We start from the raw sequence: 57,671 nt of genomic DNA, 5'->3' as shown, positions 1-57,671 counted from the left end.
GGGCAAGCCCAAGCTCGCCGTGCTGTTCACCGGGCAGGGCGCGCAGCGCGCGGGCATGGGCCGCGAGCTGTACGACCGGTTCCCGGTGTTCGCGAACGCCCTGGACGAGGTGTGCGCCGTGCTGCGACCGCACCTGGAGCGCGAGCTGCGCGAGGTGATGTGGGCCAAGACCGCGCACACCCTCAACCGCACCGAGTACGCCCAGCCCGCGCTGTTCGCCGTCGAGGTGGCGCTGTACCGGCTGGTCGAGTCCTGGGGCGTGCGGCCCGACTACCTCGCGGGCCACTCCATCGGCGAGCTGTCCGCCGCGCACGTCGCCGGGGTGCTGGACCTGGCAGAGGCGGCCGCGCTGGTCGCTGCGCGCGGGCGGCTGATGCAGGCCCTGCCCGCGGGCGGGGTCATGACCTCCGTGCGGGCGCCGGAGTCCGTGGTGGCACCCCTGGTCGAACCGCACGCCGACCGCGTGTCCATCGCGGCGGTCAACGGGCCGGACGCTGTGGTCGTGGCGGGCGAGGCCGACGCGGTCGCCGGGATCGAAGCGCTGCTGGCCGAGCTGGGGCACAGGACCAAGCGGCTGCGCGTCTCGCACGCCTTCCACTCCCCGCTCGTGGACCCGGTGCTCGACGGTTTCCGGGCGGTCGCCGCCGGGCTGTCCTTCCACGAGCCGCTGCTGCCCGTGGTGACCTCGGTGACCGGCCTGCGGGGCGGGGTCGAGCAGTTGACCAGCGCCGACCACTGGACCGAGCACGTGCGCGCGACGGTGCGCTTCCACGACAGCCTCACCTGGCTGCACGAGCACGGCGTCACGGCGTTCCTGGAACTGGGCCCGGACGGCGTGCTCAGCACCCTGGTGCGCGAAGCCCTGCCCGAGGCCGACGCCGTCGCCTCGCTGCGCGGGGCGCAGCCCGAGGGCGCGGCCGTGGCCGCTGCCGCCGCCGGGCTGCACGCGCTCGGCGTGCCGGTGCGCTGGGCCGACTACTTCGCGGGCACCGGGGCCCGCCGCGTCGACCTGCCCACCTACCCCTTCCAGCGGCGCCGCTTCTGGCCGCGCGACGGCCACGCCGCGGGCGACCTGCGCGCCGCCGGGCTCGGCGCCGCCAACCACCCGCTGCTGGCCGCCGCCGCGTCACTGGCGGACTCCGACGGCGCCCTGCTCACCGGCAGGCTGTCGCTGGCCGCGCAGCCGTGGCTGGCCGACCACACCGTCCGCGGCACCACCGTGCTGCCCGGCACCGCGCTGCTGGAACTGGCCGTCCGCGCCGGGGACGAGGTCGGCTGCGGCCGGGTCGCCGAGCTGACCCTGACCGCTCCGCTGGTGCTGCCCGAGCAGGGCGGCGTGCAGGTGCAGTTGTGGATCGGCGGCCCCGACGCGGACGGGCGCCGCACCCTCACCGCCTACTCGCGCCCCGACGCGGGCGAGGCCACCGACTCGGCCGAGGACCGGCCGTGGACCCGGCACGCCGACGGTGTGCTGGCCCCGGGTGGGCAGCCGAGCGACTTCGACGCCACCGCCTGGCCGCCCACGGGCGCCGAACCGGTGGACCTGGACGGCTTCCACGACCGCACCGCCGAGGCGGGCTTGGCCTACGGGCCCGCGTTCCGCGGCCTGGTCGCGGCCTGGCTGGCCCCGGACGGCGCCGTGTTCGCCGAGGTCGAGCTGCCCGAGCACATCGCGGCCGACGCCGCCGCCTTCGGCGTGCACCCGGCCCTGCTCGACGCGGCCCTGCACGCCGTGGGGTTCACTGCCGTGGGCGACGGCGGTGTCGCGCTGCCGTTCTCCTGGGAGGGCGTGCGCCTGCACGCCACCGGCGCGGACGCGGCCAGGGTGCGGCTGGTGCCCCTGGGCGGGTCCGCGGTGTCGGTCGAGGTCGCCGACCCGGCGGGCGCCCCGCTGGTGTCGGTGGACTCGCTGGCCCTGCGCCCGCTGGCCGACGCGCCGGTGGTCGCCGCACCGGGCCGCGACGCCCTGTTCCGCCTCGACTGGGTCCCGGCGCCCGGTGGCGCGGCACCCGCGTCCGTCGCCGTCCTGGGCCCGGACGTGCCCGCGTTGCCGGGGCTGGAGGTGCTGGTCGCCGCCGGGATCGCCGACCTGCCTGGGACGGTGCCGCCGGTCGTGCTGGCACCCGTGCCCGCCGGGTCCGGGAACCCGGTCGCCGACGCGCACGCCGCCACCGCGTGGGCCCTGGGTCTCGCGCAGGAGTGGTTGGCCGAGGAGCGCTGCGCGGGGTCGCGGCTGGTGTTCACGACCCGCGGTGGGGTGTCCACGCGGGCGGGTGAGTCGGTGGACCCGGCGCAGGCCGCCGTGTGGGGCTTCGCCCGGGCGGTCGAGGTGGAGAACCCGGGCCGGTTCGGTGCCCTGGACGCCGGGGCCGACGCGGTCGTGGCGCTCGGCACCGGTGAACCGCAGGTCGCGGTGCGCGACGGCGTGGCGCTGGCCGCCCGGCTGGCACGGGTGAGCCCACCCGAGGAGCCCACCGCCGTCTCCTGGGGCGGTGGCACGGTCCTGGTCACCGGTGGCACCAGCGGCATCGGCGCGCTGGCGGCGCGGCACCTCGCCGAGCACCACGGCGTGCGCGACCTGCTGCTGGTCAGCAGGCGCGGCGCCGACGCCGACGGCGTGGCCGACCTGGTCACCGCGATCGCCGGGCTGGGCGCGCGGGTGCGCGTGGTCGCCGTCGACGTGGCCGACCGGGACGCGCTGGCCGCCGTGCTCGCCGCGGCCGAGCCGCCGGTGACCGGTGTCCTGCACGCGGCCGGGGTCCTGGACGACGGCGTGCTGGCGTCGCTGACCCCGGAGCGGGTCGCGGCCGTGCTGCGCCCCAAGGTCGACGCGGCCTGGCACCTGCACGAGCTGGCCGGGGACCTGTCGGCCTTCGTGGTGTTCTCCTCGGCGGCGGGCGTGCTGGGCGCGGCCGGGCAGTCGGGTTACGCGGCGGGCAACGCCTTCCTCGACGCCCTGGTGGCCCGGCGCCGGGCGGCGGGCCTGCCGGGCGCGTCCCTGGCCTGGGGGCCGTGGGACCGCGGCGCGGGCATGACCGGGTCGCTCGGGGAGTCCGGCATGCTGCGGCTGGCCCGCACCGGCGCCCTGCCGCTGTCCGCTGTGGACGGCCTCGCCCTGTTCGACGCGGCCCTGGCCTGCCCGGACGCGCAGGCAGTGCCGGTGCGCCTGGACCTGCCCGCGCTGCGCGCCCGCGACGAGGTCCCACCCGTGCTGCGCGGCCTGGTCCGGCCGCGGGTCCGCCGCGGCGCCGCGACCGCCGCCGCGGCGGACGGCCTCGCGCGGCGGCTGGCCGGGATGGGCGCCGCCGAACGCGCCGACGCGGTCCTGGAGCTGGTGCTCGGCCGGGTCGCCGCGGTGCTCGGCCACGCGGGCACCGGGCACGTCGACCCGCAGCGGGCGTTCTCCGACCTGGGCTTCGACTCGCTGACCGCGGTCGAGCTGCGCAACCAGCTCGCCGCCGCCACCGGCCTGCGCACCTCGCCGACACTGGTCTTCGACCACCCCACGCCCACGGCGCTGGCCGCGCACGTGCTGGCGGAACTGCTCGGCTCCGACAGCGCCGGGGCCGAACCGGTCACCACCGCGGCGGCCGCGGCCGACGACCCGATCGCGATCGTCGGCATGGCCTGCCGCTACCCCGGTGGGGTCACCTCCCCGGAGGACCTGTGGCGGCTGGTCACCGAGGGCGCCGACGCCATCTCCGGCTTCCCGACCAACCGCGGCTGGGACCTGGGCACCCTGTTCGACCCGGACCCCGACCACCCCGGCACCTCCTACGTCCGCTCCGGCGGGTTCCTGCACGACGCGGGCGAGTTCGACCCCGGGTTCTTCGGCATGAGCCCGCGCGAGGCGCTGGCCACCGACGCCCAGCAGCGGCTGCTGCTGGAGGCGTCCTGGGAGGCCGTCGAACGCGCGGGCATCCCCCCGGTGTCCCTGCGCGGCAGCCGCACCGGCGTGTTCGCCGGTGTCATGTACAGCGACTACGCCAACGCCCTCGGCGGCGGCGAGTTCGAGGGCCACCAGGGCACCGGCACCTCGGCGAGCGTGGTGTCCGGGCGGGTGTCCTACACCCTGGGCCTGGAGGGCCCGGCGGTCACGGTGGACACGGCCTGCTCCTCCTCGCTGGTGGCGATGCACCTGGCCGCGCAGGCGCTGCGCGGCGGGGAGTGCTCGCTGGCGCTCGCGGGCGGGGTCACCGTCATGTCGACCCCGACGCCGTTCCTGGAGTTCTCCCGGCAGCGCGGCCTGGCCGCCGACGGCCGGTGCAAGGCGTTCTCCGACGCCGCCGACGGCGTGGCGTGGGGCGAGGGCGTCGGTGTGCTGGTGCTGGAGCGGTTGTCCGACGCGCGCCGCAACGGGCACCCGGTGCTCGCGGTGGTCCGGGGTTCCGCGGTGAACTCCGACGGCGCCTCCAACGGCCTCACCGCGCCGAACGGCCCCGCGCAGCAGCGGGTCGTCCGCGCCGCGCTGGCCAGCGCCCGCCTCTCCGCCGCCGACGTGGACGCCGTGGAGGGCCATGGCACCGGCACCGCCCTGGGCGACCCGATCGAGGCGCAGGCGCTGCTGGCGACCTACGGCCGCGACCGCGACCCCGAGCGGCCTCTGTTGCTGGGCTCGGTGAAGTCCAACATCGGCCACACCCAGGCGGCCGCGGGCGTGGCCGGGGTGATCAAGATGGTGCTGGCGCTGCGGCACGGCGTGCTGCCGCGCACCCTGCACGTGGACGCGCCGTCGACGAACGTCGACTGGACCGCGGGCGAGGTGCGGCTGCTCACCGAGCAGACCCCGTGGCCGGAGACCGGCCGCCCGCGCCGGGCGGCGGTGTCGTCGTTCGGCTTCAGCGGCACCAACGCGCACACCATCCTGGAGGCCGCGCCACCCGCCGCCGACACCGCGCCCGCCCCGCAGGTGGTGCCCGGCGTGGTCCCGGTGCTGGTGTCCGGTCGCGGCCGCGACGCCCTGCGGGCGCAGGCCGAGCGGCTGCTCGGGCGGCTCGACTCGGCCACCCCGCTCGACCTGGCGCACTCGCTGGCGACCACCCGCTCCCGGTTCGGGCAGCGGGCGGCCGTGATCGTCCCCGACACCGACACCCTCCGCCGCGCGCTCGCCGCGCTGGCCGCCGACCGGCCGGACGCCGCCCTGGTCGAGGCCGAGGTGGCGCCCGGGCGGGTCGCGGTCGTCTTCTCCGGCCAGGGTTCGCAGCGCCTGGGCATGGGCCGCGAGCTGCACGGCCGGTTCCCGGTGTTCGCCGCGGCCTTCGACGCGGTCCTGGCTGAGCTGGACCCCGGGGTGCGCGACGTCGTCTGGGGCGCCGACGCCGAGGAGCTGAACCGGACGGGGTGGGCGCAGCCCGCGCTGTTCGCGCTGGAGGTGGCGCTCTACCGGCTCCTGGAGTCCTGGGGCGTGGTGCCGGACTACGTGGCGGGCCACTCCGTCGGCGAGGTCACCGCGGCCCACGTGGCCGGGGTGCTGCCGCTGGCGGACGCGGCGGCGCTGGTCTCCGCGCGGGCGCGGCTGATGCAGGCCCTGCCCGAGGGTGGCGCCATGACGGCTGTGGAGGCCACCGAGGACGAGGTCGCCACCGAACTGGTGGACGGCGTGTCCATCGCGGCCGTCAACGGCCCCGCCGCCGTGGTCATCGCCGGTGCGGCCGAGGCCGTGGAGCAGGTCGTCGAGGTGTTCCGCGCCCGGGGCAACCGCACCAAGGCGCTGCGCGTGTCGCACGCGTTCCACTCGCCGCTGGTGGAGCCCATGCTGGAGGGGTTCCACGCGGCGGTGGCGGGGCTGTCGTTCGCCCCGGCGCGCATCCCCGTGGTGTCCAACGTGTCCGGTGAGCTGGCGGGCGCGGAACTGTCCACCGCCGAGTACTGGGTGCGTCACGTGCGGGAGGCGGTGCGCTTCGCCGACGGCGCGCGCACCCTCGTCGAGCGCGGGGTGCGCACCGTGGTCGAGCTGGGCCCCGACGGCGTGCTGTCGGCCATGGTGGAGGACTCCGTCGGCGAGGACGCGGTCGCGGTCGTGCCCGCGCTGCGCCCGGACCGCGGCGAGGAGCAGGCCGCTGTCACGGCGCTTGCCCGCCTGGACACCCTGGGCGTGCCCGTCGACTGGACCGCGTTCTTCGCGGGCACCGGCGCCCGCCGGGTCGACCTGCCGACCTACGCCTTCGCGCGCGAGTCCTACTGGCCGCAGGCCCGCAGGGCGCCTGCCGCCGACCCGGCCGCCGAGCGGCTCTGGGCGGCCCTCGACGGCGACGCCGCCGGGCTGGCCGACCTGCTCGGCCTCGGTGCCGAGCAGCGCGGCTCGCTGGCCGACCTGCTGCCCGCGCTGTCCACGTGGCGGCGGGAGCAGGGCGAGCGCTCCACCCTGGACACCTGGCGCTACCGCGTCGACTGGACCGCCCTGCCCGAGCGGGCCGCCGCGCTCACCGGGACCTGGCTGCTCGTCACCGCCCCGGCGGACATCGACACCGCCCCGGCGGACATCGACGCAGAAGACACGGGCACCGAAGGAGAGGTTGCCGCCGCTCTGCGTGCCCACGGCGCCGAGGTCCGCACCCTGGTGGTGGCCGACACCGACCGCGCCGAGCTGGCAGCCCGCCTCGCCGAGGCGGCCACAGCCGACGGGTTCACGGGTGTGGTGTCGGTGTTGCCGTCCGCTGAGGACCCACTGGGGTTCCCGCTGGGCCTCGCGCTGACCGTCACCCTGGTGCAGGCACTGGGCGACGCCGGGCTCACAGCTCCACTGTGGACGATCACCCGGGGTGCGGTGGGCACCGGGCCGGACGACCCGGTGCGCAGCCCCGCGCAGGCGGCCACCTGGGGCCTCGGCCGCATCGTGGCCCTGGAGCACCCCGACCGCTGGGGCGGTCTGGTCGACCTGCCAGCGGTGCTCGACGAGCGCGCCGCCCGCCACCTGGCCGCCACCCTGGCTGACCCCGGCGGCGAGGACCAGGTCGCCGTCCGCGCGGCGGGCAGGCGCGGTCGCCGCCTGGTCCGGTACCTGCCCACCCTGCCCGCGGCCGGGTTCACCGCGCGCGGCACCGTGCTGGTCACCGGTGGCACCGGTGGCCTCGGCGGCGAGGTGGCGCGCTGGCTGGCCCGCGCCGGGGCGCGGCACCTGGTGCTGACCAGTCGCCGCGGCCCGGCCGCGCCGGGGGCCGCCGAGCTGCGCGCCGAGCTGGAGGAGCTGGGCGCCGCGGTCGAGATCACCGCCTGCGACGTGGCCGACCGCGCCGCGCTCGCCGCCGTGCTGGCCGCCGTCCCCGCCGAGCACCCGCTGACCGGGGTCGTGCACACCGCGGGCACCAGCGACGTGAAGCCGCTGGCCGAGACCGGGTTGGCCGAGTTCGGGGCCGTGCTGTCGGCCAAGGTGGCCGGGGCGCTCAACCTCGACGCCCTGCTCGGGGACACCGACCTGGACCTGTTCGTGCTGTTCGGCTCCATCGCGGGCACCCTCGGCGGCGGTGGCCAGACCTCCTACGGCGCCGCCAACGCCTACCTCGACGCGCTCGCCGAGCACCGGGCCGCCCGCGGCCTGACCGCGACCTCGGTCGCCTGGGGGCCGTGGGCGGGCGCGGGCATGGCCACCGACGAGGTGATGTCGGAGACGTTCCGGCGCAGCGGCCTGCGGTTCCTGCCCGCCGCGCCCGCGCTCACCGAGCTGGGCGACGCCGTGGTCCGCGGCGACACCACCGTCACGGTGGTGGACCTGGACTGGGCCCGCTACGCGCCGGTGTTCACCGCCGTCCGCCCGAGCCCGCTGCTGTCCGCCCTGCCCGAGGTCGCCGCGCAGGCCGACCCCGCGACGGCCCCGGCAGGCAGTGAGTTCGCCGCGCGCCTGGCCGCGCTGCCCGCCGACGAGCGGGCGCACCTGCTGGTCGACCTGGTCCGCACCGAGGCGGCGGCCGTGCTGGGCCACGACTCCGCCGAGGGCGTGCCGGAGCGGCGCGCGTTCCGCGACGGCGGCTTCGACTCGCTCACCGCCGTGGAGTTGCGCAAGCGGCTCAACCGCATCACCGGCCTTTCGCTGCCCAGCACCATCGTGTTCGACTACCCGAACCCCGTGGTGCTCGCCGACTTCCTCGCGGGCGAACTGCTGGGCGCGGCGGCGGGCGCCCCCGGCGCGGTGGCCGCCACGACCGCGGCGGCCGACGAGCCCATCGCCATCGTCGGCATGGCCTGCCGGTTCCCCGACGGGGCGGGCACGCCCGAGCGGTTCTGGGACCTGGTGGCGAACGGGGTCGACGCCAGCACCGAGTGGCCGCTGGACCGGGGCTGGGACCCGGCGGCGCTGTTCGACCCCGACCCGGACAAGCCCAACACCTCCTACACCACGCGCGGCTCCTTCGTGCACGACGCGGGAGACTTCGACCCCGGGTTCTTCGACATCTCCCCGCGCGAGGCGCTGGCCATGGACCCGCAGCAGCGCCTGCTGCTGGAGACCACGTGGGAGGCGGTCGAGCGCGCGGGCATCGACCCCGCCACCCTGCGCGGCAGCACGACCGGCACGTTCGTCGGGTCCAGCTTCCAGGACTACGCCGCCGCCCGGGTCGACGACCTCGAACCGCACGTCGTCACCGGTTCCATCCCCAGCGTGCTGTCCGGGCGCCTGGCCTACGTGCTCGGCCTGGAGGGCCCGGCCGTCACCGTCGACACCGCGTGCTCCTCCTCCCTGGTGGCGATGCACCTGGCCTGCCAGTCGCTGCGCACCGGTGAGACCACGCTCGCCCTGGCGGGCGGCGCCACCGTGATGCCCAACCCGTCCGGGTTCACCGCGTTCAGCCGCCAGCGGGCGCTGGCCGGTGACGGCCGGTCCAAGGCGTTCGCCGAGGACGCCGACGGCATGGGCCTCGGCGAGGGCGTCGGCGTGGTGTTGCTGGAGAAGCTGTCCGACGCGGTGGCCAACGGGCACCGGGTGCTGGCGGTCATCCGCGGTTCCGCGGTGAACTCCGACGGCGCGTCCAACGGCCTCACCGCGCCCAACGGCCCCTCGCAGCAGCGAGTCATCCGGCAGGCGCTGGCCAACGCGCGCCTGGAACCGTCCGATGTGGACGTGGTCGAGGCGCACGGCACCGGCACCGCCCTCGGCGACCCGATCGAGGCGCAGGCGTTGCAGGCCACCTACGGCCGCGACCGCGACCCCGAGCGCCCGCTGCTGCTGGGCTCGGTGAAGTCCAACATCGGCCACACCCAGTCGGCCGCGGGCGTGGCGAGCGTGATCAAGATGGTGTTGGCGCTCAACCACGGCGTGCTGCCGCGCACCCTGCACGCGCAGACCCCGTCCTCGCACATCGACTGGAGCGACGGCACCGTAGCCCTGCTCACCGAGGCCCGGCCGTGGGCTGCGGGGGAGCGGGTCCGGCGCGCCGGGGTGTCCTCCTTCGGCATCAGCGGCACCAACGCGCACGTGCTGGTCGAGGAGGCACCCCCCGCGCCCGCACCCGCCGGGCGGGAACCCGCGCCGGTCCCGGCCCTGCCGCTGGTGTTCTCAGCCCGGTCCGCCGCCGCCCTGCGCGGCCAGGCCGCGCGCCTGGCGACCGTGGCCGCCGACCCGGTCGACCTCGGTCACTCGCTGATCACGTCCCGCACCCTGTTCGAGCACCGGGCGGTCGCCGTCGGCGCCGACGCGGCGGCGCTCACCGGGGCGCTCGGGGCGTTCGGCCGGGGCGAGGCCGCCCCGACCGTGGTCGAGGGCGTCGCCGACATCGAGGGCCGCACCGTGTTCGTCTTCCCCGGCCAGGGCGCGCAGTGGGTCGGGATGGGCGCGCGGCTGCTGGAGGAGTCGCCCGTGTTCGCCGCCCGGGTCGCCGAGTGCGCGGCGGCCCTCGCCGAGTTCACCGACTGGTCGCTGCTCGACGTGCTGCGGCAGGTCGACGGGGCACCGGCGCTGGACCGGGTCGACGTGGTGCAACCGGCGTCCTTCGCGGTGATGGTGTCGCTGGCGGCGCTGTGGCGCTCCCGGGGCGTGCACCCGGACGCCGTGGTCGGCCACTCCCAGGGCGAGATCGCCGCGGCCGTGGTGGCGGGCGCGCTGTCGCTGGCCGACGGCGCCCGCGTGGTGGCCCTGCGCAGCGCGGCCATCGCCAGGCGGCTCGCGGGCCGGGGCGGCATGATGTCGGTGCCGCTGCCGGTGGAGCGCGTCGAACCGCTGCTGCCCGCCGACGGGTCGGTGCAGCTCGCGGCGGTCAACGGGCCGGGCTCGGTCGTCGTGGCCGGTGCGCCCGCCGCGCTGGACGCGCTGTTCGACACCCTGACCGCCGACGGCGTGCGGGTGCGGCGCATCGCCGTGGACTACGCCTCGCACACCGCGCAGGTGGAGGACCTGCGCGACGAGCTGCTGGAAGTCCTCGCCCCCATCTCCCCCCGGGCCGCCGAGGTGCCGTTCCACTCCACGATCACCGGCGAGTGGCTGGACACCACCGGCATGGACGCGGGCTACTGGTACCGCAACCTGCGCCACACGGTCGGCTTCGGGCCCGCCATCGCCGCCCTGCTCGACTCGGGTCACCGGGTGTTCATCGAGGCCAGCCCGCACCCGGTGCTCGGCGTGGGCATCACCGAGTCGGTGGACGCGGCGGGGGTGCGGGCCGTGGTGACCGGCACGCTGCGCCGCGACCAGGGCGGCCTGGACCGCTTCCTGCTGTCGCTGGCCGGGGTGTTCGTGCGTGGGGTCCGCGTCGACTGGACCGGGCAGTACCCGGGCGGTCGCCGCGTCGACCTGCCCACCTATGCCTTCCAGCACGAGCGGCTGTGGGTCCCGGTCGAGCCGCAGGCCGTCGCCGCGGGTGGCGCCGACCCCGTGGAGGCCGGGTTCTGGTCCGCGGTGGAGCAGGGCGACCTGGCCGGGCTCACCGCCGACCTGGCGGTGGACGAGCGGTCGCTGGCCGCGGTGCTGCCCGCGCTGTCGGCCTGGCGCGGGCGCCGCCGTGAAGAGTCCACTGTGGATTCGTGGCGCTACCGGGTGTCGTGGACCCCGGTCGCCACCGGTCGACCCGCCCTCGCGGGCCGCTGGCTCGTGGTCACCGCCGAGGGCGTCGCTGACGAGGACGTGTTCGCCGCGCTCGCCGACCACGGCGCCGAGCCGCAGCGCTTGGTGCTCGACGCCGGGTGCGCGGACCGGACCGTGCTCACCGAGCGGCTGGCCGGGTTCGCCGACGTCGCGGGCGTGGTCTCGCTCGCGGCCGGGTCGCGCCGCCCGCTGGCCGGGTTCTCCGCGCTGGACGAGGGCACCGCCCTGACCGTCGCCCTGGTGCAGGCGTTGGGGGACACCGGCATCGAGGCGCCGCTGTGGGTGCTCACCCGCGGCGCCGTGTCCACCGGGCGCGGCGACGAGGTGGCGCACCCGGAACAGGCGCAGGCACTCGGCATCGGCTGGACGGCCGCGCTGGAACACCCCCGCCGGGTCGGCGGCACCGTCGACCTGCCCGCCGGGCTCGACGCCCGCGGCCGGACCAGGCTCGCCGCCGTGCTGTCCGGCGCCACCGGTGAGGACCAGCTCGCCGTGCGCCCGGCGGGCACCCTGGCCAGGCGCGTCGTGCGGGCGCCCAGGACCGGGGACGACCCTGGGTGGACCGCTCGCGGCACGGTGCTCGTCACCGGCGGCACCGGCACGCTGGCCCCGCACCTGGCCCGCTGGCTGGCCGCCCGGGGCGCCGAGCGCGTCGTGCTGACCAGCCGCCGCGGCCCGGACGCGCCGGGCGCGGCCGACCTGGTCGCCGAGCTGACCGCGCTCGGCACCACCGCCGAGGTCGTGGCCTGCGACGTCACCGACCGCGCCGCCGTCGCCGCCCTGCTGGATCGGCTGCGCGCCGACGGCCCGCCGCTGCGCTCGGTGGTGCACACCGCCGCCGTGATCGAGCTGCACAGCCTGCACGACACCACCCCGGCGGACTTCGAGCGCGTGCTCGACGCCAAGGTGACCGGGGCCCGCGTCCTGGACGAGCTGCTGGCCGACGACGAGCTGGACAGCTTCGTGCTGTACTCGTCCACCGCGGGCATGTGGGGCTCCGGGGTGCACGCGGCCTACGTGGCGGGCAACGCCCACCTGCACGCGCTGGCCGCCGCCCGCCGCGCCAGGGGTCTGCCCGCGCTCGCGCTGTCCTGGGGCATCTGGGCCGACGACCGCGAGCTGGGCCGGGTCGACCCGGGCCAGATCCGGCGCAGCGGCCTGGTGTTCATGGAGCCGGGCCCGGCGCTGACCGCGCTGGGCCACGCCTTGGCGGGCACCGACCCGGCGCTGGCCATCGCCGACATCGACTGGGACCGCTACCACTCGGTTTTCACCTCGGGCCGCCCGAGCACGCTGTTCGACGAGATCCCCGAGGTGAAGGCGCTCACCGCCGTCGCGGAACAGCCCGCGACCGGCGGCGCCGGGGGCGAGTTCGCCGCCTCGCTGCGCGCCCTGCCCCCCGGTGAGCGGCGGCGGGTGCTGCTCGACCTGGTGCGCGGCCGGGCCGCCACCGTGCTCGGCCACACCTCGGGCGACGCGGTCGGCGAGCAGCGCGCGTTCCGCGACGCCGGGTTCGACTCGGTGACCGCGATCGACCTGCGCAACCGCATCGCCGAGGCCACCGGTCTGACGCTGCCCAGCACCATGGTGTTCGACCACCCGAACCCGCTCGCGCTGGTGGAGTACCTGCTCGCCGAGATCGCGGGGGAGGCCCCCACCGGGACCGGGCGGGTCGCGGGAGGCGCAGCACCGGACGAACCCATCGCCATCATCGGCATGAGCTGCCGTTACCCGGGCGGCGCGAACTCCCCGGAAGCCCTCTGGGACCTGGTGACCGGCGGGGTGGACGCGATCAGCGGGTTCCCGGCCGACCGCGGCTGGAACGCCGAGGACCTGTACGACCCGGACCCCGACCGCGCGGGCCGGACCTACTCGGTGCAGGGCGGTTTCCTGCACGACGTGGCCGACTTCGACGCGGGCTTCTTCGGCATCTCCCCGCGCGAGGCGCTGGCCATGGACCCGCAGCAGCGCCTGCTGCTGGAGACCTCCTGGGAGGCGTTCGAGCGGGCGGGCCTGGACCCGCACGGGCTGCGCGGCAGCCGCACCGGCACGTTCATCGGGGCCAGCTACCAGGACTACACGGCCTCGGTGTCGCGCACGGCGGAGAGCGCCGAGGGCCACATGATCACCGGTTCGCTGGGCAGCATCCTGTCCGGCCGGGTGGCGTACCTGCTCGGCCTGGAGGGCCCAGCGGTCACCCTGGACACCGCCTGCTCCTCCTCGCTGGTCGCCCTGCACCTGGCCGCGCAGTCCCTGCGCACCGGGGAGAGCGAACTGGCGCTGGCGGGCGGGGTGAGCATCATGTCCAGCCCGGGTGCCTTCGTCGGGTTCTCCCGGCAGCGCGCGCTCGCGGTGGACGGGCGCTGCAAGGCCTACTCCGACGCCGCCGACGGCATGACCCTGGCCGAGGGCGTCGGCGTGGTGCTGCTGGAGAAGCTGTCCGACGCGGTGGCCAACGGGCACCGGGTGCTGGCCGTGCTGCGGGGTTCCGCTGTGAATCAGGACGGCGCGTCCAACGGGCTGACTGCGCCGAACGGCCCGGCGCAGCAGCGCGTCGTGCGCGCCGCGCTGGCCAACGCGCGCCTGGAACCGTCCGAAGTGGACGCGATCGAGGGGCACGGCACCGGCACCTCGCTGGGTGACCCGATCGAGGCGCAGGCGCTGTTGGCGACCTACGGCCGCGACCGCGACCCCGGGCGCCCGCTGCTGCTGGGCTCGGTGAAGTCCAACATCGGCCACACCCAGATGGCCTCCGGTGTCGCCAGTGTGATCAAGCTGGTGCTGGCGCTGCGCCACGGCGTGCTGCCGCGCACCCTGCACGCGGAGGTCCCCTCCAGCCACGTCGACTGGTCCAGCGGCGCCATCAGCCTGCTGACCGAGCCCGTGCCGTGGCCGGAAACCGGTCATCCGCGCCGGGCGGCGGTGTCCTCGTTCGGCCTCAGCGGCACCAACGTGCACGCCATCCTGGAGCAGGCGCCGGAACAGGAGGTGCCGGTCGTCCCCCGGGTCGAGCGCACCGCGCCGGTGCTGGTGTCCGGGCGCGGCGACGACGCCCTGCGCGCCCAGGCCGGGCGCCTGCTGGAACTGCTGCGCACCGCACCGGACACCCACCCGGCCGACCTGGCCTTCTCCACGGCCACCAGCCGCTCCGCGCTGGAGCGCCGGGCCGCGGTGATCGCCGAGGACACCGACGCGCTGGTGCGCGGGCTGACCGCCGTGCGCGACGGCGCGCCAGGCGCGGGTGTGCTGCGCGGCTCGGTGCGGCGGGGCGGTCTGGCGGTGCTGTTCACCGGCCAGGGCGCGCAGCGCGCGGGCATGGGCCGCGAGCTGTACGACCGGTTCCCGGTGTTCGCCGACGCGCTGGACGAGATCCTGCTGCACCTGGACGCGGAGCTGGACCGGCCGCTGCGGGAGGTCATGTGGGCCGACGACCCGACCGAGCTGGACCGCACCGGCAACACCCAGCCCGCGCTGTTCGCCGTCGAGGTGGCGCTGTACCGGCTGGTGGAGTCCTGGGGCGTGCGACCCGACCACCTGGCGGGCCACTCGGTCGGCGAGCTGGCCGCAGCGCACGTCTCCGGTGTGCTGTCCCTGGCGGACGCGGCCACCCTGGTCGCCGCGCGGGGCAGGCTGATGCAGGCGCTGCCCGAGGGCGGCGCGATGGTGTCCGTCCGCGCCGGTGAGGCCGTGGTCGCGGCGAAGCTGGTGGGCCTGGAAGACCGGGTGTCCATCGCCGCGGTCAACGGCCCCGAGTCCGTGGTGGTCTCCGGTGACGAGGACGCCGTGCTCGCGCTGGCCGAGGACTTCGCGGCCGACGGGCACCGCACCCGGCGACTGCGGGTGAGCCACGCCTTCCACTCGCCGCGCGTGGACGCCGTGCTGGACGACTTCCGCCGGGTCGCCGAGACCCTGGCCTACCAGCCGCCGCGCATCCCGATCGTGTCCAACGTGACCGGTGAGCCGGTCACCGCCGAGCAGGTCTGCGACCCGGAGTACTGGGTTCGGCACGTGCGGGCCGCCGTGCGCTTCGCCGACGGCGTCACCTGGCTGGCCGGGCACGGCGTGCGCACCTTCCTGGAGCTGGGCCCGGACGCCGTGCTGACCGGCATGGCGCGGGAGAGCCTGCCCGAGGGCGACGCGGTCGTGGTGGCCTCGCTGCGCCGGGACCGGGACGAGGCGACCGCCGTCGCCACCGCCGTCGCCGACCTGCACGTGCACGGCGTGGACGTGGACTGGTCCGCGTTCTTTGCCGGGACCGGCGCCGGGCGCGTCGACCTGCCCACCTACGCCTTCCAGCGCGAGCGGTTCTGGCCCGAGCCCGGTGCCGAGCCGGTGCCGACCCCGGAGGGCAGCGTCGACGCCGGGTTCTGGGCGGCCGTGGACAACGCCGACCTGGACTCGCTCGCCGCCGACCTCGACCTGCCCACCGACACCCTGTCGGCCGTGGTGCCCGCGCTGTCGACCTGGCGGCGGCGGCGCGACGGGGAGGCCGCCGTGGACGCCCTGCGCTACCGGGTGTCCTGGGCCCCGGTCTCCACCGGCTCGACCGTGCTCGGCGGCACCTGGCTGGTGCTGGTGCCCACCGCCGAGGACGACCCCGAGTGGTCGGCTGCGGTGCTGGGCGGCCTGGACGCGGCGGGCGCGCACACCGTCCGGGTGGACGTGACCGAATCCGATCGCGCCGACCTGGCCGAGACCCTGCGCGCCCGAGCGGGCGACGGCCTCGCGGGAGTGGTGTCCCTGCTGGCGACGGCGCAGCGGGGGGAGGCCGAGGTGCCCGCCGGGCTCGCGCTGACCACGGCGGCCGTCCAGGCCCTCGGCGACGCCGGGCTGACCGCGCCGCTGTGGTGCCTGAGCAGGGGCGCGGTCGCCGTGGACGGCTCCGACCCCGCGCCGGACCCCGACCAGGCCGCGGTGTGGGGCCTGGGCCGGGTGGCCGCGCTGGAGCAGCCCACCACCTGGGGCGGGCTCATCGACCTGCCCGCCCGGCTCGACGTCGGCACCGCGCGGCGGCTCGGCGGGGTGCTGGCGGGCAATGGCGAGGACCAGGTCGCGGTCCGCCCGGCGGGCGCGTTCGCCCGCAGGCTCGCCCACGCCCCCGGCGGCACTTCTCAGCCGTACACCCCGTCCGGCACGGTGCTCATCACCGGCGGCACCGGTGGCATCGGCGGGCACGTCGCCCGCTGGCTGGCCGGGGCGGGTGCCGAACACCTGGTGCTGACCAGCAGGCGCGGCCCGGACGCCCCGGGTGCGCCCGCTCTCGCCGCGGAGCTGGAAGCGCTCGGCGCCCGGGTCACCGTCGCAGCCTGCGACGCCGGGGACCGCGACGCCCTCGCCGCGCTGCTCGCCGACACGCCGCCGAACGCGGTCTTCCACACCGCGGGCGTGCTGGCCGACGGCGTGCTGGAATCCCTCGCACCGGAGTCGTTCGCGGCCGTCCTGCACGCCAAGGCGACCGCGGCGCGCAACCTCGACGAGCTGACCGCGGGGCTGGACCTCGACGCGTTCGTGCTGTTCTCCTCCACCACCGGCACGATCGGCGCGCCGGGGCAGGCGAACTACGCCGCCGCGAACGCCTGGCTCGACGCCTTCGCCGAGCGCAGGCGGGCAGGCGGTCGGGTCGCCACGTCCATCGCGTGGGGCCCGTGGGCCGAGGCGGGCATGGTCGCCGACGGCGAGCTGGCCGCCCGGATGCGGCGCGGCGGCTTCGAGCCGATGGGCGTGCCGACCGGGGTCGCCGCGCTGCGCCGGGCCGTCGAGCTGGGCGACGCGGCGGTGGTGGTCGCCGACGTCGACTGGGCGGCCTTCGTGCCCGCGTTCGCGCAACTGCGGCCGACCAGGCTGGTCGCCGACCTGCCGGAGGTGCGCGCGCTGCGCGCGGCTGTCGTGGAGCGGCCGTCGGAGTCGGGCCTGCGCGCGGAGCTGCTGGCCCGACCCGAGGGCGAACGCCGCCGGGTGCTGCTGGAGCTGGTGCGGGCGCAGGTCGCCGCCGTGCTCGGGCACGCCGACGCCACCGGGGTCGACGTCGACCGGGCGTTCCGCGACCTGGGCTTCGACTCGGTGACGACCCTGGAGCTGCGCAACGGGCTGGCCGCCGCCACCGGCACCGCCCTGCCCGCCTCGCTGATCTACGACCACCCGACCCCGGTCGAGCTGACCGACTTCCTGCTCGGCGAGGTCGTCGGCGCGGCGGCCCCGGCGACCGGGGCGCCGGTGGCGGCGGCCCGGCCGGTGGCCGACGACCCGATCGCCATCGTGGGCATGGCCTGCCGCTTCCCCGGCGGCGTGTCCTCGCCCGAGCAGCTCTGGGACCTGGTGGCCACCGGGGGCGAGGGCATCGGCGCGTTCCCCACCGACCGCGGCTGGGACCTGTCCGCCCTCGCGGCGGGCGCCTCGGCCTCGGTGGAGGGTGGGTTCCTCGACGGCGTCGCGGACTTCGACGCCGCGCTGTTCGGCATCTCCCCGCGCGAGGCGCTGGCCATGGACCCGCAGCAGCGGCTGCTGCTGGAGACCGCGTGGGAGGCCGTGGAACGGGCAGGCATCGACCCGACCGGCCTGCGCGGCTCGCCGACCGGGGTGTTCGTGGGCACCAACGGGCAGGACTACCTGTCCGTGCTGCGCACGGCGGCCGAGGACGTGCGCGGCCACGCTGCCACCGGGGTCACCGCCAGCGTGCTGTCCGGGCGCGTGTCCTACGCCCTGGGCCTGGAGGGGCCCGCGGTCACCGTGGACACAGCCTGCTCGTCGGCGCTGGTGGCGCTGCACTGGGGCGCCGGGTCGCTGCGGTCGGGGGAATCCTCGCTGGTGCTGGCGGGCGGAGTCTCCGTGATGTCCACACCGGACTCCATCGTGGAGTTCACCACCCAGGGCGGGCTGTCCCCGGACGGCCGGTGCAAGGCGTTCTCCGACGCCGCCGACGGCACCGCCTGGGCCGAGGGCGTGGGCGTGCTGGTGCTGGAGCGGCTGTCCGACGCGCGGGCCAACGGGCACCGGGTGTGGGGCCTGGTGCGCGGCACGGCGATCAACTCCGACGGCGCCTCCAACGGCCTGACCGCGCCGAACGGCCCGTCGCAGCAACGCGTCATCCGGGCCGCCCTCGCCGACGCCGGTCTGTCCGCAGCGGACGTCGACGCCGTCGAGGCGCACGGCACCGGCACCCCGCTGGGCGACCCGATCGAGGCGCAGGCGCTGCTGGCGACCTACGGCCGCGACCGGGAGACCCCGCTGCTGCTGGGCTCGGTCAAGTCCAACATCGGCCACACCCAGGCCGCCGCCGGGGTCGCGGGCGTGATCAAGGTGGTCATGGCGATGCGCCACGGCACCGTGCCGCCGACCCTGCACGCGGCCACCCCCTCCGCGCACGTCGACTGGTCCGCGGGCACCGTCGCGCTGGCCACCGACGCGGTCGCGTGGCCGGAGACCGGCCGCCCGCGCCGCGCCGGGGTGTCGGCCTTCGGGGTGAGCGGCACGAACGCGCACGTGGTCATCGAGCAGGCACCCGCCGAGGAGACCACCACCGAGTCGACCCCCGCCGCCGTGGAACCGGAGGTGCGCCCGGGGGTCGTGCCGTGGCCGGTGTCCGGGCGCACCCGCGAGGCACTGGACGCCCAGCGCGAACAGCTCGACCGGTTCGCCGCCGAGCACGGGCCCGCGCCGGTGGACGTGGGCTGGTCGCTGGTCGCCACCCGGGCCGACCTGCCCCACCGGGCGGTGCTGCTGAGCACGCCCGACGGCGTCGTCGAGTCGGTGTCCGGGACGGCGCGCGGCGGCGGTGCCGTGGCCGTGCTGTTCTCCGGCCAGGGTGCGCAGCGGCTGGGCATGGGCCGCGAGCTGCACGCCCGGTTCCCGGTGTTCGCCGCCGCCTTCGACGCGGTGGTGGCCGCGCTGGAGGTCGACGTCCGCGACGTGGTGTGGGGTGCCGACGCGGCTGCCCTGGACGACACCGGCTGGGCGCAGCCCGCGCTGTTCGCGCTGGAGGTGGCCCTGTACCGGCTGGTGGAGTCGTGGGGGGTGCGGCCGGACCTCGTGGCCGGGCACTCCATCGGCGAGGTCGCGGCGGCGCACGTCGCCGGGGTCCTGTCGCTGCCCGACGCGGCGGCGCTGGTCTCGGCGCGGGCCCGGCTGATGGCCGAGCTGCCCACCGGCGGTGCCATGACGGCGATCGAGGCGGGCGAGGACGAGGTCCGCGCCGAACTGGTCGACGGCGCGGTCGTCGCCGTGGTCAACGGCCCACGGGCGGTGGTCGTGGCCGGGACGCGGGACGCGGTCGCCGCCGTGGCCGCGCGGTTCCCGAGGTCCCGGGCGCTGCGGGTCTCGCACGCCTTCCACTCACCGCTGATGGACCCGATGCTGGACGAGTTCCGCGCGGTGGCCGAGGGCCTGACCTACGGCACGGCCGCCATCCCGGTGGTGTCCACCCTGACCGGGGCCCTCGCGGGCGACGAACTCGCCACCCCGGAGTACTGGGTCCGGCAGGTCCGCGAGGCGGTGCGCTTCGGCGACGGGGTGGCCGCGCTGCTCGACGCGGGCGTGACGACCCTGCTCGAACTCGGCCCCGACGGCGTGCTGACCGCGCTGGCCGCCGACACCGCGCAGGCGCGCGGGGTCGACGTCACCGCCGTGGCCGCCCTGCGCCGCGACCGGGGCGAGGAACGCGCGGTCGTCACCGCGCTGTCGCGCCTGCACACCCGGGGCGTCGAGGTGGACTGGGCGGCGTTCTTCGCGGGCACCGGTGCCCGCGTGGTGGAACTGCCCACCTACCCGTTCCAGCGCGAGCGCTTCTGGCCGACCACTGCTCCCACCACCGCGGGCGACCCGGTGGACGGCGAGTTCTGGGCGGCGGTCGAGCGGACCGACGTGGATTCCCTGGCGACGACGCTGGGCTTCGACGGCACCGAACTGTCCACAGTGGTCCCCGCGCTCGCCCGGTGGCGGCAGCGCCGCCGCGACCACGCGGCGGCGGACGGCCTGCGCTACCGCACCACCTGGCGCCCGGTCCGGCAGGAGCCCGCGAACGGCCGCTGGCTGGCGCTGGTGCCCGAGGACTGGGAGGCCGACCGGACCGTCTCCTCCGTGCTCGCCGCGCTGGACGCGGTTCCCGTGGTCCCCGGCGCGGCCCTGCCCGACACCGGGGGCGCCACCGGGATCGTGTCCCTGCTCGCCGCCACCGACGGCGAGGAGGTGCCCGGCGCCGCGTGGCCGGAGGCGCTGCTGGCCGCGGTCGACGGCGCCGACCTGCCGGTGTGGCTGGTGACGCGCGGCGCGGTCGCGGCCGTCGACGGCGAGGAACCCGTGCCCGCCCGCGCCGCCCTCTGGGGCGCGGGCCGGGTCGCCGCCCTCGACCACCCGCGGCGCTGGGGCGGCCTGCTCGACCTGGCCGGTCCGGTGACCGCGAGCGGGTCCGCGCGGCTGCGGGCCGCCCTCGGCGGGGTGGAGGACCAGGTGGCCGTGCGCGACCGCGAAGTGTTGGCCCGCCGCCTGATCCGCGCCACCGGGCTCGACGCCCGGTGGAACCCCACGGGCACGGTCCTGGTCACCGGCACCGACACCCCCGAGGGCGCCCTGGTCGCCCGGTGGCTGGCCGACCGGGGCGTGCCCGGCCTGCTGCTGCTCGGGGCCGACCTGAGCGACCTGGGCGTGCCGGTCATCGCGTCCGAGCTGGACCCGGCGGACCCGGGGGACCGGGCCGCGCTGACCGACCTGCTCACCCGGCACCGGGTCTCGGCCGTGTTCGCCACCGGCGACCCGGCCGCCGACGCCCTGGCCGAACTGCTGCACGACACCCCGCTGGACGCGTTCGTGCTGTTCGGGTCGATCGCGGGCACCTGGGGTGTGCGCGGCCGGGCCGACCGGGCCGCCGCCGACGCCCGGCACGAGGCCGTCACCGCCGCGCGGCGGGCCAGGGGCCTGGCCGGGACCACCGTGTCCTGGAGCGCCTGGGCGGGCAGCGAGGACCAGGAGATGGACCGCCACCTGCGGCTCAACGGCCTGCCGAGCATGGACCCCGGCCGGGCGCTGGCCGCGCTGGACGGCGTCCTCGGCGGCACCGAGGACGTGACGGTCGCCGACGTGGCGTGGGAGACCTTCGCCCCCGCCTTCCAGCGCACCCGGGTCAGCACGCTGTTCGCCGAACTGCCCGAGGCCGCCGCCCCCGTCGAGTCCGCACCCACCGGGCTGCGCGCGCACCTGCTCGGCCTGCCCGAGCAGGACCGCGCGGGCGAGCTGCTGGGCCTGGTCCGCGACCGGGTGGCGGCGGTGCTCGGCCACGCGAGTAGCGCCGGGATCGAGCCGGACCTGCCGTTCCGCGACCTCGGCGTGGACTCGCTGACCGCCGTGGACCTGCGCAACCAGCTCACCGACCTGACCGGGTTGCCCCTGCCCGCCACCCTGGTCTTCGACCACCCGACCCCCGCCGCCCTGGCCGCGCACCTGCGCGCGGAACTGCTCGGCGAGCACACCGCGGTGGCGGCGGCGCCCGTCGGGGTCGCCGACGACGACCCGGTCGTCGTCGTGGGCATGGCCTGCCGCTACCCCGGTGGGGTGGCCTCGCCGCAGGACCTGTGGGACGCGGTCGTGGCGGGCCGCGACGCGATCGGCCCGATGCCCACCGACCGCGGCTGGGACCTGGCCGCGCTGCTGGAGCCGGGCGCCGACGGCCGGGCCCGCACGGTGGCGCGGGCGGGCGGGTTCCTGCCCGGCGCGGCCGACTTCGACCCGACGTTCTTCGGCATCTCCCCGCGCGAAGCGGTCGTCATGGACCCGCAGCAGCGGCTGGTGCTGGAGTCGGCGTGGGAGGCGCTGGAACGCGCCGGGGTCGACCCGACCGGTTTGCGCGGCACGGGCACGGGCGCCTACGTCGGCGGCATCAGCGGCGACTACCGGCCCTCGGCCGACGGCCGCGACTGGCAGACCGCCCAGTCGGCCAGCCTGCTCTCCGGTCGCCTCGCCTACACCTTCGGCCTGGAGGGGCCGACGGTCTCGGTGGACACGGCCTGCTCGTCCTCGCTGGTCGCGGTGCACCTGGCCGCGCGGGCGCTGCGGTCCGGTGAGACGGACCTGGCGCTGGCGGGCGGGGTGGCGGTGATGTCCACGCCGGTGAACTTCATCGAGTTCACCGACCTGGGGGCGCTGTCCCCGGACGGCCGGTGCAAGGCGTTCTCCGACGCCGCCGACGGCACCGGCTGGGCCGAGGGCGTGGGGATGCTGGTGCTGGAGCGGCTGTCCGACGCCCGCCGCAACGGCCATGAGGTGCTGGCGGTCCTGCGCGGCTCGGCGATCAACTCCGACGGCGCCTCCAACGGCATGACCGCGCCCAGCGGTCCGGCGCAGCAGCGGGTCATCCGCAGGGCGCTGGCCGACGCCGGGCTCACCCCGGCGGAGGTGGACGCCGTCGAGGCGCACGGCACCGGCACCAGGCTGGGCGACCCGATCGAGGCGCAGGCGCTGCTGGCCACCTACGGGCAGGACCGCGAACGGCCGCTGCTGCTGGGCTCGGTCAAGTCGAACATCGGGCACACGCAGGCCGCGGCCGGGGTGGCCGGGATGATCAAGATGATCCTGGCCATGCGGCACGGGCTGCTGCCGGGGACCCTGCATGCGGACACCCCGTCCGCGCACGTGGACTGGTCCGCCGGTGCGGTGGAACTGCTCACCGAGGCCACCCCGTGGCCCGCGGTGGACCGGCCGCGCCGGGCCGCGGTGTCCGCCTTCGGCGCCAGCGGCACCAACGCGCACGTGATCCTGGAGCAGGCACCGCCGGTCACGGCGGACGCCACCGTTGCGGACGCCGTCGAGTCGGACACCGTCGTGGCGCGCCCCCGGGGCGTGGTCGCGGTGCCGCTGTCCGCGGTGACCGGTGCCGCGCTGCGCGAGCAGGCCCGGCGCGTGCTCGGCGTGCTCGACGCGGGCGCACCGGCGCTGCCCGACCTCGCGCTGTCCCTCGGCACCACCCGGACCGCGTTCGACCAGCGCGCCGCCGTGCTCGCGGCCGACGCCGACGGGCTGCGGGCCGGGCTCACCGCCCTGGCGGGCGGCACCCGGTCGGCGGCCGTGGTCACCGGCGGGGCGGGCAGCGGGGCGGTGGCCTTCCTGTTCACCGGCCAGGGCGCGCAGCGGGTCGGCATGGGCCGCCGCCTGCACGAGCTGCACCCGGCGTTCGCCGCGGCCTTCGACGAGGTGGTCGCCGAACTGGACCGGCACCTGGACCGGCCGCTGCGCCCGGTCGTCTGGGACGGCGGGGACGGCGCGCTGGACCGCACGGAGTTCACCCAGCCCGCGCTGTTCGCGCTGGAGGTGGCGCTGTACCGGCTGGTCGAGTCGTGGGGGGTGCGGCCGGACTTCCTGGCGGGCCACTCCATCGGCGAATTGGCCGCCGCCCACGTGGCCGGGGTGTTCTCCCTGGCCGACGCGGCGGCGCTGGTCACCGCCCGCGGGCGGCTCATGCAGGCCCTGCCGGAGGGCGGCGCCATGGTCTCGGTGCGGGCCACCGAGGACGAGGTGGTCCCGCTGCTCACCGGGGGGCTGTCCATCGCGGCCGTCAACGGCCCGGAGGCTGTGGTCATCGCCGGTGACGCCGCCGAGGCCGCCGCGGTGGCCGCGCACTTCACCGCGCTGGGCCGCAAGACCAAGGCGCTCAACGTCAGCCACGCCTTCCACTCCCCGCACATGGACGCGATGCTCGCCGAGTTCGAGCGGGTCGCCCGGCGGGTGACCTACCGGGCCCCGGCGACGCGGCTGGTCTCGGCGCTGACCGGCGACGTGGTCGAGGCGGAGCGGATCACCGACCCGGCGTACTGGGTCCGGCACGTCCGCGACGCCGTCCGGTTCGCCGACGGCGTGCGCACCCTGCTGAACCGCGGCGTGACGACGTTCCTCGAACTGGGCCCGGACGGCGTGCTCACCGCCATGGCGCAGGACACCATCGCGGTGCACGGCACCGGACCGGTCGCGGTGACCGCGCTGCGGCGCGACCGGGACGAGGACGCGGCGCTGGCCGCGGCCCTGGGCACCCTGTTCACCCGGGGTGTCCGCGTCGACTGGGCGGCCGTGCACCCCGGTGCCCGGCGGGTCGACCTGCCCACGTACCCGTTCCAGCACGAGCGGTTCTGGCCGGAGGCCACCGGTGCGCCCGCCGCCCCGACCGGGCAGCGGGAGGACGCGGGGTTCTGGGCGGCCGTGGAGAACACCGACCTCGACGCCCTGGAGTCGCTGCTCGACGTCGACGGCGACGCGCTGGCGGCGGTCATGCCGAAGCTGCTCGACTGGCGGCGGACCAGGAACGAACAGGCCACCGTGGACAGTTGGCGGCACCGGATCGCGTGGCGCCCGCTCGCGGGCAGGCGCCAGGTCGCACCGGGCGGGACGTGGCTCGTGGCCCTGCCCACCGGGTGGGCGGGCGACGCGTGGGTGGAGGCGGTGACCGGCGCCCTCGGCGCGGACGTCGTCCGCCTCGAGGTCGACGACACCGACCACGCACGGCTGGCCGAGCGGCTGCGGGCGACCGGCGGGCCGTTCACCGGGGTGCTCTCGCTGCTGGCGCTGGACGAGGCGATGACCGGTTCGGTGCCCTCCGGGGTGCTGCTGACCACGGCACTGGTGCGGGCGCTCGGCGACGCGGGCAGCACCGCGCCGCTGTGGTCCGCCACGCGGGGCGCGGTCTCGGTGGACGCGGGTGAGCCGCCCGCCCACCCCGTGCAGGCGGCGGTGTGGGGGCTCGGGCGGGTCGTGGCCCTGGAACACCCCGACCGCTGGGGTGGTCTGGTGGACCTGCCGCCGTCGCTCGACGCCGACACGGCGGCGCGCCTGCCCGGTGCGCTGACCGGGGCGGGCGGTGAGGACCAGGTCGCGGTCCGGCCGGGGGCGGTGTTCGGCCGCCGCCTGGTGCAGGCCCCGGCGACCGACCCGGACCGGCTGTGGACGCCGGGCGGCACGGTGCTGGTGACCGGTGGCACCGGTGCGCTGGCCGCGCACGTCGCCCGGTCCCTCGCCGCGGCCGGTGTGCCGCACCTGCTGCTCGCCAGCCGACGCGGCGAGGCCGCGCCGGGCGCGGCCGGGCTGCGGGCGGAACTGGAGGCGCTGGGCACGGCGGTGACGATCGTCGCGTGCGACGTCGCCGACCGCGCCGACCTCGCAGCGCTGCTCGACGGCATCCCGGCGGAACAGCCGCTCAGCGCGGTCGTGCACACCGCGGGCGTGCTCGACGACGGCGTGCTGGACTCGCTGACCCCGGAGCGCTTCCAGGCGGTGTTCCGCGCCAAGGTGACCTCGGCCCTGCTGCTGGACGAGCTGACCCACGGGCTCGACCTGGGCGCGTTCGTGCTGTTCTCCTCGGCCTCCGGCGCCGTGGGCAACCCGGGGCAGGCCAACTACGCGGCCGCCAACGCGGTGCTCGACGCCGTGGCCGAGCGGCGCCGCGCCCTGGGCCTGCCCGCCACCTCCATCGCCTGGGGCGCCTGGGGTGGCGGCGGGATGGCCGCGGGCGGGCGCGCCGACGACAGCGCGCGGCGCGGTGGCATCGCCGCCATGGACCCGGAGCGGGCCGTTGTGGCGTTGCGCCAGCTCGTCGCGGAGCCCGCGGCCACCGCGCTGGTGGCGCGGGTGTCGGCGGCGGAGTTCCTGCGCGGCCCGACCGCGTCCCGGCTGCGGGCACTGCTGGGCGAGCTGCCCGGCGCCCAGGTCGAGGTGCCCGCCGTGCCCGCGCAGGAGGCGCCGCTGCTGCCGTCCCGCCTGGCGGGCTTGGCCCCGGCCCGGCGCCGGGAGGAGGTGCTGGAGCTGGTGCGCGACACCGCGGCCGCGGTGCTCGGTCACGCCGACACCGAACTGCTGGGTCCGGACAAGGCGTTCCGGGACCTCGGGTTCGACTCGCTCAGCGGGGTGGAGCTGCGCAACGGGCTCACCGCCGCGACCGGGCTGAGCCTGCCCTCGACGCTGGTGTTCGACCACCCGACGCCATCGGCGCTGGCCGCCCACCTGCTGGCCGAGCTGGGGCTGAGCGGGGCAGGCGACAACGGCGCCGCCCAGAACGGGAACGGCCACGCGGCGACCGGCGCGCAGGACAGCGACGAGGCCGCGGTCCGCGCGGTGCTCTCCTCCGTCTCGCTGGGCCAGTTGCGGGAGATCGGCGTCCTGGAGCCGCTGTTGCAGCTCGCCGGGCGCGGCGGTGCACCGGCGGACGACACCCGCCCGCACGACGGCGTGGACGCCGTCGATGACATGGACGTGGACGACCTGGTCCAGGCCGCGCTCAACGGCTCGTCCGACCTGACGCTCGACTAGGGAGGAGAATCCCGGTGACCGCACCGAAAGGCACCACCGACAAGCTCGTCGAGGCGCTGCGCACGGCGGTGAAGGAGACCGAGCGCCTGCGCGCGCAGAACCAGCGGCTGGTCTCGGCCGCCACCGACCCGATCGCCATCGTGGGGATGGCGTGCCGCTACCCCGACGGCGTGTCCTCCCCGGAGGACCTGTGGGACCTGGTCGCCGCGGGCGGGGACGCCATCGCACCCGTTCCCGCCGACCGGGGCTGGGACGTGGGCGGGCTGGCGGGGGACGGCGCCACGACGCTGCTGGGCGGCTTCCTGCCCGGGGCCGCCGAGTTCGACCCCGGCTTCTTCGGCATCTCCCCCCGGGAGGCGCTGGGCATGGACCCGCAGCAGCGGCTGCTGCTGGAGACCTCGTGGGAGGCCGTGGAGCGGGCGGGCATCGACCCGGTGTCGCTGCGCGGCAGCCGGACCGGGGTGTTCGTCGGCACCAACGGGCAGGACTACGCCTACCTGGTGGTGAGGTCGGCCGCCGAGAGCACCGGCGAGGTGGGCACCGGCATCGCGGCCAGTGCCATGTCCGGGCGCCTGGCCTACACCCTGGGCTTGGAGGGACCCGCGGTCACCGTGGACACGGCGTGCTCGTCGTCGCTGGTGGCGCTGCACTCGGCCACGCAGGCGCTGCGCGCGGGGGAGTGCTCGCTCGCGCTGGCGGGCGGGGTCAACGTGATGAGCACCCCCGGCGCGCTGGTCGAGTTCTCCCGGCAGGGCGGGCTGGCCCCGGACGGGCGCTGCAAGGCGTTCTCCGACGAGGCGAACGGCACCGGTTGGGCCGAGGGCGTGGGGGTGCTGCTGCTGGAGCGGCTGTCCGACGCCCGCCGCAACAACCACCGGGTGCTCGCCGTGGTGCGCGGGTCGGCGGTCAACTCCGACGGCGCGTCGAACGGGTTCACCGCCCCCAGCGGCCCCTCGCAGCAGCGGGTGATCCGGGCGGCGCTGGCCAACGCGCGGCTGACCGAGGACGACGTGGACGCCGTCGAGGCGCACGGCACCGGCACCTCGCTCGGCGACCCGATCGAGGCCCAGGCCCTGCTGGCCACCTACGGCCGGAACCGGGAGCGGCCACTGCTGTTGGGCTCGATCAAGTCCAACATCGGCCACACCCAGGCCGCTGCCGGGGTCGCCGGTGTGATCAAGGTGGTCATGGCGATGCGGCACGGCCTGCTGCCCAAGACGCTGCACGCCGAGAACCGGTCCGCGCGCGTGGACTGGTCGGCGGGCTCGGTGGAGCTGCTGACCGAGCAGGTGCCGTGGCCGGACCGTGGGCGCCCGCGCCGGGCCGCGGTCTCCTCGTTCGGCATCTCCGGCACCAACGCGCACACCATCCTGGAGCAGGCCCCGGACCAGGTCCCCGGCGAGGAAAGCCCGGACGCGGTCGTGCCGTGGGTCGTCTCCGGCCGCACGCTGCCCGCGCTGCGCGACCAGGTCACCCGACTCGTGCGGCACGTCGGGGCGGGCGCACCGGCCGCGGCCGACGTGGCGGTCGGGCTGGCCACCGGCCGGTCCGCGCTGGAGCACCGGGCGGTGGTCGTCGGGCGCGACAGCGCCGAGCTGGCCGGGGCGCTGGCGGCCTGGGTCGCGGGCGACGCGGCCCCCGGTGTGGTGACCGGCACCGTTGGGCGGCCGGGCAGGCTGGCCGTGCTGTTCACCGGTCAGGGCTCGCAGCGCCTGGGCATGGGTCGCGGTCTGCACGCCCGGTTCCCGGTGTTCGCGGCGGCCTTCGACGAGGTGGCCGCCGAACTGGACCGGCACCTGCCGGGTCCGGTGCGCGAGGTGATGTGGGGTTCGGACGCGGACGCCCTCAACGCCACGAACTGGTCGCAGCCCGCGCTGTTCGCGGTGGAGGTGGCGCTGTACCGGCTGGTCGAGTCCTGGGGGGTGCGCGCCGACCTGGTCGCGGGCCACTCGCTGGGCGAGATCACCGCCGCGCACGTGGCCGGTGTGCTGGACCTGCCCGACGCCTGCCGCCTGGTGGCCGCGCGGGCGACGCTGATGGGCGCGTTGCCTTCAGGTGGGGCGATGCTCGCGGTGGCCGCCACCGAGGAGGACGTCACGCCGCTGCTGGTGCCCTCGGTGTCGATCGCCGCGGTCAACGGCCCGCGCGCGGTGGTCGTGGCGGGCGCCGCGGCCGACGTCGAGCGCATCGCGGGCACCGCGGCCGAGCGCGGCTGGAAGCACAAGCGGCTCACCGTCTCGCACGCCTTCCACTCGCCCCTGATGGACCCGATGGTGGCGGACTTCGCCGCCGCCGTCGCGGGCATCGGGTTCGGCGACCCGGAGATCCCGCTGGTGTCCAACGTGACCGGCGCGGTGGCCGGACCCGGGCTGGTCCGCGACCCCGGCTACTGGGTGCGCCACGTCCGCGAACCGGTCCGCTTCGGCGACGGCGTGCGGGCGCTGCTGGCCGCGGGGGCGACCACCTTCCTGGAACTGGGTCCCGACGCCACGCTGTGCGCGATGGTCGGCGACGCCGCGCCCGACCCGGTCACCGCCGTGCCCGTGCTGCGCGCGGGCCGCGACGAGGAGACCACGGCCGTGGCCGCGCTGGCCGGGCTGTTCGCCCGCGGCGAGGCCGTCACCTGGCCCGCGTTCTTCGGGCCGCTGGGCGCCCGGCCGGTGGACCTGCCCACCTACGCCTTCCAGCACGACCGGTTCTGGCCGGAGTCCGCGGGCACCGGCGACGCCGCCGCCGTCGGGCAGGCCGCGCTCGGCCACGCCCTGCTCGGCTCCACAGTGGACCTGGCGGACGACGGCGGCGCGGTGCTGACCGGCAGGCTTTCCCTGGCGACCCTGCCGTGGCTGGCCGACCACGTCATCTCCGGCCGGGTCCTGTTCCCCGGCACCGGGTTCGCCGAGCTGGCCCTGCGCGCGGGCGACGAGGTGGGCGCCGACCTGGTGGAGGAGCTGACCCTGGCCGCGCCGCTGGAACTGCCCCGGCACGGCGGGGTGGCCGTCCAGGTGCGCGTCGGCGCCGCCGACGACAACGGCAGGCGGGCCATCGGCGTGCACTCGCGCGACGCCGAGCACGGCGGCGAGTGGGTGCGCCACGCCACGGGCACCCTGGGCACCGGCGCCCGCGAGAGCACCCCGGACTTCGCGGCCGGGGCCTGGCCGCCGCCGGGCACCGACCCGGTCGACCTGACCGACTTCTACGACAGCGGCCACTACGGACCGGCCTTCCGGGGCCTGCGCGCGGTGTGGCGGCGCGACGGCGAGGTGTTCGCCGAGGTGGCGCTGCCCGCCCCGGCGCGCGGCGTGGACCGGCTGGGCATCCACCCGGCGCTGCTGGACGCCGTGCTGCACGCCGTGGGCTGGGTGGACTCACCCGACGGCGGTCGCGGCGTGCTGCCGTTCTCCTGGGAGGACCTGGCCCTGCACCGCACCGGCGCCACGGCGCTGCGCGTGCGGCTGACCCACGCGGGAACTGACACCGTGGGCATCGAGGCGGTCGACGCGGCGGGTCTGCCGGTGGTGACCGCGGGCAGGCTGGTGCTGCGCGCACCGTCGGCTCGGGACGCGGCCCGGCGCCCGGACTGGCTGTTCCGGGTGGACTGGACGCCGTTCGAGGCCGCGCCGGTCGCGGGCCGCCGCTTCGCCGTGCTCGGCGCGGACCCGGGCGGCCTGCCCGGCGCCGTGCGCCACGACACCGCCGACAGCGCGCTGGACACCCGGCCGGACGCGGTGTTCGCGCCGATCACCGGCGACTCCGCGCTGACCGCCACCACCACCGCGCTGGAGCTGGTGCAGCACTGGTTGGCCGACGAACGCGCCGACGACGTGCCGCTGGTGTTCGTCACCGACGGCGCGGTGTCCGGTGCGGACCTCCCGGCGGCGGGTGTGTGGGGGCTGGTGCGCACCGCGCAGTTCGAGAACCCCGGCCGGTTCCTGCTCCTCGACGCGGCGGCCGGTGCGTGGCCGCTGCTCGCGGTGGCCCCCCGGCTGCTGGCCGAGGGCGAGACGCAGGCGGTGCTGGACGACAGCGGTGTGCGCGTGGCCCGACTCGCCCGGTTCACCGGGGACGCGCCCGCGCCCCAGTGGAACAGCGCGGGCACGGTGCTCATCACCGGCGGCACCGGCGGGCTCGGGGCGCACCTGGCCCGGCACCTGGTCGCCGAGCGCGGGGTGCGGCACCTGCTGCTGGTCAGCCGCCGCGGCCCGGACGCCCCGGGGGCGCGGGAGCTGGAGGCCGAGCTGATCGCGCACGGCGCCGACATCACCATCGCCGCCTGCGACGCCGCCGACCGGGACGCCCTGGCCGGAGTCCTGGCCGGGGTGCCCGCCGAGCACCCGGTGACCGCCGTGGTGCACACCGCGGGTGTCCTGGACGACGGCACCGTTCCCGCCCTCACCCCGCAGCGGCTCGACACCGTGCTGCGGCCCAAGGTGGACGCGGCCCGCAACCTGCACGAGCTGACCGCCGACCTGGAGGCGTTCGTCCTGTTCTCCTCCGTCGCGGGCACCCTGGGCAGCCCCGGGCAGGCCAACTACTCCGCCGCCAACGCCGCCCTGGACGCCCTGGCCAGGCAGCGGCACGCGGCGGGCCTGCCCGCGCTGTCGCTGGCCTGGGGCCCGTGGGCGCAGGACGCGGGCATGACGGGCGCGCTGACCCAGACCGACCTGCGGCGCATGGCCGACTCCGGGTCGGCGCCGCTCACCGTGGCGCAGGGCCTCGCGCTGTTCGACGCGGCCACCGCGACCGGTGAGCCGGTGCTGGTGCCGCTGGCCGTGCGCCGGGGCGCCCGCGCGGGCGCGCCGCACCCGCTGCTGCGCGACCTGGTGCGCGCACCCCGGCGGCGCACAGCGGCCGACACCGCCCCGGCGGTCCCGGTCGCCGACCGGATCGCCGGGCTGGACGAGCGGGCGCGCACCCGGTTCGTGCTCGACCTGGTGCGCGCGGAGGTGGCCGCGGTGCTGGCCCACCCCTCGACCGAGGACGTCGGCGACGACCGGGAGTTCCGCGACCTGGGCATGGACTCGCTGACCGCGGTGGACCTGCGCAACCGGCTCGCCGCGGTCACCGGGCTGCGGATGTCGGCGACCCTGGTCTTCGACTACCCGACGCCCGCGGAACTGGCCGGGCACCTGCTGTCCCGGCTGGGTGGCGGCGCCACCGCGGTGCGCGGCCCGGACCTGGTCGCCGAACTGGACCGGCTGGAGGCCGCGCTGGCCGGTGCCGACCCCGACCCGGTCACCCGGGCGGGCATCGCGGCCAGGCTGCACGGCCTGTCCACCCGCTGGAGCACCACCGCCGAACGGGCCGACGGCGCGGCCGTCACCGAGAAGCTGTCGTCGGCCAGCACCGACGAGATCTTCGCCTTCATCGACAACGAACTCGGTCGGCAGAGCGAGCGCTGACCCGCCGGTCCCGCACAGGAAGGTTCCATCCGCCATGCCCGAGGACACCACACCGGCCGAGGACACCAAGCTGGTCGAGTACCTGAAGTGGGTGACGGCCGACCTGCACCAGACCAGGCGCAGGCTCCGGGAGGTCGAGTCCGGCCGCCACGAGCCGGTCGCGATCGTCGGCGTGGCGTGCCGGTTCCCCGGCGGCGTCAGCACCCCCGAGCAGCTCTGGGAGCTGGTCGCCGACGGCCGGGAGGGGATCGTGCCCTTCCCGACCGACCGCGGCTGGGACCTCGACCTGCTCGCGGGCGAGGGCCCCGGGCACAGCGCCACCCTGCGCGGCGGCTTCCTGCGCGACGTGGCCGACTTCGACGCGGGCTTCTTCGGCGTCTCCCCCCGGGAGGCCCTGGTGATCGACCCGCAGCAGCGGCTGCTGCTGCACACCGCGTGGGAGGCCTTCGAGCGGGCGGGGATCGACCCGACCGCGCTGCGCGGCAGCCGGACGGCGGTGTTCGCGGGCACCGACGGGCAGGACTACGCCTCGCTGGTGTTCAACTCCGTGGCGGACTCGGAGGGCCACGCGGGCACCGGCATCGCGGCCAGCGCCATCGCCGGGCGCCTGGCCTACACCTTCGGCCTGGAGGGGCCCGCGGTCACCGTGGACACGGCGTGCTCGTCGTCGCTGGTGGCGCTGCACCTGGCCGCCCAGGCGCTGCGGGCGGGGGAGTGCGACCTGGCGCTGGCAGGCGGGGTGACGGTCATGTCGACCTCGCTGCGGTTCGCGGGCTTCACCCGGCAGGGCGCGCTGGCCTCCGACGGCCGGTGCAAGGCGTTCGCCGACAGCGCCGACGGCACCGGCTGGTCCGAGGGCGTCGGCGTGTTCGTGCTGGAGAAGCTGTCCGACGCCCAGCGCCTCGGCCACCCCGTGTGGGCGGTCGTGCGCGGCTCGGCGGTCAACCAGGACGGCGCCTCCAACGGGTTCACCGCCCCCAACGGGCCGTCGCAGCAGCGGGCCATCCAACAGGCACTGGCCAGCGCCGGTCTCGCCGCAGGCGAGGTGGACGTGGTCGAGGCGCACGGCACCGGCACCAAGCTCGGTGACCCGATCGAGGCGCAGAGCCTGCTGGCCACCTACGGCCAGGACCGGGAGCGGCCGGTGCTGCTGGGTTCGGTGAAGTCCAACATCGGCCACACCCAGGCTGCGGCGGGCGCGGCCGGGGTGATCAAGGCCGTGATGGCGATGCGGCACGGCGTGGTGCCTCGGACGCTGCACGTGGACGCTCCCTCGTCCCACGTGGACTGGACGGGCGGTGCCGTGGAACTGGCGACCGAGGCCGTGCCGTGGCCGGAGACCGGGCGCCCGCGCCGGGCGGGCGTGTCCTCGTTCGGGGTGAGCGGCACCAACGCGCACACGATCCTGGAGCAGGCCCCCGACGGCGCCGAGGTGCCCGAGCCCACCGGGGAGGCCGGGGTCGTGCCGTGGGTGGTGTCGGCCAAGTCCGCCGCGGCGCTGCGCGACCAGGTGGCCGCGCTGGTGCAGCGCGTCGGGCGGGAACCGCGGTGGCGCGCGGCGGACGTGGCGGTCGCGCTGGCCCGGCGCAGCCGGTTCGAGCACCGGGTGGCCGCCACCGGCACCACCGCGGGCGATCTGGCCGCGGCGCTGTCGGCGTGGAGCACGGCGGGCAGCGCCCCGGGCGCGGTGGCGGGAACGGCCGCGCGCGGCAGGCTCGGCGTCGTGTTCACCGGGCAGGGCTCGCAGCGCCTGGGCATGGGCCGCGAGCTGTACCGGCGGTACCCCGTGTTCGCCGAGGCCTTCGACGCCGCGGTGGCCGCGGTGGGCGCCGGAGTCCGGGACGTCATGTGGGGCACCGACGCCGAGGCGCTGGACCGGACGGGGTGCGCGCAGCCCGCGCTGTTCGCGCTGGAGGTAGCGCTGTACCGGCTGGTGGAGTCCTGGGGCGTCACGCCCGACTTCGTCGGCGGGCACTCCCTCGGCGAGGTCGTCGCCGCGCACGTGGCCGGGGTGCTGTCGCTGGCGGACGCGGGTCGCCTGGTGTCGGCGCGGGCGAACCTGATGCAGGCGCTGCCGGAGGGCGGCGCGATGCTCGCCGTGGCCGCGTCGGAGGCCGACGTGCTCGCGGTGCTGCCCGACGGCGCGGCCCTCGCCGCGGTGAACGGCCCGGCGGCCACGGTCGTCTCGGGGGCGGCGGCGGCCGTCGCGGAGGTCGCCGCCGTGGCTGTCGAGCGCGGCTGGAAGCACAAGCGGCTCGCGGTCTCGCACGCCTTCCACTCCCCGCTGATGGACCCGATGCTGGACGGCTTCGCCACCGCCATCGCGGACGTCACCTTCGCGCAGCCCGCGCCCGGCCTGATCTGCGGTGCCCCGACCGACCCCGGGTACTGGGTGCGGCACGTGCGCGAGCCCGTCCGGTTCGCCGACGCGGTCGCGGCCATGGTCGACGGCGGCGTGACCACCTTCCTGGAACTGGGCCCCGACGGCACGCTGTCGGCGATGGTGCCCGGGGCGGTCGAGGGCGCCATCGCGGTGCCGCTGCTGCGCGGGGACCGCCCCGAGGAGGAGTCGGCCGTCGCCGCGCTGGCCGCGCTGCACGTGCGCGGCGTGCCCGTGGACCTCGGGGCGCTGTTGCCCGGGGCCCGGCCGGTGGACCTGCCGACCTACGCCTTCCAGTACGCCCGCCACTGGCCGCGGGCCCGCTCCGCCGCGGCCGACGTCACCGGGGCCGGGCTGGACCCCGTGGCGCACCCGCTGCTCGGCGCCGCCGTGGCGCTCGCGGACGACGACGGAGCCGACGACGGAGCCCTGGTGCTCACCGGGCGGCTGTCGCTGGCCACCCACCCGTGGCTGGCCGACCACGTCGTCGCCGGGGGCGTCGCACTCCCCGCCACCGGTTTCCTGGAGCTGGCGCTGCGCGCGGCCGACGAGGCGGACTGCGACGCCGTCGAGGAGTTGACCATCGCCGCCCCGTTGGCGCTGCCTGAGGCGGGTGGGGTCGCGGTGCAGGTGCGGGTCGCGGCCCCCGACGAGCGGGGCCGCCGCCGCGTGGACGTGTTCTCCCGCCCCGAGGGCGGCGCGGACCCGTGGACGCCGCACGCGAGCGGTGTGCTCGGCGCGGACGCCCCGGCGGGCGCGACCGTGCCGTGGCCGCCCGCCGACGCCGAACCCGTCGACCTCGACCACCACTACGACGGCGCCGAATACGGGCCGGTGTTCCGGTGCCTGCGCGCGGCCTGGCGGGCGGGGGACACCGTGTTCGCCGAGGTGGCCCTGCCCGACGCGGTTGCCGACGCCGACGCGTTCGGCGCGCACCCGGCGCTGCTGGACTCGGTGGTGCAGGCCGTGGCGTTCCTGCCCGAGGCCGACGGCCGGGTGCTGGCCCCGTTCTCCTGGCAGGACGTCTCGCTGCACGCCTCCGGTGCGGCGCTGCTGCGGGTGGCGGTCACCTCCCTCGGCGGCGACGCCGTGTCCGTCGCGGCGGTGGACGCCGCGGGCCTGCCGGTCCTGTCGGTGGGCTCGCTGGCGCTGCGCGAACCGGTCGCGGCCGGTCCGGTGCGCCGCGGGTCCGACTCGCTGTTCCGCCTCGACTGGGTCCCGGTGCCGACCGCGCCGGTGGCCGGTCGTCGCTGGGCCGTCCTCGGTGCCGACACCTCCGGCTACGGTGAGGCCCTGGTCCGCGCGGGCTGCCAGGTCATCGCCTACGGCGACACCGCCGCCACCGTCCTCGCGGCCGAGCCGGAGTTCGTGCTCGCCCCGATCACCGGCGACTCCGTGCAGGAGGCCACGGCCGCCGCGCTCGCGTGGGTGCTGGCGTGGCTGGCCGACGAGCGCGCTGACGACGTGCCGCTGGTGTTCGCCACCCGCGGCGCGGTGTCCGGCGCGGACGTCCCGGCGGCAGGCGCCTGGGGCCTGGTGCGGGCCGCCCAGGCCGAGAACCCCGGCCGGTTCCTGCTGCTCGACGTGGACGGCACCGACGCGTCCGCGGCGCTCGTGGCCGCCGCCCCCGCCCTGCTGGCCGAGGGCGAGACGCAGGCCGTGCTCACCGGCGGCGCCGCCGCTGTCGCCCGGCTCGCCCGCTTCGACGCCGCACCGGAGCCCAGGACCTGGGACCCGCGCGGCCGGGTGCTCATCACCGGCGGCACCGGCGGCCTGGGCAGCGCGCTCGCCCGGCACCTGGTCACCGCACGCGGCGTGCGCGAGCTGCTGCTGGTGAGCAGGCGCGGCGAGCAGGCCCCCGGCGCGCGGGAGCTGGCCGCCGAACTGGCCGGGCACGGCGCGGACGTGGTGCTGGTCGCGTGCGACGTGGCCGACCGCGACGCGGTGGCCGCGCTGCTCGCCGAACACCCCGTCCGGTCGGTCGTGCACACGGCCGGGGTGCTCGACGACGGTGTGCTCACCACCCTGACCCCGCAGCGGTTGGCGGCGGTGCTGCGGCCCAAGGTGGACGCCGCGCGGCACCTGGACGAACTGGCCGGGGACGTGGACGCGTTCGTGCTGTTCTCGTCGATCTCCGGTGTCCTGGGCAGCGCGGGGCAGGGGAACTACGCCGCGGCCAACGCCGCGCTGGACGCGCTCGCCGCCCGGCGGCGGGCCGCGGGCCGCCCGGCGCTGTCGCTGGCCTGGGGCGCCTGGGCGCAGGACGCGGGCATGACCGGGTCGCTGTCGCAGGCGGACCTGCGGCGCATGGCGAACTCGGGCTCCACGCCGCTGACCGTCGAGCAGGGCATGGCGCTGTTCGACGCGGCGACGGCCACCGACGAGGCGCTGCTCGTGCCGCTGGCGGTGAAGGCGGGCGCCCGGGGCGGCCCCGGCACCCACCCGGCGCTGCGCGGCCTGCTGCGGGCCCCCCGGCGGCGCACCGCCGCCGACGCGTCCGAGGTGTCCACCACGACGCTGCGCGACCGGCTGCGCGGGCTCTCGCCCACCGGGCAGGAGGAGGTGCTGCACGAGCTGGTCTCCGGCTACGCGGCGGCCGTGCTGGGGCACGCCGACGCGAGCGAGGTCGACCCGGAGCGCGACTTCCTGGAGTCCGGCTTCGACTCGCTGATGTCGGTCGAACTGCGCAACCGCCTCGCCGACACGGTCGGCCTGCGGCTGCCGAGCACCGTCGTGTTCGACCACAAGACCCCCGCCGAGCTGGCGCGGTGGCTGCGCGGGCAGCTCGCGGGCCAGGTCGACCTGTCGGCGTCGACGCCGGGCAGCTCCCCGTCCGACACGATCGGGCGGATGTTCTTCGACGCCGTGCGCGACGGCAAGATCGAACGGGGGTGGACGGTGCTCAAGGCCATCGCCGACCTGCGCCCGGAGTTCGACACCCCCGCGGAGCTGGACGAGCTGCCCGCGCCGGTCACGCTCGCGGAAGGCCCGACCGGGCCGAGGCTGATCTGCCTCAGCGCACCAGTGCTCACCGGCGGGGTGCACCAGTACGCGCGCATCGCCGCCCACTTCCGGGGCGAACGCACGGTGCAGGCGCTCCCGCTGGTCGGCTTCGCGGCGGGGGAGAGCCTGCCCACCTCGGCCCTGGCCATCGCCAGGGCCGCCGCGGAGAGCGTGCTGCACGCGGGCGACGGCGACCCGTTCGTCCTGGTCGGCCACTCCTCGGGCGGCGCCCTGGCACTGGCCGTCTCCGGCCTGCTGGAGCAGATGTGGGGCGTGCGCGCCGACGGCGTGGTCATGCTCGACACCCTCAGCGTGCGGCACAACCGGGAGGACCCCATCGATTACCAGGTGCTGGCCAGGATGTTCACCGAGGAGATCGACTCGCCGTCGGTGGCGGTGGACAGCACCCGGCTCTCGGCCATGGCGCGCTACCTCAACCGCATGTCCGCCCTGGACGCCCCGCCGACCACGGCCCCGACCCTGCTGGTGCGGTGCGCCAGGCCGCTGTTCGACACCGCCGACGCGAGCACCGAGCACGAGCAGCAGCGGCTGCTGGTCCCCGCGGACGCGGTGGTGACCATCGAGGCGGACCACTTCTCCCTGGCCCAGCAGGACTCCCCGGCCACGGCGGCGGCCGTGAAGGAGTGGTTGGCCACCCTGTGAGGTGACCCACCGCGGTCGACCGGCCGTCATCGGAGCCGGAATCGGTCGACCGCGGTGTGGCTGTCCGGTGGGCCGCGCGGCGCGGTGCGGCCCGACCACGACAGCCGAGCACGACGAAGCCCCGGTCCCTGAGTGGGACCGGGGCTTCGCCGTGCCCGGCTCAGGTGGTCAGCGTGATCGCCCCGGACGGGCAGACGTTCTCCGCTTCTTGGGCGGCGTCGACCTCGTCGCCCGTGGGCTCGCCGTTGAGCAGCACCACCATCGCCGCCTCGTCCTGGTCGAACAGCGCGGGGGCGGCCAGCACGCACTGGCCCGCGCCGACGCAGCGACCGGAGTCCACATCGATCCTCATGTTCCCGCTCCTCTCGTGGTCACCAGCGGACCGGCAGCGCGTGCAGGCCGAAGATGGTGCCGTCGTACTTGAACGGCAGGGCGTCGACGTCGGCGTCGATCGCCAGCGTCGGCACCCGCCGGAACAGCGTCCGGTAGACGATGTCCATCTCGGCCCGCACCAGGTTCTGCCCCAGGCACTGGTGCACCCCGTAGCCGAAGGCCACGTGCTGGCGCGCGGACCTGCCCGGGTCGAACTCGTCGGGCCGCTCGAAGGCGGCCAGGTCGCGGTTGGCGCCCGCGATGAGCGGCATGATGCCCTCCCCGGCCCGGATGAGCTGACCGCCGACCTCCACGTCCTCGACCGCCACCCGCAGCGAGACGAGGTCGGCCACCGAGTGGTAGCGCAGCAGCTCGTCGGCCACGCGCTCGTCACCGATCCACTGGGGGTTCGCCAGCAGGGTCACCACGCCCAGCGCGATGTTGTTCGCGGTGGTCTCGTGCCCGGCGATCAGCAGCAGCATGATGACGCCGGTCAGCTCCTGCGGGCTGAGCACGCCGGTGGCCAGCAGCCGCGACACCAGGTCCTCACCCGGGCGCTTCTGCTTCAGCGCGATGAGCCTGCCGATGTAGCGCAGCAGCTCCCGCACGGCGAGGTCGCGCTCGTCCTCGGTGCTGGCCTTGAGGTCCACCAGCGTCCTGGTGCGCGACTCGAAGAAGTCCCGGTCCACGAACGGCACGCCCAGCATGGTGGAGATGACAAGGGACGGCACCGGCAGCGCGAACTCGGCGACCAGGTCGGCCGAGCCGCCCAGCTCCAGCATCCGGTCCAGGCAGCGGTCGACCGTCTCCTGGATGAGCGGTCGCCACTCCTTGATCCGCCGCACGCTGAACTCCGGGATCAGCGCCTTGCGGAACCGGTCGTGCTCGGGCGGGTCGATGCCGACGAACCACCCGGGGATCTGCTCCTGGCTCGGCACGCCGCCGGTCCTGGCGACGCTGGGGAAGCCCTCGCGGGACGGGTTGGAGCTGATCCGGCGGTCGGTCAGCACCGCGCGCACGTCCTCGTGCCGCGTCACCAGCCACACCCTGCTCCCCGTCGGCAGCTCCGAGCGGACCAGGCCGGGCCGCTCGCGGAACTCCGCGTACGGGCACGGCGGGTAGGGCGCGCCGGGCACCCGGACCGGGAACGCCGTGATCTCCTGGTCGGAAACCGTCATGTGCACAACACCCCAATCACTTCGCGCCGTAGAAGGCGCGGACCCGGCCGATGACGAAGTCCTGGTCGGCCGCGGTCAGGTCGGTGTAGGTGGGCAGGTAGCAGCCGTCCGCGCTGAACCGGGTGGCGTTGAGCCCCGGCCACACCGGGTCGCGGTACATCGGCTGCTGGCTCATCGGCTTGAAGAACACCCGGGTCTCGATGCCCTCGGCCGCCAGGTGCGCGCACAGCTCCTCGCGCCGCTCGGCCCGCAGGTCGTACATCCACAGCACGTCGCGCTGCGGCATCAGGGTGATGCCGTCGACGCCGTCGAGGCCCTCGTCGTAGCGGCGTTCGATTTCCTTGCGCGCGGTCAGGATCTCGTCGATCCGCTCCGCCTGGGCGAGCGCGACCGCTCCTTGCAGCGCGGTCATCCGGAAGTTGTAGCCGATCTTCTTGTGCAGGTAGTCGCGGTTCCTGGTGAACGCCATGGACCGCAGGTGGGCCATCTGCCCGGCCAGGTGCTTGTCGCCGGTGAGGCAGATGCCGCCCTCGCCCGCGGTGATGATCTTGTTGGCGAACAGGGAGTAGCAGGCCACGTCGCCGACCGGCTTGATGCCGTGCGCCTCGGCGAAGTCCTCCACCACCCGCAGGTTGTACTCGAAGGCGATCTCCATGACCCGGTCCATCGCGCAGCGCCTGCCGTTGACGTGCACCGGCATGATCGCCTTCGTCCGCGGCGTGATCTTGTCCTCGATCAGGTCCGGGTCGATGTTCAGGTCGTCGCCGCAGTCGACGAACACGGGGGTGGCCCCGGTGTAGGTGACCGCCCACGCGGAGGCGACGAAGGTCATCTCCGGCACGATCACCTCGTCGCCGGGTCCGATGCCCATGGCGCGCAGCGCGAGGGTGAGCGCCGCGGTGCCCGAGGAGCACGCGACGCCGTGCGCCACCGCGTTGTACCGGGCGAACTCCTCCTCGAAGCGCCGGACGTGGGAGCCGTGCGCGGAGATCCACCCGCTGGTGACCGCCTCGGTCACGTAGGCCAGTTCGGCCCCGGTCATGCTGGGCCGGGACACCGGGTACTCGATCGCCATCATGCCCTCGCGCGGTGGTCGGTCGTCGGGGTCGTGGGGGTTGTCGGGGTCGCGGCCAGCGCGGGCAGGTCCAGCACCAGGTCGGTCGCCGCCGCCGCGCCGCCCGCGGCGCGCAGCAGCCCGCTGAAGTGCCGGGCGCGCTCGGCGAAGGAGGGCTCGGTCAGCACCCGGGTGAGGGCACGCTCGATGTCGTCCACCCCGGACCGGTGCGGGTCGACCGTCAGGCTCACCCCGAAGTCCGCGCCACGGGTGGCCGTGTCGTGGCAGTCCACCCACAGTGGACGGATGACCATCGGCTTGCCGAAGTACAGGCCCTCGTGGAAGCCGTTGCCGCCGCCGTGGGTGAGGAACAGCTTCACGCTCGGGTGCGCGAGGACGTCGAGCTGCGAGGGGACCCAGCTCTCCACGCGCACGTTCGCGGGCAGCGGTCCGTCGGGCAGCAGCTCCTGCTGGGCGTGCGACAGCTTCCACAGGAAACTGGTCGTGCCGGACATCCGGCGGGCCACCTCCAGGAAGTCGGCGACCTGCCCGCGGGTGAGCCGGGTGGTGGTGCCCAGGCCGACGAACACCACGGACCCGCGCTCGGTCAACCACTCGTCCAGGCCGCTGTCGTCGTCCGGGGCCTGCGGAAGCGGCGGGATCAGCGCGCCCACCATGCGCATGTTGTCCGGCACGGTGAACGGGTAGTCCAGCTCGGCCAGGGAGGTCACCAGGACCAGCGCGGCGTGGTCGATCTTCGCGGTGAACTTGCGCGCCTCGGGCGCCACACCCAGCTCCGCGCGGGTCCGCTTGTCCTTGCGCAGCATCCGCATCATGGCGGGGTCGAGGAAGATGCCCAGGGTGCGCCACCGGAACAGGCGGTTGGCGACGCGCTGGCGCAGCGTCATGTCGATCGACAGCCCCGAGTGCGGGACCGGGAAGTCGGCGCCGGTGTACTTGTGGCCGAACGGGACCGGCGAGACGACGTAGTTGCTCGGCAGGAACGGGACCACCAGGACGAACGGGATGCCGCGGGTGATCGCGATGTCCACCGCGTACGCGGTGAGGCTCTCGACGACCATCAGCGCGGGCCGGACCTCGTCGACGATCTGCTCCAGGCGCTTGTACTTGGCGACGTGCAGCGCCGGGTCGTAGGTGTGCCGGATCAGGGCGGCGTGCGCGGCGAACCGGTCCGGACCGGTCACCTCGGCGTAGACGTCGTCGTCCCACGTGGAGACCGAGAGCTGCGGCACCACGTCGCCCAGTGGGGCGAAGCGGACCTCGGAGGCGGCCGACAGCGACTCGACGTCGCCGCGGCGCTCCTCGTCGGTGGCGAACCACAGGTCCTCGACGCCGCGCCGCGCGAACTCGCCCGCGATCGTCTGCACCGGGTTGAACAGGCCGCTCTCTGGCAGGCTGACGAACAGGATCGGCCGCGGACTTGCTGGCATGGGGATGACACCTTTCGGGCGGGCTGCTCCACGGGCGCGTGCGCCCCCGAGGGTCTTTTGTCCCACCGCGGCGGGTGGGAATTCCCTAGACCGGGCCCGGTCCCGCACCCTGGCGAAAACGCGTTTCCTGTAGGGAAAACCGTGTTGCACCGCCCATACGCTGCGTCGCTGTGACCCAGTTGTGCCTGCCAGTGCGGGGGCGGTCCGAGCGTCAGGGGAGGAACCGGCATGAATGACCCGGTGGTCGTCGTGGGCACCGCGTGCAGGCTGCCCGGCGGCGTCGACTCGCCCGAGCGGCTGTGGCGGCTGCTGTGCGACGGTGGCGACGTGTTCGGCCCGTTCCCCACCGACCGCGGCTGGGACACCGACGCGCTGTACGACCCCGACCCGTCGGCGCCGGGGCGCAGCTACGTGCGCGAGGGCGGGTTCCTCGCCGGGGCGGCGGAGTTCGACGCGGCCTTCTTCGGGATCTCCCCGAGGGAGGCCGAGGCGATGCACCCGCAGCAGCGGCTGCTGCTGGAGGTCGTCTGGGAGGCGCTGGAGCGCGCGCGGATCGACCCCACGACCCTGCGCGGCAGCGCGACCGGCGTGTTCGTCGGCGCGGAGTCGCACGAGTACGGGCCGGGCCTGCTCAACGCCGACGGCGCGGAGGGGCACCTGCACACCGGCACCGCGGCGGGTGTCACCTCCGGGCGGATCGCCTACGCCCTCGGCCTGCGCGGGCCGGTGCTCACCGTGGACACCGCGTCGTCCGGTTCACTGGTCGCCCTGCACCTGGCGGTGCGGGCGGTGCGCGACGGCGACTGCGACCGCGCCCTGGTCGGCGGCGTCGCGGTCATGCCGACGCCCGCGGCGTTCCTCGCCTTCAGCAGGCAGCGCGGCCTGGCACCCGACGCGCGGCCGAAGCCGTTCGGCGCGGGCGCGGACGGGACGGCCTGGAGCGAGGGCGTCGGGGTGCTGCTCGTCGAGCGCCTGTCCACCGCGCGCGCCGAGGGCCACCGGGTGCTGGCCGTGGTGCGCGGGTCGGCGATCAACTCCGACGGCGACTCGGCCGGGCTCACCGCACCGAGCGAGCGGGCCCAGCGCGAGGTCATCGCCGCCGCGCTGGCCGACGCGGGCCTGCGACCGTCGGATGTGGACGCCGTGGAGGCGCACGGCACCGGTACGGCCCTCGGTGACCCCGTGGAGGCCCGCGCGCTCATCGCCGCCTACGGGCAGGACCGCGACCGGCCGCTGTGGCTGGGCTCGGTGAAGTCCAACTTGGGGCACACGCAGGCGGCGGCGGGCGTGCTCGGCGTGGTGAAGGTGGTGGAGGCGCTGCGGCACGGCGTCCTGCCCGCGACCCTGCGCGCGGAACCGCCGACACCGCGCGTGGACTGGTCGACGGGCGCGGTCGAACTCCTCACCCGGCAGCGCCCGTGGGACAGCGGCGACCGGCCGCGGCGGTGCGGTGTGTCGTCCTTCGGGTTCAGCGGCAGCAACGCGCACGTCATCCTGGAAGAGGCCCCACCGGCCGCCCCGGACACCGGTTCGGCGGTGGAGTGGCTGGACCCGGCCGTGCCCTGGGTGCTCTCGGCGAGGTCGCCGGAGGCCCTGCGCGGGCAGGCCGCGCGGCTAGCCGAGACCTCCGGCACCGCCGGGGACGTCGCCCTGTCGCTGGCCACCACCCGGGCGCGGCACGGGCACCGGCTCGCGGTCACCGGCCGCGACGGGGACGCGCTGCGGTCCGCGCTCGCGGCCTGGGCGCGGGACGGGGGCGCGCCCGGCGCCGTCTCCGGGGTGGCGGGCGGCGGGCGGGTGGGCGTGGTGTTCACCGGCCAGGGGGCGCAGCGCCTGGGCATGGGGGGCGAGCTGTACGCCCGGTTCCCGGTGTTCGCGGTGGCCTTCGACGAGGTGGCCGCCGAACTGGATAGGCACCTGCCGGGTTCGCTCCGGGACGTGGTGTGGGGTTCGGACGCGGAGGCCCTGAACGCCACGGAGTGGTCGCAGCCCGCGCTGTTCGCGCTGGAGGTGGCGCTCTACCGGCTGGTCGAGTCGTGGGGTGTGCGCGCGGTCGCGGTCGCGGGCCACTCGCTGGGCGAGATCACCGCCGCGCACGTGGCCGGTGTGTTCGACCTGCCTGACGCCTGTCGCCTGGTGGCCGCCCGGGCGACGCTGATGGGTGCGTTGCCTCCCGGTGGTGCGATGCTCGCGGTGGCCGCCACCGAGGACGACATCACCCCGCTGCTGGGCGACGCGCTCGCGGTGGCCGCCGTGAACGCCCCGGCCGCCGTGGTCGTGTCCGGCCCGGCCGAAGCCGTGACTGAGCTGGGCGAACGGGCGGGTGAACGGGGGTGGAAGTGCACCCGCCTGACCGTCTCGCACGCCTTCCACTCCCCGCTGGTGGAACCGGTGCTCGCGCCGTTCGCGGCGGCCGTCGCCGACCTCGCCTACGCCGAGCCGGTGATCCCGCTGGTGTCCAACGTGACCGGTGCGGTGGCCGAGCCCGGCCTGCTGAGCACCCCCGGGTACTGGGTCGACCACGTGCGCCGCACGGTGCGCTTCGCCGACGGCGTCCGCGCCCTCGACGAGCTGGTCGACGTCGTGTTGGAGCTGGGTCCGGACGGCCCACTGACCGCCATGGTCCACCGCACCGCCGACGTGCCCGTGCTGCCGTTGCAGCGCCGGGACCGGCCGGAGGAGGACACCGCCGTCGCCGCCTTGGCCGCGCTGCACGTCCGTGGCGTGGACGTCGACTGGCCTGCCCTGTTCGCCGGTACCGGCGCGACCGCCGTGGACCTGCCCACCTACGCCTTCGACCGCCGCCGCCACTGGCTCACCGGACCCGGGGCCGCCCCGACCGCCCCGGTCCCCGTGCCCGTGGCCATCGGGGGATTCGCCGGGCGCCTGCGGGCGCTGCCGGACAACGAGCGCGGTCCCGCCGTCCTCGACGCCCTCCGGGGGCACGCCGCCGCCGCGCTCGGCCACGCCGACACCGCCGCGATCGACCCGGCCACCGCGTTCCGCGACCTCGGGTTCGACTCGCTGATCGCCGTCGACCTGCACCAGCGGCTGGTGGACGCGCTCGGGCTGGCCCTGCCCGCCTCGCTGGTCTACGACCACCCGACCCCCGCCCGGCTCGCGGACTTCCTGCTGGCCGCCGCCCTGGGCGAGGAGCCGGGGGATGCGGAGGCCGCTCCCACGGTCCCCACCGACGAGCCGATCGCCATCGTGGGCATGGCCTGCCGGTTCCCCGGCGGCATCGCGGGCCCGGAGGACCTGTGGGCGGTGGCGGCCGAGGGCCGCCAGGTGACCGGGGACTTCCCCACCGACCGCGGCTGGGACCTCGACGCGCTGTTCGCCCCCGGCCCGGACGGCGCCCCGGCCGTGGCCACGCGGCGCGGTGGCTTCCTGGCCGACGTGGCCGGGTTCGACGCGGGGTTCTTCGGCATCGCCCCCCGTGAGGCGGTGGCGATGGACCCGGCGCAGCGGCTGCTGCTGGAGACTTCGTGGGAGGCCGTGGAACGCGCCGGGGTCGACCCGACCTCGCTGCGCGGCACCCGCACGGGCGTGTTCGTCGGCACCTTCGGCGGCGGCTACGGCTCGCTGCTCGACGGGCGGGGCGACGCGCGGGGGTTCATCATGACCGGGACGACGCCCAGCGTCCTGTCCGGTCGGCTGTCGTACGTGCTGGGCCTGGTGGGACCCGCGCTGACCGTGGACACCGCGTGCTCGTCCTCGCTGGTGGCGCTGCACCTGGCGGCGCAGGCCCTGCGGGCGGGGGAGTGCTCGTTGGCGCTGGCGGGCGGGGTGACCGTCATGTCCACCCCGGACAGCTTCCTGGAGTTCACCCGGCAGGGCGGCCTGGCCGCCGACGGCCGGTGCAAGGCGTTCTCCGATGCTGCTGACGGCACCGGCTGGTCCGAGGGTGTCGGGATGCTCGTGGTGGAGCGGTTGTCGGATGCCCGTCGCAACGGGCACCGGGTGTTGGCGGTGGTGCGGGGTTCTGCGGTGAACCAGGACGGGGCGTCGAACGGTTTGACGGCGCCGAATGGTCCGTCGCAGCAGCGGGTGATCCGGGCGGCGCTGGCGAGCGCCGGTCTGGGAGCGTCCGATGTGGACGCGGTGGAGGCGCACGGCACCGGTACCAGGCTGGGTGACCCGATCGAGGCGCAGGCGCTGCTGGCGACCTACGGGCGCGACCGGGAAACCCCGCTGCTGCTGGGCTCGTTGAAGTCCAACCTCGGCCACTCGCAGGCGGCGGCGGGCGTTGCCGGTGTGATCAAGATGGTGCAGGCGCTGCGGTTCGGCGTGCTGCCGAAGACACTGCACGTGGACCAGCCCTCGTCGCGCGTGGACTGGTCGGCCGGACGGGTGGAACTGCTCACCGAGGCGGTGGACTGGCCCGCCGTGGACCGGCCCCGTCGGGCCGCCGTGTCCTCCTTCGGCGTCTCCGGCACCAACGCGCACGTGATCCTGGAGTGCCCGGCCGAGCCGGTCGCGGTGGTGGAGGCCGACCGGTCGGCGGTCGTGCCGTGGGTGCTGTCGGCCAGGACGCCGGAGGCGCTGCGAGCGCGGGCGGAGCGGTTGTCCGCGGTGGACGCGGCGCCGGTCGACGTGGCGTCGGCGCTGCTCGGCACCCGGGCGGTGTTCGACCACCGGGCCGTCGTCGTCGGCCAAGACCTGCGGCGCGCGTTGGCGGCGGTGGCCGGGGGTGTCGAGGACGAGGGTGTGGTGACCGGTGTGGTCGCGCCCGAGGTGGCCTCGTCGCCGGGGCCGGTGTTCGTGTTCCCCGGTCAGGGCAGCCAGTGGGTGGGCATGGCCCGGGAGCTGGTCGCGTCGTGCCCGGTGTTCGCGGATTTGCTCGACGAGTGCGCGCGGGCGTTGGCACCGCACGTGGAGTGGGAGTTGTCGGATGTGCTCGGTGACGCGGATGCGTTGTCCCGGGTGGAGGTGGTGCAGCCTGCGTTGTGGGCGGTGATGGTGTCGTTGGCGGGGTTGTGGCGGTCGTGGGGCATCGAACCGTCGGCGGTGGTGGGGCACTCGCAGGGTGAGATCGCCGCTGCGGTGGTCGCGGGGGCGTTGTCGTTGGAGGACGGCGCGTTGGTCGTGACGGCGCGCAGCGCGCTGATCGCCGGTGTGCTGGCGGGCACGGGTGGGATGGTCTCGGTGGCTGCCACCCCGGAGCGGGTCGTCGAACTGGGTGGTCAGATCGCGGCGGTCAACGGGCCCGGTTCGGTCGTGGTGGCGGGTGCGGCGCCGGAGTTGGACGCGTTCGTGGCCCGTGCCGAGGCCGGGGGTGTGTGGGTGCGGCGGATCGCGGTGGACTACGGGTCGCACTCGGTGGAGGTGGAAGCGCTGCGGGAGCGGCTGCTGGAGGTGTTGGCCCCTCTCCGACCGCGTGAGCCGGAGGTGCCGTTCCCGTCCACGGTGGCCGGTGGGCGTCCCGGTCTGGTCGACGCCGAGTACTGGTACCGGAACCTGCGGGAGACCGTCGAGTTCGAGCCCGCCATCCGGGACCTGCTGGCCCGCGAGCACGCGATCTTCATCGAGGTCAGCCCGCACCCGGTGCTGACCGGCGCGGTGGAGGCGACGGCCGAGACCGCGGGCGTCGAGGTCGTGGCGACCGGTTCCACCCGCCGCGAGCGCGGCGGTGTGGAGGTGCTGCACCTGGCCCTGGGGCGGTTGTGGACGCGCGGTCACCCGGTGGACTGGACGGCCCTGGTGCCCGCCGGGCAGCACGTCGACCTGCCCACCTACCCCTTCGAGCACCAGCGGTTCTGGCCGGAGCGCGACACCGCGGGCGACGTGTCCGGCGCCGGTCTCGACCGGGCCGGGCACCCGCTGCTCGGCGCGGTGGTCGACCTGTCCGACGGGGACGGCGTGGTGCTCACCGGCAGGCTGTCCGCCACCGAGCAGCCGTGGCTGGCCGACCACGTCGTCGCCGGGCGCGTCCTGTTCCCCGGCACCGGTTTCGTGGAACTCGTGGTGCGCGCGGGAGACGAGGTGGGCTGCGGGCTGCTGGCCGAGCTGACCATCGAGGCGCCGCTCGTGCTGCCCGAGCGCGGTGCGGTCCGGGTGCAGGTCGCGGTCGGCGCGGCCGACGACACCGGCCACCGCCCGGTGAGCGTGTCCTCCTGGGCCGACGGCGCGTGGACCCGGCACGTCACCGGTCAGCTCGCCCCCCGGGCCACCCCGCCGGACACCGCGTTCGCCCGCGGGCAGTGGCCGCCCGCCGGTGCCGCGGCCGTGCCGGTGGACGACTGCTACGACTTCCTGGCGGGGGTGGACCTGGACTACGGACCGGCGTTCCGGGGCGTGCGCGCCGTGTGGCAGGGCGACGGCGAGGTCTTCGCCGAGGTCGCCCTGCCCGACGTCGCGGCGGACCGCGCATGCGCCTTCGGCCTGCACCCGGCGCTGCTCGACGCGGCGGTGCAGGTGTCCTTCCTCGGCGACCTGGGGATCACCCCCGGTGCGCTGCCCTTCGCCTGGCAGGACGTGTCGCTGCACGCGTCCGGCGCCGCCGAACTGCGGGTGCGCCTGGCCCCCACCGGTTCCGGTGTGTCCATCACCGCCGCCGACGGGACCGGTTCACCGGTCGCGGCCATCGGGTCGCTGACCCTGCGCCCGGTGGCCGCCACCGCGGCGGCCCGCCCGCACGACTCCCTGTTCGAACCGCACTGGACGCCGCTGCCCGAGGCGGACCCGGTCGACCCGACGATCGTGGTGGAGTTCCCGCCGTCCTCCGGTGACGTGGTGGCCGCCGCGCACGCCGCGGCGGCGAAGGCGCTCGCGGCCGTGCAGGAAGCGCTGACCGCCGACGACGGGCAGCCCCGGCTGTTCGTGACGCACGGCGCGGTGACCGGCGACGACCTCGCGGCGGCCACCGTGTGGGGCCTGGTGCGCACCGCCCAGACGGAGAACCCGGGCGGCTTCCTGCTGCTGGACCTGCCGGAGGACGGCGACCTCGCGGCCGCGCACGGCGCGCTGGTCGCCTCCGGTGAACCGCAGGGGTGGGTGCGCGACGGCGTCGTGCACGCCGCCCGCCTGGGCCGCTTCGCCCATCCTGCCCCCGACGAGCCCGCGCCGACCGGCACGGTCCTCATCACCGGCGGCACGGGCGGCCTCGGTCGCGCCCTCGCCCGGCACCTCGCCGAGCGCGGCGCGACCAGGCTCGTCCTGGCGTCCCGGCGCGGTCCCGCCGCCGGAGGTGTCACCGAACTCGTCGCGGAGCTGGCCGACCTGGGCGCCGAAACCCGGGTCGTGGCCTGCGACCTCGCTGACGGCGCCGCCACCCGCGCACTGGTCGCGGACATCCCCGACCTCACCTCCGTCGTGCACACCGCGGGCGTCCTCGACGACGGCGTGCTCGGCTCGCTGACACCGCAGCGGTTGGCGGCGGTGCTGCGGGCCAAGGTCGACGCGTCCTGGCACCTGCACCAGGCGACCGCGGACCGACCGCTCGCGCACTTCGTCCTGTTCTCCTCGGTCATGGGTGTCCTCGGCGGGGCGGGGCAGGCGAACTACGCGGCGGCGAACACCTTCCTCGACGCGCTGGCCGCCCACCGCCACGCGCGGGGCCTGCCCGCGACCTCGCTGGCGTGGGGCTTCTGGGCGCAGGCCACCGGCATGACCTCGGCGCTGTCCGACGCGGACACCGCCCGGATGGCGCGCGACGGCCTGGCCCCGATCCCCGGCGGGCAGGGCATGGCGCTGTTCGACGCCGCGCTGGCGACCGGTGCCCCCGCTCTCGCGCCGGTGCGGTTCGACTTCGCGGCGCTGCGGGCACGGGCCGAGGTGCCTGCCGTCCTGCGCGACCTGGTCGGCGGTCGCCGCGCCGCCGCCCCCGCCGCGGGCGCGGGAACGGCGTCGCTGTCCACCCGGCTGGCCGGTGTGGCACCCGAGGACCGCCCGCGCCTGGTGCTCGACGTCGTGCGGGGGGAGGCGGCCGCGGTCCTCGGGCACGGCTCGGCCGCCTCGATCGACCCGTCCCGCCACTTCCGGCAGTTCGGCTTCGACTCGCTGACCAGCGTGGAACTGCGCAACCGCCTCAACGCGGCCACCGGCCGCAGGCTGCCCGCCACGCTGCTGTTCGACTACCCGACCCCCGCCCAGGTCGCGGACCACCTCGTCGGCGAACTGGCCCCGGCCGAGCCGAGCGCCGCCACCGGGTCGCCCCTGGCCGAGCTGGCCCGGCTGGAGGCGGCCATCGCGGCCGCGAACGGTTCGGCCGACCACGCGGACCTGGCCGAGCGGCTGGAGCAGATCAGCAGGCGGCTGCGGCAGGCGGCGGTCCCGACCGAGACCGGCCAGGCCACCGAGGCAGAGATCAACTCGGTGGCCATCGACGAGCTGTTCACGATCATCGACCAGGAGCTGGGCGCCTCCCGGGACTGACCCGCCCCCCGATCCCGCTGTCTTGGAAAGGAAAGCTGCGATGGATGAGCAGCAGGACAAGGTCGTCGACTACCTGCGGCGCGTCACGGTCGACCTCCGCGCCGCTCGCCAGCGCGTCGAGGAGCTGGAGCGCAAGGGCCGCGAGCCGATCGCGATCGTCGGCATGGCGTGCCGCTACCCGGGCGGGGTGTCCTCCCCGGAGGACCTGTGGCGGGTGGTCGCCGACGGGGTCGACGCCATCTCCGGGTTCCCCGACAACCGAGGCTGGGACCTGGACGCCCTCTACGACCCCGACCCCGACCACCCCGGCACGTCCTACGCGCGCTCCGGCGGCTTCCTGCACGACGCGGGCGAGTTCGACGCGGAGTTCTTCGGGATGAGCCCGCGCGAGGCGCTGGCCACCGACGCGCAGCAGCGCCTGCTCCTGGAGACGTCGTGGGAGGCGCTGGAGCGCGCGGGCCTGGACCCGCACTCGCTGCGGGGCAGCCGCACCGGGGTGTTCGCCGGGGTCATGTACGGCGACTACGCGGACCTGCTGGGCGACGCCGAGTACGAGGGCTTCCGCATCAGCGGCAGCTCCGCCAGCGTCGCCTCCGGCCGGGTGGCGTACTCGCTGGGCTTCGAGGGCCCGGCGGTCACGGTGGACACGGCGTGCTCGTCGTCGCTGGTGTCGCTGCACCTGGCCGCGCAGGCGCTGCGCGCGGGGGAGTGCTCGCTCGCCCTCGCCGGTGGTGTGGCGGTCATGTCCACGCCGAACACGTTCGTGGAGTTCTCCCGGCAGCGGGGCATGGCCGCCGACGGCCGGTGCAAGTCGTTCTCCGAGGCCGCCGACGGCGCGGGCTGGTCCGAGGGCGTCGGGGTGCTGGCGCTGGAACGGTTGTCGGACGCGCGTCGCAACGGTCACCGGGTGTTGGCGGTGGTGCGGGGTTCTGCGGTGAACCAGGACGGCGCGTCGAACGGGTTGACCGCGCCGAACGGCCCGGCGCAGCAGCGCGTCATCCGGCAGGCGCTGGCCGCCGGGGAGCTGACGCCGCTCGACGTCGACGTGGTGGAGGCGCACGGCACGGGCACCACCCTGGGCGACCCGATCGAGGCGCAGGCCCTGCTGGCCACCTACGGGCAGGACCGCGAACGGCCGCTGCTGCTGGGATCGGTCAAGTCGAACATCGGCCATTCCCAGGCGGCGGCAGGCGTCGCGGGCGTGATCAAGATGGTCCTGGCGATGCGGCACGGCGTGGTGCCCAGGACGCTGCACGTCGACGAGCCGTCCACGCACGTGGACTGGGCGGCGGGCGCGGTGGAACTGCTCACCGAGGCCGTGGACTGGCCCGAGGTGGACCGGCCCCGGCGGGCGGCGGTGTCGTCCTTCGGCATCAGCGGCACGAACGCGCACGTGGTCCTGGAGGGCGTTCCGGAACCCGAACCGGCCGCCGAACCCGCGCCCGAACCGGCGGCGGTGCCGTGGGTGCTGTCCGGGCGGACCCCGGCGGCGCTGCGGGCGCAGGCCGCCCGGCTGCTCGCGGCCGACCTCGGTGCCCCGCGGCTCGACATCGGGTTTTCCCTGGTCGCGACGCGCGCCGCGTTCGACCACCGCGCGGTCGTCTCCGGGACCGACGACGCGGCGGTGCGGCGCGCGTTGGCCGCGGTGGCCGAGGGCGCGGAGGACGACGGCGCGGTGACCGGTGCGGTCGCGCCCGAGGTGACCTCGTCGCCCGGCCCGGTGTTCGTGTTCCCCGGTCAGGGCAGCCAGTGGGTGGGCATGGCCCAGGAACTGGTCGCGTCGTGCCCGGCATTCGCCGGGTTCCTCGACGAGTGCGCGCGGGCGTTGGCACCGCACGTCGACTGGGACCTGTCGGACGTGCTCGGTGACGCGGACGCGTTGTCCCGGGTGGAGGTCGTGCAGCCCGCGCTGTGGGCGGTCATGGTGTCGCTGGCGCGGTTGTGGCGGTCGTGGGGGATCGAGCCGTCGGCGGTGGTTGGGCACTCACAGGGTGAGATCGCCGCTGCGGTGGTCGCCGGGGCGTTGTCGTTGGAGGACGGCGCGTTGGTCGTGACGGCGCGCAGCGCGCTGATCGCGTCCGAGCTGGCTGGGACGGGCGGTATGGCGTCGGTGTCCGCGCCGCCGGAGCGCGTTGCCGAACTGGGCGGTGAGATCGCCGCGGTCAACGGCCCCGGGTCGGTCGTGGTGGCGGGCGAGGTCACCGAGTTGGAGGCGTTCCTGGGCCGGGCCGAGGCCGAGGGCGTGTGGGTGCGGCGCATCGCCGTGGACTACGCGTCGCACTCGGCGCAGGTGGAAGCGCTCCGCGAGCCGTTGCTGCGGGCGCTGGCGCCGATCCGGCCGCGCGAACCGGAGGTGCCCTTCCCGTCGACCGTCGCGGCGGGCAGGCCGGGCCTGGCCGACGCCGAGTACTGGTACCGGAACCTGCGGGAGACCGTCGAGTTCGAGCGCGCCACCCGGGACCTGCTGGCCCAGGGGCACGCGGTGTTCCTGGAGGTCGCACCGCACCCGGGGCTGACCGGCGCCGTCGAGCGGACCGCCGAGTCGGCCGGGGCGCGGGTCGTCGCCACCGGGTCGACGCGGCGCCACCGCGGCGGCCTGGACGTGCTGCACCTGGCGCTGGGGCGGCTCTGGGCGAACGGGGTCGCCGTCGACTGGCGGCGGTTCCTGGCGGGGGCGCGGCAGGTCGACCTGCCGACCTACGCCTTCCAGCACGACACCTACTGGCCGGAGCCCGCCACCGCGGCGGGTGACGTCTCCGGTGCCGGGCTGGCCTCCGTCGGCCACCCGCTGCTCGGCGCCGCTGTCGAGCTGTCCGACGGCGGCGGTGTGCTGCTGACCGGCCGCCTGTCGCTGCGCGCGCAGCCGTGGCTGGCCGACCACACCGCGTTCGGGCAGGTGCTGTTGCCCGGCGCGGCTCTCGTGGAGTTGGCGTTGCGCGCGGGCGACGAGACGGGCCTCGGCCACCTCGACGACCTGACCCCGGCCACTGCGCTCGTGCTCCCCCGGACGGGCGCGGTCGCGGTGCAGGTCCAGGTGTCCGCCCCCGACGAGGCGGGGCGCGCGGAGTTCACCATCTCCTCCCGGGACGCCGACGCGCACGGCGGACCGTGGGTCCGGCACGCCACGGGTGTCCTCACCTCGGTGGAGGTCGAGCCGGACGCGGGCTTCGCGGACGCGTGGCCGCCCGCCGGGGCGGTCCCGCTCGACGTGGACGGCTTCTACGACGGCACCGGGTTCGGCCCGGTGTTCCGGGGCCTGGTCGCGGCGTGGCGCGCGGGTGCGGACGTCTTCGCCGAGGTCGCGCTGCCCGAGGGCGTGCGCGACGTCGAGGCGTTCACCCTTCACCCCGCCCTGCTCGACGCCGCGCTGCACGCCACCGCGTTCCTCGACGGCACCGACCCCGGCGCCCGGCTGCTGCCGGTCGGGTGGGCCGGTGTGTCCTGCCACGCGACCGGGGCCACGGCGGTTCGGGTGCGCGTGCGCGGCTCGGTGTCGGCGGGGGTGGACCTCGCGGTCGCCGACGGCGCCGGTCAGCCCGTCGCCACGATCAGCGGGGTGCGGCTGCGGACCGCGACGGCCGAGCAGGTCGGCGCGGCGGCGGGGATCGAGTCGCTGTTCCGGGTCGAGTGGGCGACACCGGTGGCGGTGTCAGACGACCAGGACGTCACCGTGGTGCCCCTGGTCGGCGGTGACGACGTCGTGGCATCCGCCCACGCGCTGGCGGCGCGGGCGCTGGAACTGGTGCAGAGCAGCGACTCCCGGCTGGTGTTCGTCACGCGGGGGGCGGTCAGCGGTATCGACCCGGCCGCCGCGGCCGTGTGGGGCCTGGTGCGGTCCGCGCAGGCGGAGAACCCGGGCCGCTTCCGGCTGGTGGACGTCGAGGACGACAGCGACCCGGTGATCACCGACGAACCGCAGGTCGTCGTGCGCGACGGCAGGGCCCACGCGGCGCGGTTGGTGCGGTCCGAGGCCGCCGCCGCCCCGCCGTGGGACCCCGACGGCACGGTGCTGATCACCGGCGCCCTCGGCGACCTGGGCAGCCTCTTCGCCCGCCACCTGGTCGCCGAACACGGGGTGCGGCACCTGCTGCTGCTCAGCCGCCGTGGACCGGAGACTGAGGGCGCCGCCGAGCTGGTGGCCGACCTGGCCGCCGCTGGTGCCACCGCGACCGTCCTGGCCTGCGACGTCGCCGACCGGGCGGCCCTGGCCGCCGCGCTGGCGGCGGTGCCCGCCGAGCACCCGCTGCGCGGCGTGGTGCACGCCGCCGGGGCGATCGACGACGGCGTGGTCGACTCCCTCACCCCCGAACGCCTCCGCCGGGTCATGGCGGTGAAGGTCGACGCGGCCTGGCACCTGCACGAGCTGACCGCCGACCTGGACCGGTTCGTCCTCTGCTCCTCCGTCGCGGGCACCGTGGGCGCGCCGGGGCAGGGCAACTACGCCGCGGGCAACGCGTTCCTCGACGCCCTCGCGGCGCACCGCGCCGCCCGCGGCCTCCCGGCGTCGGCCATGGCCTGGGGCCTGTGGGAGCCGGGGGCGGGCATGACCGGCGCGCTGTCGGCGGTCGACCTCGACCGGATGGGCCGGTGGGGCCTGCGCGCACTGTCGGCCGAGCAGGGCCTGGCCCTGTTCGACGCCGCCGCCGGGCACACCGCCAGCGTGCCCGCGCGCCTGGACCTGGCCGCCGTGCGCGACGCGGTGGAGGTGCCCGCCCTGCTGCGCGGCCTGGTCCGCGCCCGGACCCGCCGGGGTGCCGCGTCCGGGGCCCGCTCCGGCGGCGGCGCGCTGGCCGCGCGGCTGGCGGCGCTCCCCGCCGGGGAGCGGGTGCCCGCGCTGGTCGACCTCGTGCGGACCGAGGCCGCGGCGGTGCTGGGCCACGACTCGGCCGAGGGCATCGAACCGTCCCGCGAGTTCCGCAGGCTGGGCTTCGACTCGCTGACCGCGGTCCAGTTGCGCAACCGGATCGCCGCGGCCACCGACCTGCGGCTGCCCGCGACGCTGGCGTTCGACCACCCGACCCCGGTCGCGCTCGCCGAGCACCTGCTCGGCGAAGTGCTCGGTGAACTGCCCGCCGAGGTGGTCGACGCCCCGGCGGGCTCCGCCGACGACCCGATCGCCGTCGTCGGCATGGCCTGCCGCTTCCCCGGCGGCGTCGACTCGCCGGAGGACCTGTGGGGGCTGCTGGTCGAGGGCCGCGACGTCGTCGGCGCCTTCCCCACCGACCGCGGCTGGGACGTCGACGGCCTGACCGGGGACTTCACCAGGGTCGGCGGGTTCCTGACCGACGTCGCCGGGTTCGACGCCGACTTCTTCGAGGTGTCCCCGCGCGAGGCCCTGTCGATGGACCCGCAGCAGCGGCTGCTGCTGGAACTGTCGTGGGAGGCGCTGGAGCGGGCGGGCATCGACCCGGTGTCGTTGCGCGGCAGCCGGTCCGGGGTGTTCGTCGGCACGAACGGGCAGGACTACCCCGACGCCCTCGCGGGCACCGACGCCTACAGCCAAGGCCACGTCGCCATCGGCAACACCGCGAGCGTGATGTCCGGCCGCGTGTCCTACACGCTGGGCCTGGAGGGTCCGGCGGTCACGGTGGACACGGCGTGCTCATCGTCGCTGGTGACGCTGCACCTGGCCGCGCAGGCGCTGCGCGGCGGGGAGTGCTCGCTGGCGCTGGCCGGCGGTGTGACGGTCATGTCGACCCCGGGTGTGTTCGTGGAGTTCTCCGCGCAAGGCGTGCTCTCCTCCGACGGCCGGTGCAAGGCGTTCGGCGAGGGCGCCGACGGCACGGGCTGGTCCGAGGGCGTCGGCATGCTGGTGCTGGAGCGGCTGTCGGACGCGCGTCGCAACGGTCACCGGGTATTGGCGGTGGTGCGGGGTTCGGCGGTGAACCAGGACGGGGCGTCGAACGGTCTCACGGCTCCCAACGGCCCGTCGCAGCAGCGGGTGATCCGGGCGGCGTTGGCGAGTGCCGGGCTTGGTTCGTCCGATGTGGACGCGGTGGAGGCGCACGGCACCGGCACCAGGCTGGGTGACCCGATCGAGGCGCAGGCCCTGTTCGCGACCTACGGGCGCGACCGGGAGACGCCGCTGCTGCTCAGCGCGGGTAAGTCCAACCTGGGCCACACGCAGGCGGCGGCCGGTGTCGCAGGCATGATCAAGATGGTCCTGGCGCTGCGGCACGGCGTGGTGCCCGGGACGCTGCACGTCACCGAGCCGTCCTCGCACATCGACTGGTCGGCGGGCACCGTCGAGCTGGTCACCGAGAACGCGGACTGGCCGCCGGTCGACCGCCCCCGGCGCGGCGCGGTCTCGTCCTTCGGCATCTCCGGCACCAACGCGCACGTGGTGCTGGAACAGGTCGTCGAGGCACCGGAAATCGACGCGCCGGTCGAGGTGGTGGTCCCGTGGGTGGTGTCGGCGAAGACGGCCGAGGCCGCCCGCGCGCAGGCCGCCCGGCTCGCGGACCTCGACGCCCGGCCGCTGGACGTGGCCCACTCGTTGACGCTGCGCTCGGCGTTCGAGCACCGCGTGGTCCACGTCGGTCGCACGCGGGACGAGTTGCGCACGGCTGTGTCCGAGGCGGTGGCCGGCGACGGCCGGTTGGGGATCGTGTTCACGGGTCAGGGTTCGCAGCGGTTGGGGATGGGGCGGGAGTTGCACGCCCGGTTCCCGGTGTTCGTTGAGGCGTTCGACGAGGTGATCGCCGAGTTGGGCGAGGACGTTCGTGAGGTGATGTGGGGCGGGGACGCGGCGGTCCTGAACCGGACCGGGTGGTCGCAGCCCGCGTTGTTCGCGTTGGAAGTGGCGTTGTTCCGGTTGGTGGAGTCCTGGGGTGTGAAGCCCGAGGTTGTGGCGGGCCACTCGCTGGGTGAGGTCGTGGCCGCGCACGTGGCGGGTGTGTTGTCGCTGGCGGACGCGTGCATGCTGGTGCGCGCCCGGGCGAGCCTGATGGAGGCGCTGCCGGGAGGCGGCGCGATGCTCGCGGTGTCGGCGCCGGAATCCGAGGTCGCGGACCTGCTGACCGATGGGGTGTCGCTGGCGGCGGTGAACGGCCCGGCCTCGGTCGTGGTCTCCGGGGTTGCCGCCGAGGTCGAACGCATCGCCGAGGTCGCGGTGGAGCGGGGTTGGAAGCACAAGCGGCTGTCGGTCTCGCACGCGTTCCACTCGCCGTTGATGGACCCGATGCTGGAGGACTTCGCGGCGGCGATCGCGGGCATCGAGTTCCACAAACCGACGATCGGTCTGATCTCGGGTGATCCGACGGACCCCGGTTACTGGGTCCGGCACGTGCGGGAAGCGGTGCGCTTCGCCGACGCGGTCACCACGATGGTCGACTCCGGTGTCCGCACCCTCCTGGAACTGGGGCCGGACGGCACGTTGTCGGCGATGGCGCAGGACACCGCCGAGGTCGTCGCCGTGCCCGCGCTGCGCCGTGACCGGGACGAGGAGTCGGCGGCCGTCGCGGCGGTGGCCACCCTGCACGCGTACGGCGTTCCCGTCGACTGGTCGGCGTTCT

At 76.2% G+C, this 57,671-nt stretch carries 8 protein-coding genes and 1 pseudogene (1 of these 9 running past the window's edge); 5 read left to right on the top strand and 4 right to left on the bottom strand.

The genetic code is table 11. The features are described from left to right. The 3 genes and pseudogenes from UO65_RS26065 to UO65_RS26055 all read left to right on the top strand — a co-directional run. Nucleotides 1–26,281: the 3' portion of a type I polyketide synthase gene (locus tag UO65_RS26065; protein ID WP_035287531.1), read on the top strand. It extends 1,625 nt beyond the left edge of the window; only the last 26,281 of its 27,906 coding nucleotides appear in the window; the start codon falls outside the window, past its left edge; the stop codon is at nt 26,279–26,281. 41 nt (nt 26,282–26,322) lie between these two features. Next, nucleotides 26,323–31,680: pseudogene (locus tag UO65_RS26060) on the top strand (SDR family NAD(P)-dependent oxidoreductase); the annotation flags it as partial. Between the two features lie 34 nt (nt 31,681–31,714). Beyond that, nucleotides 31,715–37,726 carry a type I polyketide synthase gene (locus tag UO65_RS26055; RefSeq protein WP_035287529.1) on the top strand — a complete coding sequence of 2,004 codons (6,012 nt, stop codon included), beginning with the start codon at nt 31,715–31,717 and terminating at the stop codon, nt 37,724–37,726. Nucleotides 37,727–37,886: 160 nt separating this feature from the next. On the opposite strand, the gene UO65_RS26050 is transcribed toward UO65_RS26055, so the two are convergent. The 4 genes from UO65_RS26050 to UO65_RS26035 are packed head-to-tail and all read right to left on the bottom strand — an operon-like array spanning nt 37,887 to nt 41,781. Beyond that, on the bottom strand, nt 37,887–38,078 hold the full coding sequence (locus tag UO65_RS26050) for a ferredoxin (RefSeq protein ID WP_035287527.1): 192 nt from the start codon (nt 38,076–38,078) through the stop codon (nt 37,887–37,889). A 19-nt stretch (nt 38,079–38,097) separates the two neighbouring features. Further along, a complete protein-coding gene (locus UO65_RS26045; RefSeq protein WP_035287525.1) occupies nt 38,098–39,276 on the bottom strand; it encodes a cytochrome P450 in 1,179 nt (392 codons plus the stop codon). 16 nt (nt 39,277–39,292) lie between these two features. After that, on the bottom strand, nt 39,293–40,354 hold the full coding sequence (locus UO65_RS26040) for a DegT/DnrJ/EryC1/StrS family aminotransferase (protein WP_233427844.1): 1,062 nt from the start codon (nt 40,352–40,354) through the stop codon (nt 39,293–39,295). Continuing rightward, a complete protein-coding gene (locus UO65_RS26035; RefSeq protein ID WP_052021789.1) occupies nt 40,351–41,781 on the bottom strand; it encodes a glycosyltransferase in 1,431 nt (476 codons plus the stop codon). Before UO65_RS26035 ends, UO65_RS26040 begins: the two co-directional genes overlap by 4 nt. A 240-nt stretch (nt 41,782–42,021) precedes the next feature. On the opposite strand from UO65_RS26035, the gene UO65_RS36200 reads away from it, so the two are divergent. Further along, complete coding sequence (locus UO65_RS36200) at nt 42,022–50,157, top strand: type I polyketide synthase (RefSeq protein WP_459166300.1); 8,136 nt, start codon at nt 42,022–42,024, stop codon at nt 50,155–50,157. A gap of 22 nt (nt 50,158–50,179) precedes the next feature. Next, nucleotides 50,180–57,671: type I polyketide synthase (locus UO65_RS26025; RefSeq protein WP_411431376.1), on the top strand; the 7,492-nt coding region annotated here is incomplete at its 3' end.

Source organism: Actinokineospora spheciospongiae, assembly GCF_000564855.1.
Classification (GTDB): domain Bacteria; phylum Actinomycetota; class Actinomycetes; order Mycobacteriales; family Pseudonocardiaceae; genus Actinokineospora; species Actinokineospora spheciospongiae.
The sequence above is the reverse complement of the archived record's forward strand: the minus strand, read 5'-3'. Positions and strand labels throughout refer to the sequence as shown.

Bases quoted from the DNA above. Each gene is read 5' to 3' on its own strand.
- UO65_RS26055 (WP_035287529.1), top strand. From the start codon at position 31,715: ATGCCCGAGGACACCACACCGGCCGAGGACACCAAGCTGGTCGAGTAC.
- UO65_RS26050 (WP_035287527.1), bottom strand. From the start codon at position 38,078: ATGAGGATCGATGTGGACTCCGGTCGCTGCGTCGGCGCGGGCCAGTGC.
- UO65_RS26045 (WP_035287525.1), bottom strand. From the start codon at position 39,276: ATGACGGTTTCCGACCAGGAGATCACGGCGTTCCCGGTCCGGGTGCCC.
- UO65_RS26040 (WP_233427844.1), bottom strand. From the start codon at position 40,354: ATGATGGCGATCGAGTACCCGGTGTCCCGGCCCAGCATGACCGGGGCC.
- UO65_RS26035 (WP_052021789.1), bottom strand. From the start codon at position 41,781: ATGCCAGCAAGTCCGCGGCCGATCCTGTTCGTCAGCCTGCCAGAGAGC.